The sequence below is a fragment of the Streptomyces sp. DH10 genome, assembly GCF_029813805.1.
In the GTDB taxonomy this organism is placed as follows: Bacteria; Actinomycetota; Actinomycetes; order Streptomycetales; family Streptomycetaceae; genus Streptomyces; species Streptomyces coeruleofuscus.
Window position 1 is genome coordinate 1 of sequence record NZ_JARVKU010000025.1, and the last position, 55,388, is coordinate 55,388.

The 55,388-nt window shown below is 72.2% G+C and carries 53 protein-coding genes and 3 pseudogenes; 25 read left to right on the top strand and 31 right to left on the bottom strand.

Features of this window, described 5'->3' with window-relative positions:
* Positions 1-54: 54 nt before the first annotated feature.
* Positions 55-429, bottom strand: a complete 375-nt coding sequence (locus QC385_RS36360) for a peptidase M23 (protein WP_279545659.1) — start codon at positions 427-429, stop codon at positions 55-57.
* A gap of 61 nt (positions 430-490) precedes the next feature.
* A complete protein-coding gene (locus QC385_RS36365; RefSeq protein WP_279545660.1) occupies positions 491-865 on the bottom strand; it encodes an SH3 domain-containing protein in 375 nt (124 codons plus the stop codon).
* 271 nt (positions 866-1,136) lie between these two features.
* Between QC385_RS36365 and QC385_RS36370 the strand changes: the two genes are divergently transcribed.
* Positions 1,137-1,565, top strand: a complete 429-nt coding sequence (locus tag QC385_RS36370) for a VOC family protein (RefSeq protein WP_279545661.1) — start codon at positions 1,137-1,139, stop codon at positions 1,563-1,565.
* Positions 1,566-1,629: 64 nt separating this feature from the next.
* On the opposite strand, the gene QC385_RS36375 is transcribed toward QC385_RS36370, so the two are convergent.
* The gene (locus QC385_RS36375) at positions 1,630-2,892 is read right to left on the bottom strand and encodes an MFS transporter (protein ID WP_279545662.1); all 1,263 of its coding nucleotides are present in this window, start codon (positions 2,890-2,892) and stop codon (positions 1,630-1,632) included.
* Positions 2,893-3,047: 155 nt separating this feature from the next.
* Positions 3,048-3,500, bottom strand: coding sequence for a YbhB/YbcL family Raf kinase inhibitor-like protein (locus QC385_RS36380; RefSeq protein WP_279545663.1), 453 nt, complete (start codon positions 3,498-3,500; stop codon positions 3,048-3,050).
* A gap of 100 nt (positions 3,501-3,600) precedes the next feature.
* On the opposite strand from QC385_RS36380, the gene QC385_RS36385 reads away from it, so the two are divergent.
* Positions 3,601-4,620 carry a sigma-70 family RNA polymerase sigma factor gene (locus tag QC385_RS36385; RefSeq protein ID WP_279545664.1) on the top strand — a complete coding sequence of 340 codons (1,020 nt, stop codon included), beginning with the start codon at positions 3,601-3,603 and terminating at the stop codon, positions 4,618-4,620.
* 116 nt (positions 4,621-4,736) lie between these two features.
* Here QC385_RS36385 and QC385_RS36390 read toward each other — a convergent pair whose 3' ends face one another.
* Genes QC385_RS36390 through QC385_RS36405 form a run of 4 tightly spaced genes read right to left on the bottom strand, consistent with a single transcriptional unit; the run spans position 4,737 to position 8,008 of the window.
* Positions 4,737-5,843: a CapA family protein gene (locus QC385_RS36390; protein WP_279545665.1), complete on the bottom strand. Its 1,107-nt coding sequence runs from the start codon at positions 5,841-5,843 to the stop codon at positions 4,737-4,739.
* 33 nt (positions 5,844-5,876) lie between these two features.
* Positions 5,877-6,332, bottom strand: coding sequence for an archease (locus QC385_RS36395; RefSeq protein WP_279545666.1), 456 nt, complete (start codon positions 6,330-6,332; stop codon positions 5,877-5,879).
* A gap of 55 nt (positions 6,333-6,387) precedes the next feature.
* Positions 6,388-6,990, bottom strand: coding sequence for a DJ-1/PfpI family protein (locus QC385_RS36400; RefSeq protein WP_279545667.1), 603 nt, complete (start codon positions 6,988-6,990; stop codon positions 6,388-6,390).
* Between the two features lie 37 nt (positions 6,991-7,027).
* Complete coding sequence (locus QC385_RS36405; protein ID WP_279545668.1) at positions 7,028-8,008, bottom strand: GlxA family transcriptional regulator; 981 nt, start codon at positions 8,006-8,008, stop codon at positions 7,028-7,030.
* A 171-nt stretch (positions 8,009-8,179) separates the two neighbouring features.
* On the opposite strand from QC385_RS36405, the gene QC385_RS36410 reads away from it, so the two are divergent.
* Positions 8,180-8,836: a dienelactone hydrolase family protein gene (locus tag QC385_RS36410; protein ID WP_279545669.1), complete on the top strand. Its 657-nt coding sequence runs from the start codon at positions 8,180-8,182 to the stop codon at positions 8,834-8,836.
* A 12-nt stretch (positions 8,837-8,848) separates the two neighbouring features.
* Here QC385_RS36410 and QC385_RS36415 read toward each other — a convergent pair whose 3' ends face one another.
* Together QC385_RS36415 and QC385_RS36420 are read right to left on the bottom strand one after the other, a co-directional pair.
* Entirely contained in the window at positions 8,849-10,288 is a 1,440-nt protein-coding gene (locus QC385_RS36415; protein WP_279545670.1) for an FAD-dependent oxidoreductase, read from the bottom strand.
* 36 nt (positions 10,289-10,324) lie between these two features.
* Complete coding sequence (locus tag QC385_RS36420; protein WP_279545671.1) at positions 10,325-11,569, bottom strand: polysaccharide pyruvyl transferase family protein; 1,245 nt, start codon at positions 11,567-11,569, stop codon at positions 10,325-10,327.
* 270 nt (positions 11,570-11,839) lie between these two features.
* Between QC385_RS36420 and QC385_RS36425 the strand changes: the two genes are divergently transcribed.
* Positions 11,840-12,484, top strand: coding sequence for a phosphoribosyltransferase (locus QC385_RS36425; protein ID WP_279545672.1), 645 nt, complete (start codon positions 11,840-11,842; stop codon positions 12,482-12,484).
* An 84-nt stretch (positions 12,485-12,568) separates the two neighbouring features.
* Positions 12,569-13,546 (top strand): TerC family protein, encoded by a 978-nt coding sequence (locus QC385_RS36430; protein ID WP_279545673.1) that lies wholly within the window; start codon positions 12,569-12,571, stop codon positions 13,544-13,546.
* Positions 13,547-13,564: 18 nt separating this feature from the next.
* Here the strand turns inward: QC385_RS36430 and QC385_RS36435 are convergent, their stop codons facing one another.
* The 5 genes and pseudogenes from QC385_RS36435 to QC385_RS36450 form a co-directional block, all read right to left on the bottom strand.
* Entirely contained in the window at positions 13,565-14,755 is a 1,191-nt protein-coding gene (locus QC385_RS36435) for a CaiB/BaiF CoA transferase family protein (RefSeq protein ID WP_279545674.1), read from the bottom strand.
* A gap of 76 nt (positions 14,756-14,831) precedes the next feature.
* Positions 14,832-15,995, bottom strand: a complete 1,164-nt coding sequence (locus QC385_RS44370; RefSeq protein WP_443033082.1) for a helix-turn-helix domain-containing protein — start codon at positions 15,993-15,995, stop codon at positions 14,832-14,834.
* Between the two features lie 378 nt (positions 15,996-16,373).
* A pseudogene (locus tag QC385_RS44375) lies at positions 16,374-16,676 on the bottom strand (helix-turn-helix domain-containing protein); the annotation flags it as partial.
* A gap of 153 nt (positions 16,677-16,829) precedes the next feature.
* Entirely contained in the window at positions 16,830-17,804 is a 975-nt protein-coding gene (locus tag QC385_RS36445) for an alpha/beta hydrolase (RefSeq protein ID WP_279545675.1), read from the bottom strand.
* Positions 17,801-19,102: an MFS transporter gene (locus QC385_RS36450; protein WP_279545676.1), complete on the bottom strand. Its 1,302-nt coding sequence runs from the start codon at positions 19,100-19,102 to the stop codon at positions 17,801-17,803. The genes QC385_RS36445 and QC385_RS36450 overlap by 4 nt, the downstream gene beginning before the upstream one ends.
* Before the next feature lie 56 nt (positions 19,103-19,158).
* Between QC385_RS36450 and QC385_RS36455 the strand changes: the two genes are divergently transcribed.
* Positions 19,159-20,145 (top strand): ArsR/SmtB family transcription factor, encoded by a 987-nt coding sequence (locus QC385_RS36455; protein ID WP_279545677.1) that lies wholly within the window; start codon positions 19,159-19,161, stop codon positions 20,143-20,145.
* Between the two features lie 14 nt (positions 20,146-20,159).
* Here QC385_RS36455 and QC385_RS36460 read toward each other — a convergent pair whose 3' ends face one another.
* A complete protein-coding gene (locus QC385_RS36460; RefSeq protein WP_279545678.1) occupies positions 20,160-20,390 on the bottom strand; it encodes a hypothetical protein in 231 nt (76 codons plus the stop codon).
* A 116-nt stretch (positions 20,391-20,506) separates the two neighbouring features.
* Here QC385_RS36460 and QC385_RS36465 point away from each other — a divergent pair, with 116 nt between their 5' ends.
* Positions 20,507-21,412, top strand: a complete 906-nt coding sequence (locus QC385_RS36465; RefSeq protein WP_279545780.1) for a LysR family transcriptional regulator — start codon at positions 20,507-20,509, stop codon at positions 21,410-21,412.
* A 39-nt stretch (positions 21,413-21,451) separates the two neighbouring features.
* Here QC385_RS36465 and QC385_RS36470 read toward each other — a convergent pair whose 3' ends face one another.
* Positions 21,452-22,030, bottom strand: a complete 579-nt coding sequence (locus QC385_RS36470; protein WP_279545679.1) for a TetR/AcrR family transcriptional regulator — start codon at positions 22,028-22,030, stop codon at positions 21,452-21,454.
* Positions 22,031-22,269: 239 nt separating this feature from the next.
* On the opposite strand from QC385_RS36470, the gene QC385_RS36475 reads away from it, so the two are divergent.
* From QC385_RS36475 to QC385_RS36490, 4 genes are read left to right on the top strand one after another with little or no spacing between them, the layout of a single operon-like run.
* The gene (locus QC385_RS36475) at positions 22,270-22,812 is read left to right on the top strand and encodes a (2Fe-2S)-binding protein (protein ID WP_279545680.1); all 543 of its coding nucleotides are present in this window, start codon (positions 22,270-22,272) and stop codon (positions 22,810-22,812) included.
* Positions 22,809-23,801 carry an FAD binding domain-containing protein gene (locus QC385_RS36480; protein WP_279545681.1) on the top strand — a complete coding sequence of 331 codons (993 nt, stop codon included), beginning with the start codon at positions 22,809-22,811 and terminating at the stop codon, positions 23,799-23,801. Before QC385_RS36475 ends, QC385_RS36480 begins: the two co-directional genes overlap by 4 nt.
* A complete protein-coding gene (locus QC385_RS36485) occupies positions 23,798-25,912 on the top strand; it encodes a xanthine dehydrogenase family protein molybdopterin-binding subunit (protein WP_279545682.1) in 2,115 nt (704 codons plus the stop codon). The genes QC385_RS36480 and QC385_RS36485 overlap by 4 nt, the downstream gene beginning before the upstream one ends.
* Complete coding sequence (locus QC385_RS36490) at positions 25,905-27,092, top strand: XdhC family protein (RefSeq protein ID WP_279545683.1); 1,188 nt, start codon at positions 25,905-25,907, stop codon at positions 27,090-27,092. The genes QC385_RS36485 and QC385_RS36490 overlap by 8 nt, the downstream gene beginning before the upstream one ends.
* Before the next feature lie 71 nt (positions 27,093-27,163).
* On the opposite strand, the gene QC385_RS36495 is transcribed toward QC385_RS36490, so the two are convergent.
* Entirely contained in the window at positions 27,164-27,730 is a 567-nt protein-coding gene (locus QC385_RS36495) for an NAD(P)H-dependent oxidoreductase (RefSeq protein WP_279545684.1), read from the bottom strand.
* A gap of 129 nt (positions 27,731-27,859) precedes the next feature.
* Between QC385_RS36495 and QC385_RS36500 the strand changes: the two genes are divergently transcribed.
* From QC385_RS36500 to QC385_RS36510, 3 genes are all read left to right on the top strand, one after another.
* Positions 27,860-28,528 carry a TetR/AcrR family transcriptional regulator gene (locus tag QC385_RS36500; RefSeq protein ID WP_279545685.1) on the top strand — a complete coding sequence of 223 codons (669 nt, stop codon included), beginning with the start codon at positions 27,860-27,862 and terminating at the stop codon, positions 28,526-28,528.
* A gap of 82 nt (positions 28,529-28,610) precedes the next feature.
* Positions 28,611-29,660: a LacI family DNA-binding transcriptional regulator gene (locus tag QC385_RS36505; protein WP_279545686.1), complete on the top strand. Its 1,050-nt coding sequence runs from the start codon at positions 28,611-28,613 to the stop codon at positions 29,658-29,660.
* 244 nt (positions 29,661-29,904) lie between these two features.
* A complete protein-coding gene (locus tag QC385_RS36510; RefSeq protein WP_279545687.1) occupies positions 29,905-31,341 on the top strand; it encodes a benzaldehyde dehydrogenase in 1,437 nt (478 codons plus the stop codon).
* Here QC385_RS36510 and trxA read toward each other — a convergent pair.
* Positions 31,338-31,733 carry a thioredoxin gene (gene trxA / locus QC385_RS36515; protein WP_279545688.1) on the bottom strand — a complete coding sequence of 132 codons (396 nt, stop codon included), beginning with the start codon at positions 31,731-31,733 and terminating at the stop codon, positions 31,338-31,340. The genes QC385_RS36510 and trxA overlap by 4 nt on opposite strands.
* Positions 31,734-31,851: 118 nt before the next feature.
* On the opposite strand from trxA, the gene QC385_RS36520 reads away from it, so the two are divergent.
* Positions 31,852-33,282: a dihydrolipoyl dehydrogenase family protein gene (locus QC385_RS36520; RefSeq protein WP_279545689.1), complete on the top strand. Its 1,431-nt coding sequence runs from the start codon at positions 31,852-31,854 to the stop codon at positions 33,280-33,282.
* 82 nt (positions 33,283-33,364) lie between these two features.
* On the opposite strand, the gene QC385_RS36525 is transcribed toward QC385_RS36520, so the two are convergent.
* On the bottom strand, positions 33,365-34,957 hold the full coding sequence (locus QC385_RS36525; RefSeq protein WP_279545690.1) for an ABC-F family ATP-binding cassette domain-containing protein: 1,593 nt from the start codon (positions 34,955-34,957) through the stop codon (positions 33,365-33,367).
* Between the two features lie 141 nt (positions 34,958-35,098).
* Positions 35,099-35,743, bottom strand: a complete 645-nt coding sequence (locus QC385_RS36530) for a peptide deformylase (RefSeq protein WP_279545691.1) — start codon at positions 35,741-35,743, stop codon at positions 35,099-35,101.
* A gap of 154 nt (positions 35,744-35,897) precedes the next feature.
* On the opposite strand from QC385_RS36530, the gene QC385_RS36535 reads away from it, so the two are divergent.
* Positions 35,898-37,307 carry a PepSY-associated TM helix domain-containing protein gene (locus QC385_RS36535; RefSeq protein WP_279545692.1) on the top strand — a complete coding sequence of 470 codons (1,410 nt, stop codon included), beginning with the start codon at positions 35,898-35,900 and terminating at the stop codon, positions 37,305-37,307.
* A 63-nt stretch (positions 37,308-37,370) separates the two neighbouring features.
* On the opposite strand, the gene QC385_RS36540 is transcribed toward QC385_RS36535, so the two are convergent.
* Positions 37,371-37,661 carry a tetratricopeptide repeat protein gene (locus tag QC385_RS36540; RefSeq protein WP_279545781.1) on the bottom strand — a complete coding sequence of 97 codons (291 nt, stop codon included), beginning with the start codon at positions 37,659-37,661 and terminating at the stop codon, positions 37,371-37,373.
* Positions 37,662-37,887: 226 nt separating this feature from the next.
* On the opposite strand from QC385_RS36540, the gene QC385_RS36545 reads away from it, so the two are divergent.
* The 3 genes from QC385_RS36545 (at position 37,888) to QC385_RS36555 (ending at position 40,875) form a co-directional block, all read left to right on the top strand.
* Entirely contained in the window at positions 37,888-38,853 is a 966-nt protein-coding gene (locus QC385_RS36545; protein WP_279545693.1) for a pirin family protein, read from the top strand.
* A gap of 260 nt (positions 38,854-39,113) precedes the next feature.
* Positions 39,114-39,776, top strand: coding sequence for a LysR family transcriptional regulator (locus tag QC385_RS36550; protein ID WP_279545782.1), 663 nt, complete (start codon positions 39,114-39,116; stop codon positions 39,774-39,776).
* Between the two features lie 163 nt (positions 39,777-39,939).
* Positions 39,940-40,875: a D-alanyl-D-alanine carboxypeptidase family protein gene (locus tag QC385_RS36555; protein ID WP_279545694.1), complete on the top strand. Its 936-nt coding sequence runs from the start codon at positions 39,940-39,942 to the stop codon at positions 40,873-40,875.
* 130 nt (positions 40,876-41,005) lie between these two features.
* Here QC385_RS36555 and QC385_RS36560 read toward each other — a convergent pair whose 3' ends face one another.
* Positions 41,006-42,166, bottom strand: a complete 1,161-nt coding sequence (locus tag QC385_RS36560; RefSeq protein WP_279545695.1) for a substrate-binding domain-containing protein — start codon at positions 42,164-42,166, stop codon at positions 41,006-41,008.
* Between the two features lie 441 nt (positions 42,167-42,607).
* Here QC385_RS36560 and QC385_RS36565 point away from each other — a divergent pair, with 441 nt between their 5' ends.
* The 5 genes from QC385_RS36565 (at position 42,608) to QC385_RS36585 (ending at position 47,820) form a co-directional block, all read left to right on the top strand.
* Positions 42,608-45,127: an ATP-binding protein gene (locus tag QC385_RS36565; RefSeq protein ID WP_279545696.1), complete on the top strand. Its 2,520-nt coding sequence runs from the start codon at positions 42,608-42,610 to the stop codon at positions 45,125-45,127.
* The gene (locus tag QC385_RS36570; RefSeq protein WP_279545697.1) at positions 45,108-45,584 is read left to right on the top strand and encodes a roadblock/LC7 domain-containing protein; all 477 of its coding nucleotides are present in this window, start codon (positions 45,108-45,110) and stop codon (positions 45,582-45,584) included. The genes QC385_RS36565 and QC385_RS36570 overlap by 20 nt, the downstream gene beginning before the upstream one ends.
* 49 nt (positions 45,585-45,633) lie before the next feature.
* Positions 45,634-46,077, top strand: a complete 444-nt coding sequence (locus tag QC385_RS36575; protein ID WP_279545698.1) for a DUF742 domain-containing protein — start codon at positions 45,634-45,636, stop codon at positions 46,075-46,077.
* On the top strand, positions 46,025-46,639 hold the full coding sequence (locus tag QC385_RS36580; protein ID WP_279545699.1) for a GTP-binding protein: 615 nt from the start codon (positions 46,025-46,027) through the stop codon (positions 46,637-46,639). The genes QC385_RS36575 and QC385_RS36580 overlap by 53 nt, the downstream gene beginning before the upstream one ends.
* Positions 46,640-47,331: 692 nt before the next feature.
* Entirely contained in the window at positions 47,332-47,820 is a 489-nt protein-coding gene (locus QC385_RS36585; protein WP_279545700.1) for a GNAT family N-acetyltransferase, read from the top strand.
* A 256-nt stretch (positions 47,821-48,076) separates the two neighbouring features.
* On the opposite strand, the pseudogene QC385_RS36590 reads toward QC385_RS36585, so the two are convergent.
* From QC385_RS36590 to QC385_RS36625, 8 genes and pseudogenes are all read right to left on the bottom strand, one after another.
* Positions 48,077-48,166 (bottom strand): annotated as a pseudogene (locus QC385_RS36590) ((2Fe-2S) ferredoxin domain-containing protein); the annotation flags it as partial.
* 188 nt (positions 48,167-48,354) lie between these two features.
* Positions 48,355-49,083, bottom strand: a complete 729-nt coding sequence (locus QC385_RS36595; protein ID WP_279545701.1) for a DUF1775 domain-containing protein — start codon at positions 49,081-49,083, stop codon at positions 48,355-48,357.
* 55 nt (positions 49,084-49,138) lie between these two features.
* Positions 49,139-49,786 (bottom strand): hypothetical protein, encoded by a 648-nt coding sequence (locus QC385_RS36600; protein WP_279545702.1) that lies wholly within the window; start codon positions 49,784-49,786, stop codon positions 49,139-49,141.
* 473 nt (positions 49,787-50,259) lie between these two features.
* Positions 50,260-50,922 (bottom strand): annotated as a pseudogene (locus QC385_RS44380) (chromate transporter); the annotation flags it as partial.
* A 156-nt stretch (positions 50,923-51,078) separates the two neighbouring features.
* A complete protein-coding gene (locus QC385_RS36610) occupies positions 51,079-51,906 on the bottom strand; it encodes a class I SAM-dependent methyltransferase (protein WP_279545704.1) in 828 nt (275 codons plus the stop codon).
* Between the two features lie 55 nt (positions 51,907-51,961).
* Positions 51,962-52,171, bottom strand: coding sequence for a hypothetical protein (locus QC385_RS36615; RefSeq protein ID WP_279545705.1), 210 nt, complete (start codon positions 52,169-52,171; stop codon positions 51,962-51,964).
* Positions 52,168-52,974, bottom strand: a complete 807-nt coding sequence (locus QC385_RS36620) for a class I SAM-dependent methyltransferase (protein ID WP_279545706.1) — start codon at positions 52,972-52,974, stop codon at positions 52,168-52,170. Before QC385_RS36620 ends, QC385_RS36615 begins: the two co-directional genes overlap by 4 nt.
* 134 nt (positions 52,975-53,108) lie before the next feature.
* Positions 53,109-54,305: a hypothetical protein gene (locus QC385_RS36625; RefSeq protein ID WP_279545707.1), complete on the bottom strand. Its 1,197-nt coding sequence runs from the start codon at positions 54,303-54,305 to the stop codon at positions 53,109-53,111.
* Positions 54,306-54,399: 94 nt separating this feature from the next.
* Between QC385_RS36625 and QC385_RS36630 the strand changes: the two genes are divergently transcribed.
* Positions 54,400-55,377, top strand: coding sequence for an ABC transporter substrate-binding protein (locus QC385_RS36630; protein WP_279545709.1), 978 nt, complete (start codon positions 54,400-54,402; stop codon positions 55,375-55,377).
* The last annotated feature ends 11 nt before the right edge of the window (positions 55,378-55,388 follow it).

The window sequence follows — 55,388 nt, forward strand, 5'->3', positions numbered from 1 at the left end:
GGGCCACCCGATCTCTCCGGTGGCCCGCCGCGGGCGTGGGGAGTGGACGGTGCGTCAGCAGTCCGGAACGCCGGCGATCTTCTGGCCGCCCCGGATGTACAGGTTGTTCACCCAGGCGACGTCGCTGCCCGAGAGCTCCATGACGGCGGTCCACCAGTTGTTCGTGCCGACGGCCGGGTCGTGCACGGTCTGGCCCTGCTTCTGGCAGATGGCGTCCGCCCACCACTGCGAACGGACTGCGAGCCGCGGCGAGTTGGTGGTCGGCTGCTGGCGCAGGTTGACGTCGGTGGCCCAGATGTAGACGTCGGTGAGGGTCGGGTCGCCGCCGTTGGCGACGGCCGGTGCCGCCTGGGCCGTGGTGGCGAGGCCGCCGACGGCGAGTGCGGTCACGGCGAGGCCCAGGGCGGTACGGCTGATCATTCGCTTCATGTGTCTGTCCCCCGTAGGACGATGGTGAGGATGGTGTGGCCGGAAGTGGTCATGATCCGGGTCAGCAGCGCGCCGAGGCGGGCAGGTTGCCGTACTCGTTGCCCTTGAGGTACACGGCGCTGACGTAGCCCTCGAGGAGCTTCACCCAGACGTCGTTGCTGTAGCCGTTGTCGGTGATGCGCTCACCGCGGGTCCAGCAGTAGGCGCCGAGCGGCTGGCCCGCCTGGACGGTGGCGAGGATTCCGTAGGAAGTGCCCGGCCCGTAGCGGACGTTGACGTTCTCGTACGGTACGACCGCGTACGGCGCGGCCATGACGCGGGCGGTGCCCGCCTCACCGGTGGCGGAGGCGGCTGCCGTCCCCGCGGTGAGCGGGCCGAGCAGTGCGAGCGTCCCGGCGCCGACGAGCGCGGCCCTGGCGAAGATGCGAGTGGACATGTGTCGAGTTCCCCCTGAGGTGTGGCCGACGCTCAGAACTGTAGGGAGAGCGGGGGTGACGCGGTCCCTGACAGTTGTCAGGGTCGTGCGGGACAACAGGGGTACGGGCGAGGGTACTTGGACCGCCGGGCGTGGGCGGCGCGATACGGCCGAAAACCGCTCGACGAGCACGGCCAGGTCTGCCTACGATCCTCCGCGCGGCATCGCGTGCCGGTCACCGTCCGGGTGAGGCATGGAGGCGCCGCGGAGATGCCCGTGGAGGCATTCAACCGTGTCAGTCGAGTTCAATCACACCATCGTCCTGTCCCGTGACCGGGAGAAGTCCGCTCGTTTCCTCGCGGAGATCCTGGGTCTGGAGGTCGGGGCACCGGCCGGGGTGTTCCTGCCGGTGACGACCGCCAACGGTGTCACGCTGGACTTCCTCACCATCGACGCCGACATCCCCATGCAGCACTACGCGTTCCTCGTCTCCGAGGACGAGTTCGACGAGGCCCTCGCCCGGCTCGTCGCGGCCCGGGTCCCCATCCAGGCCGACCCGCACGGCAACCACCCGCGCAAGATCAACCGCAACGACGGCGGCCGGGGCGTGTACTTCCTCGACCCGGCGGGCCACGGCCTGGAGATCCTCACCCGTCCGTACGGCACAGACCCGTCCTCGCCGCTGAACGGCGTCACGGAGGACGTGCCCGGGGCCGTCTGATCCGGTCCGGGCCGGGGGTCGGGGGCGACGCCGCTCCCGCCCCCGGCCCGGCCGATCGGGGCGTTCAGCCGCCGTCCTTGAGTGCCAGGGGAGCCGGCTCGGGGCCGGTGTCCGGTGTGTGGTCGCGGCGGGGGAGCAGGGCGGGGGTGAAGAGGAGAAGGACGCCGGCGAGGGCGATGGCCGTACGGGGGCCGGTCAGGTGGGCCAGCAGGCCCCACAGGGCGGTCACGGCCGCCGTGGTGGCCTTGCCGGTGGCCGACCAGGCGGACAGGGTGCGGATGACCCGGTCCGCAGGGGTCCGTTCGAGGCGGTACGTGGCGAACACCGGGTTGAACACGGCACAGCAGGTGATCAGCCCGAACTCGACCATCATGACCAGCGCCAGCCCGGCCGCACCGGGGCCGGTGAAGGCCAGCCCGAGCGACCAGCACGCCCGCAGCGCCCCCGCGCCGAGCATGACCCGGTGCCGTCCGAATCGCGTGACGAGCCGTGGTGCCAGGCGCGACCCGAGCAGACCGCCCGTGCAGGGCACCGCGAAGGCGAGCGCGTACTGCCAGGGGGCGAAGCGCAGATCATCGACCATCAGGACCATGAGCGGGGGAGAGGCCGCCATGATCAGGGAGTTGGCGAGGACCGTGTTGAAGAAGAGCGGGCGCAGCGCCGGGTCGGCCAGGATGTACCGCCAGCCGTCGAGCAGGTCGCCCGCCCGGGGCCGGGTGGAGCCGGACGCGGACCGCACCGGGAGTTTCTCCTGGCCGCCGATCGCCCGGAGACCGAACGCCGAGAGCAGATAGCTCACCGCGTCGGCCACCACGGTCGTCACCGGACCGAACAGCCCGATCGCGGCACCGCCCAGCGGCGGCCCGACCATGCTGGCCGTCCAGGACGTCGCCTCGAACCGCCCGTTCGCGACGAGCAGGTCCCGCCGCGGCACCAGCCCCTTCAGGAACGCCCCGGCCGCCGCGTTGAAAGTGATGTCGGACGCCGCGACGACCACCGACACCAGCAGCAGCTGGCCGAAGCCCAGCCGGCCGAGGGCGTACGCCACGGGGATGCTCAGCAGCACCGCGCACCGGAACAGGTCCGTCGCGATCATCACCGGCCGTTTGCGGCGGACCTCCACCCACGGCCCGAGCGGCACCGACACGGCCGCGCCGACCGCCGGTCCCACCGCGGCCAGCAGCGACACCTGCGTCGGTCCCGCGTCCAGCACCAGGACCGCCATCAGCGCGAAGGCGTCGAACGCGAGCCAGGTGCCGGCCGTGCTGACCGCGTACGCGCCCCACAACCATCCGAACCGCCGCCCCAGCGACCGCCTGCCCGCCATACCCGGCGCACACTCCCAGCTCCCGCGGACAACCCGGTGTTGACCGGCAGCCATCCAAGCGGGGACCGGGACGCCCGGGCAAACAACCGTCCGTCACCCGAGCCACAACCAACCGTTGTGACACGAAGGCACGGGCGGTCAACCCGTAAGCCGTCTCAGCGCTGGTAGAGCCCCACCAGCGTGCCGTCCGCGATGCGGCGCTTCTCGACCTCCTCGTGCACCTGGTCCGCGCGGGGCGCGTCGGGCAGGACGCACGGTTCGGACAAGGCGTAGAGCCGGAAGAGGTAGTGGTGGGCGTCGTCCCCGGGCGGGGGATGCGGACCGCCCCAGCCGTGCTGCCCGTAGCCGTTCACGAGTTCCGTGCCGCCCGGTGGGCAGTGCCCGGCCTCGACGCCGTCGCTGTGCGGGTCGATGCCGACCACGACCCAGTGCGCGAAAGTGCCCGACGGGGCGTCGGGATCCTCGCAGAGCAGGACCAGTTCGGCCGCGTCGTCCGGTACGCCGCTCCAGGTCAGCGGCGGAGAGACGTTCGGTCCCTCGTACGCGTACCGGCGCGCGATGAAGGAGTGGTCGTTGAACGCGTCGCTGCGCAGTTCGATGCCGGTCATGCGCCCCGGAGTACCCCCGCGGGACCCGGACATGCGGTTCGGGACCGATCGCCTCGGGTACCCGTGAGCCGTCGGAGATAGGGGATGGAGGATCACGAGGATGTCTCCCCTGGCAGAAGACTCAGCGGCACAGCCCCGGGAGGACCGCCGTGCCCCCGCGCGCACCGCACGGCTGCGCAACCGCATCCCCGAACCGGACGAGGAACCCGACCTCCTCGGCCAGTACCTCACGCAGATCGCGGCGACACCGCTGCTCACGGCGGAGGACGAGGTCCGGCTGGCGCGGCGGATGCAGGCCGGCGTGCGGGCGCTGGAGGAACTGGAGCAGGCCGACGCCGGTGAACTCGATCTCTCGCCGGAGCGGCGCCGGGAGCTGGAGGAGGCCGCCCGGGACGGGCAGGCCGCCAAGGACCACATGGTCCGGGCCAACCTCCGGCTCGTCGTGTCGATGGCCAAACGGCACGCCCACCGCGGGCTGCCCCTGCTGGACGTCATCCAGGAGGGCAATCTGGGGCTGATCCGGGCCGTGGAGAAGTTCGACCACACCAAGGGCTTCAAGTTCTCCACGTACGCGACCTGGTGGATACGCCAGGCGATCGAGCGGGGCCTGGCCGCGCACGCGCGCACCGTGCGGCTGCCGATGCACGTCGTCGAGCAGCTCCAGAAGGTGGCCAAGATCGAACGGCGTCTGCGACTGGACCTGGAACGGGAACCGAGCATCGAGGAGGTGGCCCGGGAGAGCGGCCTCGCCGCCGACAGGATCGGCTGGCTGCGCCGCGTCGGCCGGGAGGCCGTCAGCCTCGACACGCCCGTGGACGAGACCGGCGAGACCGTGGTCGGCGACCTCATCCCCGACACCGAGGTGCTCCAGGCTCCGGAGGTGGCCGAGTACCAGGCCCTCGCCGAGGAACTGCGCGAGGCCGTCGGTACGCTGGCGCCCCGCGAGGCCATGATCCTCAGCCTCCGTTACGGCCTGCACGACGGCCACACCCGCACCCGCGAGGAGGTCGCCCGCCGCGTCGGCCTGACCCGCGAGCGGGTACGCCAGCTGGAGAAGCAGTCCCTCGCCCGGCTGCGGGCGCCGGAGAACCGGGAGCGGCTGGTGGCTTGGGCGGGCTGACTTCCCGGCTCATGGGGTGATGCCGGACAGGGACCGGTCTGCGGGCACATGCGGAGCTGCCGGACCGGCAGACCGAGTCGCCACCGGTTCCATCCGGTTCCACCCGTTCCACCGGTTCATCCGCGCGTCACCGCCAGCGAGCCGTCCGGCTCCAGCGTCACCCCCACCCCGCCGCTGATCCGGTCGAGCGTCGTCCGCAGCCACGCGCGGTCCGCCCGGGACGCGGGCTCCAGCCGCATCCGGCGCGCCCGCAGCGGAACCATGCGCAGCCCCGCCAGCCGCCCGCTGTCCGCCTCGACCGAGGCGAGGAACGCCAACCGCAGGTCGTCGCGGTACTCCTCGTAGCCGGTGATGCCCTCGTAGTCGTCGACGAAGTCGCCGCAGCCGTACAGGATCAGCCGGTCCCGGTACACCTCCAGCGGGCGGGGGTGGTGCGAGGAGTGGCCGTGGACGACGTCGACCCCGCCGTCCACCAGGGTGTGCGCGAAACGGACCTGTACGCGGGGCACGCGGAACCCCCAGTTCGTGCCCCAGTGCACGGACACGAGCGTCAGGTCACCGGCCCGGCGGGCCCGCCGCACGTGCCGCAGCACGGAGTCGGCCACGGCGGGCGAGAGTTCGGGCACGTACGCCACACCGGGCCGGTCCGCCGTCGCCGCCCAGCCGGGCGGGATGCCGCTGGAGCGCACCCCGAGGGCGAGGACCAGCAGCCGGCGGCCGCCCGGGAGGGGGACCTCGGCGGGTGCGTACGCCTGCTCGGCGGCACGTCCCGCCCCCGCCGTCCGCAGCCCCGCCCGGGCCAGCGTGTCCAGGGTCTCCAGCAGGCCCGGGCGGCCGAAGTCCAGGACGTGGTTGTTGGCGAGGACGGTCACGTCGGGCCGGGCCACGGCCAGGGCGGGCAGGTTGGCCGGGTGCATCCGGTAGTGGATCTCCTTGTCCGGGGCGAACGTGTCGCCGGACGTCACCGACGTCTCCAGGTTCACGATCCGGGCGTCCGGGGCGGCCTCGTCCAGCACCCGCAGCGCCTCGCCCCACGGCCAGGACGGATCGACGGGCGCCGGCACCGGGCCGTGCGCCGACTCAGCCAGCCGGACGTAGGACCGTGCGTCCTCGACGTACGCCTCCCGCAGTGCCGGATCACCGGGGTGCGCCAGAATCTGGTCGACGCCGCGCCCGAGCATCACGTCACCGCACAGGAACAGCGTCACGACGCCGCCGCCCACACCTCCACGGTAGGGGCACCCCGGACGGCGGGGTCAGGCGTCGACCGTCACCGCGCACGACCACCCGTACGGTCCCGGCCCGATCCGCAGCTCGTCCCACGCCACCGCCCTCGGGACCGCCCCGGTGATCTCCACGTCCTCGAGGCCGGTGACCGCCAGCCGTACGTCCAGGCCGCCGTCCGCCTCGTCCGCCTCCACGTCGACCGGCACCTGGCCGTACTCCTCCAGCCGGAAGATGATCTCGTCCAGCAGTGAGGCGAGCAGGTCGTCGTCGCTGGCCTCGGCCAGCCGCACCCGGTCCACGGCGGTCGGACGCACTCCGGAGACGTCCGCGAAGCACTCCACCATCGCCAGGACGGCTTCCGCCAGACAGTGCTCCCGGCACGCCGCCCACGCCTCGATCCGGATGTGCTCCGGATGCGGCACCGCCCGGTGCCCGCACTCGCCCGCCTGCCGTCCCTGCCCGTCGTCGCCCCTGTCACCGCCCATGAACATCGACTGCCCGAGGCTGCCCCAGCCATGCAGTGACCGGCCCGCCGGTGGATCAGACGGGCTCGTCCGCGAGGTACGGCGGCGCCGGGTCGTACTGGATGTAGCGCCGCACCGCCCGCGCGTGGTCCCGGCCGTGCAGCCGCCCCACCAGCCACAACGCGCTGTCGATACCGGCCGAGACGCCCTGGCTGGTGACCAGGTTGCCGTCCACGACGTAGCGGACGTCCCGGACGACCGTCACGTCGCCGCGTGCCTCGAGGGCGTCCTCCTGGCTCCAGTGCGTGGCCACCCGCCGCCCACGTGCGGTACCCGCGGCGTGCAGCAGGAACGTGCCGGTGCACACGCCGTGCACCCACGCGGCCCGCTCCGCCGTCTTCCCGATCCAGTCGGTGACCACCGGGTTGTGCAGCTGCGCCTCCCGCGCGCCCCGGCCGCCCGGGACGTGCAGCACGTCCAGCGGCGGGTGGTCGTCGAGGGTGTGGTCGGGCAGGACGCGCAGGCCCTTGTTGCAGCGCACGGGGCCGGGGTGCTCGGCGACGAGCACGGCCGAGTCGGCGCCGTCGCGGAGCATGGCGGAGACCGTGAAGACTTCCCAGGGCCCCACGAAGTCGAGCTCCTCGGCGTCCTCGAAGACCAGCAGGCCGTATGTCGTCATACGGGTTCCCCTTTCTGTGAGACTTGGGTGAGCGTTGCTACGTGACGTGGTGCGCGTCGGCGGGTTCGGCCGTGGAGCGGAAACGGGCGCGGTAGTCCGACGGCGCGATGCCGAGCCGGCGGTGGAACGTGCGGCGCAGGGTCTCCGCGGTGGCGAAGCCGTAGCGGCGGGCGATGGCCTCGACCGGTTCGTCGCCCTCGGTGAGGGCGAGCTGCGCCGCCTCGACGCGCACCCGCTCCACGTAGGCGGCCGGTGGCACGCCCAGTTCGGCGGTGAAGCGGCGCTGGAGGTGCCGTGGACTGAGCCCGGCGTGCGCGGAGAGCGCGGCGATGTCGTGCCGGGCGCCCGGATCGGCGTGGATCGCGGCGACGGCGGCCCGCACCGGGTCCGTCGCCGGCTGCCGCGACCACAACGCCACACTGAACTGCGACTGGCCGCCCTGCCGGCGCAGGAACAGCACCAGCTGCCGGGCCACCGCGTGCGCGACGTCCCGGCCCAGGTCGTCCTCCACCAGGGCGAGCGCCAGATCCATACCGGCCGTCACACCGGCCGACGTCCACACCCGCCCGTCCCGGACGAAGATCGGTTCGCAGTCCACCCGCACCTCGGGGTGTTCCCGGACCAGCTGCTCCTCGCGGGCCCAGTGCGTGGTGACCCGGCGTCCGTCCAGCAGCCCCGCCGCCGCCAGCAGGAACACCCCGCTGCACACCGAGGCCACGCGCCGGGCACCGGCCGCCGCGGCGGCGATCCAGGAGACCAGCGCCTCGTCCTGCCGGGCCCGGTCGACACCCCGGCCGCCGACCACCACCAGCGTGTCGATCCCGGCCGGGCCGAGGTCCGCCACGCCGTGCTCGGCGTGCACGAGTAGCCCGCTGCCCGACCTGACCGGCCCCGCACGGGGCGCCACGACCTCACAGGCGTAGTCGTCGCCCGCGCTGCGGAACACCTCGTGCGGGCCGGTGAGGTCGAGCGGCTGGAAGCCGTCGAAGACGACGAAGACGATACGGCGATCGGTCACGCCTCCACGCTCCTCCGGCCCTCGGCATGGCGTCAACGACACACATCCCACAGATCGCGCCACGCGGGAGACGGGACGGCTGCCGAAGTGTGGGTAGCCGGGCGGAAGGACCGGGCAACCGTGGTGCGATCCGCCCCGGATACCCGGTAATTGGGGGAGAGGAGGCCTCCGATGATCTCCCAGACGGTCACCGTGCCCGCCGACGGTGCCGCGCTGACCGGCGATCTGACCGTGCCGTCGGCCGCCCGCGCGGTCGTGCTGTTCGCGCACGGCAGCGGCAGCTCCCGGCACAGCCCCCGCAACCGCGAGGTCGCCGCCGGCCTGCGCACCGCCGGACTCGGCACCCTGCTGATCGACCTGCTCACCGAGGAGGAGGAGCGGCTGGACGTCCGCACCGCCGAACTCCGTTTCGACATCCCCCTGCTGGGCCGCCGGCTGGTGGCCGCCATCGACTGGCTGGCACAGTCGCCCGGCACTCAGCGCCTGCCCGTCGTCCTGTTCGGCGCCAGCACCGGCGCGGCCGCGGCCCTGGTCGCGGCGGCCGAACGCCCCGACCGGGTGCCGGCGGTCGTCTCGCGCGGCGGGCGGCCCGACCTCGCGGGCGACGCCCTGGACGCCGTCCGGGCTCCGGTCCTGCTGATCGTGGGCGGCCGGGACCAGCAGGTGCTGCGGCTCAACGAGGAAGCGGCCCGGCGGCTGCACGTCCCGCACACCCTCCACGTGGTGCCCGGCGCCACGCATCTGTTCGAGGAGTCGGGCGCGCTCGGCCAGGTCACCGAGGTGGCCCGGCAGTGGTGCCACGACCAGCTGAGGACCGCGGCGGGCTGACGGCGGCCCGCGTCAGCCGGTCACCGGCAGATCGATGCGCAACCGGGCGCCCTGCCGCAGCAGTTCCCGCTGCACGAGCCGGTACGGCACACCCCGCGGACCGTGCCCGTGACGCACGGTCAGCGCGGCGCACACGCCGGCGGCCTGCCCGGTCGCCATCGCGATCGGCATGACCCGGTACGAGGAGTGCGCCACGTGCGTCCCCGAGATGCAGCGGCCCGCCACCAGCAGCCGCTCCGTGTCCTTCGGCACGAGGCAGCGCAGCGGGATGTCGTAGAAGCTGCCCGCGGGCACCCGCTTCAGGACCGTTCCGGAGCCGCGCGGGTTGTGGATGTCGACCGGGTAGGCGCCGTGCGCGACGACGTCCGGGAAGCGCCGGGCGGCCAGGATGTCGTGACCGGTGAGGTGGTAGTCGCCGATGACCCGCCGGGTCTCCCGGACGCCGATGTGGGTGCCGCTCTGCGCCACGTACGACTCCTCGAAGCCGGGCACCCTGGTGCGCAGGAAGCGGTCGATCTCCGCGAGCTGGCGCCGGGCGGTGTACTCGGCCCGGGTCAGGTCCCACACGCTGGTGCCGAGCACCCTGTTCACGCGGGTGCTGTTGACGCTGACCTCGCGCGGATGCGGCGTCGCGAAGAACAGGATGTCCTCGCGCGGCAGCCGCAGATCACCGTCGGCCCGGGCCTCCTCGACCAGGTCCCACAGACCGTGCACCCCGCGCCACTGGTCGGGGTGCTCCCGCACGTACTCCGCGAAGTCGGGCCGCGCGAAGTCCGCGACCCGGAACATCAGCGTCATCGGCTGCACCAGCCCGTCCTCCGGCCGGCCGATCTCGTACGGCGCCCCGCAGGCCGCCGCGACGTCGCCGTCGCCCGTGCCGTCCACGACCACGTCGGCGTCGATCACCACCGGCCCCGACTTGGTCTCGAACACCACCCGCCAGCCGTCGTCCAGGCGCAGCGCGGTGGAGGCGAAGGCGTGGAACAGCATCCGCACGCCCGCCTCGTCCATCATCTCGAGCAGGACCAGCTTGAAGAGCTCCGGGTCGAAGGGAACCGTGTATCCGGTCCTCGGGGAGGGCTTAAGACAGCCGCCGCGCCCCATGAGCCGGTCCAGCAGGTGCCACAGCACGCCCTGGACGACCGGCTCGCCCTCGCCGTGGTCGGTGGGCAGCAGCCGGGCCTCGTCCCCGGACTCGGTGAACGTGGCCTGTTTGTGCTCGTTGTGGAACGACATCAGCGGCATGACCAGGGCCGCGGTCGCGTTGCCGCCGAGGAAGCCGTAGCGCTCCACCAGGACGACCTCGGCCCCGGCGTCGGCCGCCGCGACCGCGGCGGCGAACCCGGCCGGGCCGCCGCCGACCACCAGGACCTGCGTCCGGCCGCCGTGCTGGGCGGGCCGTTCGGGCAGGGTGACCGTGCGGGGCTCGCGCGGTTCTTGCAGGATCGGCATCGGTGTCCTCCCGCGGGCGGGGCCTCGGCGTCGGCGTCACACGCCCAGCGGACGGGGTTCGGCAGTGGGCGGATTCGGTGGTTCTGCCTGGGGGTCCAGAAGGGGAGCGGTGTCGACGGCCGTCTCGATGCCGCCGTCGACCTCGTCCAGCAGGACTCCGCAGCGGGCGCAGGTCTCCAGCGCCTGCGTGGACAGGTCCTGGACACGGGAGTGCAGCTCCTCCCGGCGCTCCGGGTATTCGTCCCACAGGCGGTCCACCTCCGCCAGCAGCAGCCCGGCCTGCTCCCGTGCCACGCCCACCAGGGCCGGAGCCCCCATCCGGCGTGCGAAGTCGAAGACCTTGCCGGAGTAGGGCAGTGGCAGCACCGGCAGCCCGGAGAGCGCCGCGAAGATCACGAAGTGCAGCCGCATGCCGACCGCCAGGTCCAGGTGTCGCATGAAACCCAGAACCTGCCCCGGGCTGTACGAGCCGTGCAGGATCCGCCCCTTGTCGGGAGCGGTCATGTGGGACAGCACGGCGTGCGCGTGCCGCACGTCGTGCCGTTCCATCGGCAGGAACACCACGTGCGCGTCCAGCCGGCGGACGAGGAAGTCGGCGACGTCGGCGAGCAGCGCGTGGTAGTCGCCCTCGTCCAGCTTCTCGGCCGCCCGTCCCGGCTCCCGCACCGACATCCCCACCAGACGCGATTCGGTGGGCACACCCTCGTGGCGCATCATCTCGTCGGTGAACGGCTCCGGCTCCAGCAGCAGCGCCGGATCGGCGGTGACGACGACGTCGCGCTCGACACCGACCTCCTCCAGCACCAGCTTGGACTCCTCGTCCCGCACGACGACGTCGTCCATGTCGGCCAGCACCGTGCGCACGGCCTCCCGGTCGTCGGCCTCGCGCAGCGGGCCGGCGCCGATGGCGTAGGCGAAGGTACGGATGCCGCGCTCCTGGGCGGCCCGGACGAGGCGCAGATAGCGGCGTGCCTCACCGTCGAAGAGGAGCCCGCCGCCGCCCAGGACCAGCATGTCCAGCGAGGCCAGCGCGTCCAGGACGTGGTTGCGGCTGACGCCCTCCCAGTCCACCACCTCGTCGGCGGTCGGATGATGCACCCGGGTGTGCTCGGCGTTCCGGCTGAAGACGACCAGCCGGGCCTCGGGCCGCTGGGCGCGCAGACAGTGCAGGACACAGGTCAGGATCGACTCGTCGCCGATGTTGAAGCCGCCGTACGAACCCAGCACGCCGATGCGCGGGCCCGGCCGGGCGGTCAGCGGATGAGAAGGGGCAGTGGTCATCCGGGTGCTCCCGTCGCGTCGGACTCTGCTCAGTGGCCTGGTGTGCCGGTCGTGCGGAGGGGGCCGTGCCGTACGTACGGTTCGTGCGTGCGCACGGTCCCGGGTTGCCTGCGCCGCACGCCCGGAAACACCCCGCGTTCCGAGTGTGACGGAGGTCCGGAAGGTGTGCATTGTCCGGTAGGCGAGGTGTGCATCGTCCGGTGGGCGGGGGGTACGCGGGAGCCGGACCGGCCGAGGGCCCTCTCCGTGCGGGAAGCAGAGGTGACCGTCATGCGGTTCCGTGATCGCCGGCAGGCCGGCGGGGAACTGGCCGAAACACTGCGCGTACGGCAACGCGAGGGGGCGCTGCCCGATCCCCTTGTCCTCGCTCTGCCCCGCGGCGGGGTCGCCGTGGCGCGGGAGGTCGCCGAGGCGCTGGACGCCCCGCTCGACGTGCTCGTCGTACGGAAGATCGGCGCGCCCTTCCAGGAGGAGCTCGGCGTCGGCGCGATGGCCGGGGACGAGGTGCCGCTCCTCGACGAGGACGCCATGCGTCACCTGGGCCTCCGCGAGGCGGCGCTCGAGCCCGTCATCGAGCGGGAGCGCGCCGAACTGCGTCGCCGCGAGGCGCTGTACCGGCAGGGCCGCCCCGCCCCCGACCTGCGGGGACGAACCGTGATCGTGGTGGACGACGGCCTGGCGACCGGTTCCACGGCCCGGGCCGCGCTGCGATTCGTCCGCCGTCAGGAGCCCGAACGGGTGGTGCTGGCCGCGCCGGTGTGCTCCCCGGAGGCGGCCGAGCTGATGAGCGCCGAGGCCGACGAGGTGATCTGCCTGCACCAGCCGGCCGCGTTCATGGCCGTGGGCCTCTGGTACGAGAACTTCGACCAGTTGACGGACCGGGACGTCCTGGAAGCCCTGCACGCCCAGCTGTGACCAAGTGTTCACCTTTCAGGTGTGGCGGAAATCAGCCACGACGGACAACGATGTCCCATCCCCACACCTGTAACAGGAGCACCAGTGAACGTCTCGCTTTCCGTGTGGCTGCTGACCGTGGCAGCTCTGTGCCTGCTCGTCGCCGTCGACTTCTTCGTCGGCCGCAAGCCACACGACGTGTCCGTCAAGGAAGCCGGGACGTGGACGGTGGTGTGGATCGTCCTGGCCGTGCTGTTCGGGCTGGGGCTGTGGTACTTCGGTGGGAGCGGACCCACGGGTGAGTTCTTCGCCGGTTACATCACCGAGAAGTCGCTGAGCGTCGACAACCTCTTCGTGTTCGTCCTGATCATGGGGAAGTTCGCGGTGCCCTCGCAGTACCAGCAGCGGGTGCTGATGGTCGGCGTCCTGATGGCCCTGGTGCTGCGGGCCGGTTTCATCGCGGCCGGCGCGGCGATCATCACCGCCTTCTCCTGGGTGTTCTACCTCTTCGGCGCCTTCCTGATCTGGACCGCGTGGAAGCTGATCCAGGACGCCCGCAAGCAGGATCACGAGGAGGAGTACCAGGAGAACAAGCTGCTGAAGATGGCGGAGCAGCGCTTCGGGGTGGCCGACCGCTACCACGGCACCAAGCTGTTCATCACCGAGAACGGCAAGCGGATCATGACCCCGATGCTGGTCGTGATGCTCGCGATCGGCTCCACGGACGTGCTGTTCGCCCTGGACTCCATCCCCGCGATCTACGGGCTGACGCAGGACCCCTACATCGTGTTCACGGCCAACGCCTTCGCCCTGATGGGCCTGCGCCAGCTGTACTTCCTCATCGGCGGCCTGCTGAAGAAGCTGGTCCACCTCTCCTACGGCCTGTCGATCATCCTCGGCTTCATCGGCGTGAAGCTGGTGCTGCACGCCCTGCACGAGTCGGGCGTCCACGTGCCCGAGATCAGCATCCCCTTCTCGCTGACCTTCATCGTGCTGGTGCTGGCCGTCACCACGATCACGAGCCTGCGCGCCTCGAAGAAGCAGGAGGCCGAGGCGACGGAGCGGGTCACCGGGTCCCGCTAGGTTCTCCCCACCGGGGCGTCAGACGACGCCGTCCGCGCGCAGGGCCGCCACCTCCTCCTCGGTGCGGCCCAGCTCGGCGAGGATCGACCCGGTGTGCTCACCGACCGCCGGCACGGGATCCATCCGGGCGGGCAGGCCCGCGAGGTCGGCCGGCGGGAGCAGGGCCTCCACCGTTGCCCCCGGCACCCCGACCTCGGTCCAGCGGCCGCGGGCTGCCAGCACCGGGTGGTCCAGGAACGCGGCGACGTCGTTGACCCCGGCACAGGCGATGCCGATGGCCTCCAGGTCCTTGAGGATCTCCTCCGAGCCGGAACGGGCGATGCGGGCCGCGACGATCGTGCTGAGCTCCTCCCGGTGGGCGACGCGGCCGGAGGCGGTGGCGAAGCGCGCGTCGCCGACCAGCTCCGGCCGGCCGAGGAACTCGGCGCACAGGGCCGCCCACTCGCGCTCGTTCTGGATGGAGAACAGCACCTCCTTGCCGTCGGCGGCCTCGTACGTCCCGTACGGCGCGATCGTGGCGTGCTGGGTGCCGAGGCGCGGGGGCTGGGTGCCGCCGTGCCGGGTGTAGTAGGCGGGCTGGCCCATCCACTCCGCCAGCGCCTCGAACAGGGACACCTCCACCGGGTGGGCCTCGCCGGTGACGGCGCGGGTGTACAGGGCCGTGAGGACGCCGCTGTACGCGTACATCCCGGCGGCGATGTCGGCGACGGAGATCCCGGTCCGGGCGGTCCCCTCCGGGGTTCCCGTCAGGGACACCAGACCGGTCTGGCACTGCACGAGCAGGTCGTAGGCCTTGCGGTCGGCCCAGGGGCCGGTCGTGCCCCAGCCGGATATCGTGCACGGGATCAGACCGGGGCGGCGGCTGGTGACGGTGGCGGCGTCCAGGCCGAGGCGGCCGGCGGCGCCCGGGGCGAGGTTCTGTACGAACACGTCGGCGCCGTCGAGGAGTTCGTGCAGGATCTCGCGGCCCCGCGGATCCTTGAGGTCCAGCGTGAGGGACTCCTTGGACCGGTTGAGCCACACGAAGTAGCTGGAGTGGCCGTGCACGGTCGTGTCGTACCGGCGGGCGAAGTCGCCGCCGCCCGGCCGCTCCACCTTGATCACACGGGCGCCGAGGTCGGCGAGCTGCCGGGTGGCGTAGGGCGCGGCCACGGCCTGCTCCAGGCTGACCACCGTGACCCCGGCCAGGGGATACCGCTGCACGCTCATGCCTCATGCTCCTGAACCTCGTACCGGACGGCGCCCGGACAGTCTCTCCCAGCAGGACGGCGGCGGCTGAGGATCCCTAAGCTCGGGCCAGCTGCCGCATCGCCAGCGCCAGTTGCAGCCGGAGCCGGCCCTGCGGGGTGCGCACCGGCCAGCCGAGCACGTGCTCGGCGTGGGCCAGCCGGTCCTGGAGCGTCGAGTGGTGGACGTTGATCTCGGCGGCGGCCGCCCGCAAGCTCGCCGTGTACGCGACCGCGTGCAGCGTCGCCGGCAGCCAGGGGGTGGTCGCCGCGGCCGTCTCCAGGGCACGGACGTCGGGCGGCGGTTCGGCACCCGGTACGACGAGATCGGCGAGGAGGGCGATGCCGCCCAGCTCGTCGGCGTACACGACCCGCGGCCCGGGGTCCTGCGGCGTGCCCTCGGCGGTGAAACGCACGGCGGTACGTGCCTCGGCCCACGACCGGGGCAGCTCCAGCACGGGAACGGCGGGCCCGACGCCGAGCCGTCCGACCGCACCGGCCTCCGCTCCGGCGGGTACGACTCGTGGCCGGTCGTTCAGCGGGGCGAGAGCCCGGGCAGGGACCGTGGGATCCAGGCCGAGGCGGCGAGCGGCATGCAGCCGGGCCGGTTCCGGGGCCGTGCCGTCGAGGAGGGTCTCGACCAGCGCCGGATCGTCGGCCGGGGCCCGCCCGCGCGTGCGGTCGAGAACGAGCCGTATGGCACCGGCGGCACGCTCGAGAATCACCGCGTCGACGACGCTGGGCGCGACCCGGACGGGCCCGACTCGGCCGACGCGGGACATCACCCCGCCCCGGTCGGTGTCGACCACGCCAGCAGCCGCCCTGACACGGTCCGCGTCCACGGCGCCTGCCGCCGATCCGCCAGGGGCCGCGCTCATGACGCGGGGCGCGGTCCTCGGGCGGTCGGGGTCCGCGCCGCCCGGGGCCGACCCGGCAGGGGCGGGGTTCGCGGCGGCGGAGGCGGTCCCGGCATGGTTTGTGGCCAGGGCGTGAGCCGGTGTACCGGCATGGTCGGTGTCGGTGACGACGGGTCCAGGCCTGAGGCGGTCGGGGTCCGCGCCGCCCGGGGCCGACCCGATAGGGGCGGGGTTCGCGGCGGCGGAGGCGGTCCCGGCATGGTTCGTGGCCAGGGTGTAGGGCGGTGTCCTGGCATGGTCGGTGTCGGTGACGACGGGTCCAGGCCTGGCGCGGTCGGGGTCCGCGCCGCCCGGGGCCGACCCGATAGGGGCGGGGTTCGCGGTGGCGGACGTGGTCTCGGCATGGTTCGTGTCCAGGGTGTGGGGCGGTGTCCTGGCATGGTCGGTGTCGGTGACGACGGGTCCAGGCCTGGCGCGGTCGGGGTCCGCGCCGCCCGGGGCCGACCCGATCGGGGCGGGGATCGCGGTGGCGGACGTGGTCTCGGCATAATTCGTGGCCAGGGTGTAGGGCGGTGTACCGGCCCGGCCGATGTCGACCACGCCGGATTCAGCCCCGGCAGCGTCCACTCTGTCCGGCGCCGACCCGGCAGGAGCAGCCTTCTCGGCGCCCGGCGCGGGTCCGCCAGAGGCAGCCTCCGCGCCCCCTGGCGCCGCCCCCGCGCGGGCGGTGTCGTCCACCTCATGCGCCGCCCCGGCCCGCTCCAGCCACAGTGCCGCCGTGGCGTTCGGGGTCAGGCGGGCGGACGGCCACGTGGGGTCGGGTGGCGCCTCGGTGTCTCGCCTCGTGCCGTCGGGCTCCACGCGGACGTGCACGCGCCGTTCGGGGTCCACCAGCCGGGCCGGGCAGCCGGCCAGTACGGCGGCACCGCGTACGAGTGCCTCCACACCGGCCCTGGACTCGGCCAGACGGTCGAAGTAGGCGATGACCCGGACAGCCGCACCGGCATCCGGATCGAGCGCGGTCAGGCGCCCGGCCAGCTCTTTCATAGGCCCATGGTGCGGCATGCGGCCGCCGAGCGGACCCGGCATGCCGCAGCGCAGCCGCTGGGGACGGTCAGCCGGGCCCGTGCGGCAGGAGCCGGAGTGGAGCCAGGGCGAGCGGCGGGCGCTTCCCCGGCTGCCTGCCGGACTCCCCGCGCGTCACGCGCTCAGCAGCCTCCGCAGCCAGCCGACATGCGCCGCCCGCGCCGACTGGGAGAGCGCCGCCTGAGGTGCGAAGCCGTCGAAGCCGTGGAAACCGCCGGGCCACACGTGCAGCTCCGCCACGCCGCCGGCCTGCCAGATGCGGGAGGCGTAGGCGACGACCTCGTCGCGGAAGGTCTCCGCGGAGCCGACGTCGAGGAACGCCGGGGGCAGTCCGGACAGGTCCTCGGCACGGGCCGGAGCCGCGTACGCCGGTACGTCGGGGCCGCCGCGCCGCGAGCCGAGCAGCGCGGTCCAGCCGGTCTCGTTGGCGGTGCGGTCCCACACCCCGAGGCCCGCCATCTGGTAGGTCGACGGCGTGTCGTTGCGGTCGTCGAGCATCGGGCACATCAGGACCTGCCCGATCGGCTGCGGCCCCTTGCGGTCCCGCGTGAGCAGGGCCAGGGCCGCGCACAGCCCGCCGCCCGCGCTGGCACCCGCGATGACGATCCGCTCGGGGTCGGCACCGAGCTCGGCGGCGTGGTCCGCCGTCCACAGCAGCCCGGCGTACACGTCCTCGATCGGCGCGGGATACGGATGCTCCGGCGCCAGCCGGTACTCCACGGACACCACCACCGCGTCCAGCGCCTGCGCCCACGCCAGCGGGACGTCGACGCCCACCCGGCTGTTCCCGATGACCATGCCGCCGCCGTGCACGTGGTAGATGACGGGCCGTGCCCCGGCGCGCGCCGGAGCGGTCGGCCGGCAGATCAGCAGCGAGATGTCGGGTTCACCCTGCGGCCCGGGCACCTGCCGGTCCTCCACCTCGAATGCTCCGCCCATCGTCAGGTCCAGATCGGCCAGCATCTGTATCCCCGGGCCCTGGCGCACCTCGGCGATCTCGTCCAGGGTGAGCCCCGGGCTGATCATGTCCTTGATCAGTTCCAGCGCTCCGGCGAGTTCCGGGTCGAACGGGGGCGGAACATGCGTCATGACGTCTCCTCGTGTGAGGTCGCGGCGGCTCGTGCTGCCATGATCTGTCCCGTCGTGCCGGACCCGGGCGCCGCCGTCCGGCGGAACCTCCCCGCCGTACGGCGGGTGCCGCCCCGGTGGCGGGCGAGGGCCACGGCCGTGAGCGCCGCGACCAGCGCGCACACCCCCAGCCACCCGAAGCGGCCGTACGCACGCATGCCCAGCCACGAGCCGACGGCGCCACCAAGATACGCACAGGTCATGAAGGCGGTGGTGAGCCGGCTGCGCACCTCGGCGCGCAGCGCCTGGATCCGTACCGTGTTGGCGACCATCCCGGACTGCATGCCGACGTCGAGCAGCAGCGTGCCCACGACCAGGGCCGCCACCCCCGCCGCACCACCGGCCCCGCCGAGCGCCAGTACGGCGGCCGAGACGCCCACGACCAGGAAGCACACCCGGTTGACCGCGTCCGGCCCCCGCCGGTCGACCTGGCGGCCCGCGACCGGCGTGCACACCATCGTCACCGCGTTGACCAGTGCGAGCAGTCCCACGGCTCCCGTCCCCATGCCGTACACCGGCCCGGTGAGCAGCAGCGCCATACCCGTCCACACCGCGGAGAAGCCCGCGAACACCAGGGCCTGGTACAGACAGGAGCGGCGCAGAGCGGGCTCCGTGCGCAGCAGCCGCGGCGGCTCGGCCAGGAGCGCGCAGTAGCCCTGGGAGGAGGGCGGGGACGTCAGCGGAAGCAGGCGCGCGGACAGGGCGGCCACCGCCAGGGACAGCACGGCGGCCAGGACGTACGGCGCCCGCCAGCCCAGCCAGTCGCCGAGCGCGCCGGCGACGGTGCGCGACAGCAGCATGCCCGCGAGGGAGCCGCTCAGCAGGGTGCCGCCGGTGACACCACGCCGCTCCTGAGGCACCAGGCCGGCCGCCAGCGGGCCGGCGAGCGGTGCCACCACCGTCGTCACCCCCACCAGGGCACTGGCGCAGGCCAACGGCACCAGCCCCGGCGCGGCGCTCGCCGCGAACAGCCCGAGGCCGGTCAGCGTGAGGAGTGTGACCAGCAGCGGGCGGTACGGCAGGCGGTCGCCGAGCGGGACGAGCAGACAGATCCCGGCCGCGTAGCCGAACTGCGTCGCGGTGACGACGCCGGCGGCCGCGTCGGGCGAGACGCGCAGCCCGGACGCGATCAGCGGGCTGAGGGCCTGGGGAAAGTAGACATTGCCCACGGCCGCGCCGCAGACGAGCGCCAGGGCCAGGATCACCCGGGGACTCGCGCCCGGGTCCGCTGTAGGCTGCCGCTGATCGTGATCCGTCATGGACCGAAGTCCACGCCATGGCCGGGCGGTTGCCAAAGGATGTAGCGGGGGCCTTAATGATCAGCTTCCGGCTCGACGCCGCGGACCTCGCCGACACCCGCTTCGCGATCTCGCCCCTGCGCGAGGTGATGGGCAGCCTCCGCGCCCTGCGCGCCCCCGCCCTCTACCCCCTGCACGTCCGCTGGCGCGCCGCCGTACTCGAGAGGCTCGACCCGGCCGACGCCCGGCTGCTCGCGGCCCTCGTGGGCGACACCCTGGCCCTGCCCGACTTCCTGACCCCCAGGCCGGCGTCCTTCGCGCCCACCCTCGACGAGCAGCTGACCGTCGTACGCGCCACACCCGCGCAGACCGTGCGCCGTGACCTGCTCGCCGCCCACGCGCCCAGGCCCCTGCCGACCGCCCTGCGGGCTGTCACCGCGCCCGGTGACGCTCCCGTCGCGGAGCTGCTGGAGGAGCTGCGCGCACTCCTGCGGCGGTACTGGGAGTCGGCGCTGCTGCCGTCCTGGCCCCGGATGCGGCTGGTCCTGGAGGCCGACATCACCCACCGGGCACGGCAGTTGGCCACCGGCGGTGCCCGGCTGCTCTTCGCCGACCTGCACCGCAACCTGCGCTGGGACGACGGGGTCCTGCGCGTCGACCGGATGCGCGGACGCCACCACGTGGACGGCTCCGGACGCGGACTGCGCCTGGTGCCGTCCCTGTTCGCGCACCAGCCGGCGCCCCCGGTCAGCGCCGCGGAACCGCCGATGCTCGCCTATCCCAGCCGGGGCGCCGCCACTTTGTGGGAACCGGAGCCCGAGCCGGACGCCCCCGCCCTGACGGCCCTGCTCGGCGCGCCCCGCAGCACGCTGCTGCGGCTGCTGGCCGAGCCCCTGCCGACGGTGGAGCTGGCCCGGCGCCTCGGCGTGACCCCGAGCGCCGTGTCCCAGCACCTGCGCGTCCTGCACGCGACGGGCCTGGTCACCCGCGCCCGCGACGGCCGTCGTGTCCTGTACCGGCGTAGTCCGCTGGGGGAGCGGCTGGCCCGGCACGGCAGAGCCTGAGTACTCCCGGGCACTCAGCGGCTCGCCGTGCCCGACCGAGCCGGAGCCGACCCGGACGGCGGCCTGCTCCGCGAGACGACGCGCATGCCGCCGCCGTCGACGACCCGGACCTGGAGCGAGCCGCATCCGCAGCGCGTCCACTCCGTGCGGCCCGACGCGGTGGTGTGCCGGGACAGCACCTGGAACGGCTCGCCTCCGTCCGGCCAGCCGCAGTGCGGGCAGACGGTGCTGGTGGTGCTGATCATGTCTTGACTCCTCGTGCGTCGTGGCTGGTTGACCGTCGCGACACAGCCAGGGTGCGTCGGAGCCTCCGTACACGTCCAGGTTGACTTTGTGGACGTCATTGTGAAGCGTGGACTTCATGATTGACCTGCGCCGACTGCACGTCCTGAGGGCGGTCGCCCACTACGGCACGGTCACCGCGGCCGCCCGGGCCCTGCACTTCACCCCGTCCGCCGCCTCCCAGCAGATCCGGCAGCTCGCCCGTGACCTGGACGTCGACCTGCTGGAACCGCAGGGACGCGGAGTCCGCCTCACTCCGGCCGCCGAGAGCCTGCTCGCGCACGCCGACGCCATCCAGGCCCGCTGGGACCAGGCGGAACTCGATCTGCGGGCGGACCACGGGGCGCCGTCCGGGGTGCTGCGGGTGACGGGCTTCCCCGTGGCCATCTCGGTGCTGCTGGCGCCGATGGCGGCCCGGCTGGGGGAGCGGCACCCGCGGCTGTCCGTACGGATCACCGAGGCGGGCGTCCTGGAGAGCTTCGACCTCCTCTTCGAGAGTGACATCGACCTGGCGATCGTCGAGTCCACCCCGCACAACCCGCCGCTGAGCGACACGCGGTTCGACCAGCAGCCGTTGCTCGACGACCCGTTCGACCTGGTCGTCCCCGGCGGGCACCGGCTGGCCGGGCGGGCCCGGGTCGATCTCGCGGAAGCGGCGCATGAGCCGTGGATCGCGCCGGTGGAGGAGAGCGCCTGCCGCCCGCACGTCCTGTCCGCCTGCGGCGCGGCCGGTTTCACCCCCGACGTGGTCCATCACGCCCTCGACTGGAACGTCGCCGCCCACCTCGTGGCCCACGGGCTCGGCGTCGCCCTCATCCCCCGCCTCGCGCAGCTGACGCCACATCTCCCGATCACCCGGGTGCGCTGCGAAGGCAATCCCCACCGCAAGCTCCTGACCTGCACCCGCGGCGGCGGCCACGCCCGCCCGGCGGTGGCGACGGCCCTCCGGGAACTACGGGAACTGGCCCCCACGGCGGTCGCCTGAAGCGCTGAGCAGCTCAGGGGCGCTGAAGCCCCGGCCCCTTCACCGCCCGGGCGCTCCCACCCGCAGCGCGTCCATCACGAGGTCCAGCAGGCGGTCGGCGCGTGGTTGCCAGTCGGTGTGCGGGTCGATCGTCCAGAGGCCGCCGACGGCCAGGAAGAGATCGTCCGCGGTGATGCCCGGGCGGATGGTCCCGGCCTTCTCGTTGGCACGGAGGAGGAGTTCGGCCGCCTCGGTCAGCGGGGTGGGGGCCGGCTTCGCCGGCTTCCCCGGCGCGCCGGTGGCCTGGCGGATCGCGTCGGCCAGACCGGCCTTCGTCATGGCGAACTGCGCGCAACGGTCCAGCCACTCGCGAAGCGCCCGGTCGGGTTCCCGGCTCGCCAGCAGCGGTGCCGCGGTGTCGGCGACCTGCTGCATCTCGTGCCGGTAGATCTCCAGGACGAGCGCCTCACGGCTGGGGAAGTGGCGGTAGAAGGTCCCCTGCCCGACACCCGCCTTCTTGGCGATCGCGCTCAGCGGGGCGTCCGCCGCACGCGTCAGTTCCACCAGTGCGACTTCCAGGATGCGCTCGCGGTTGCGCTGCGCGTCCGAGCGCAGAGGAGCATCCTTCTTGTGCCGCACTCGTCCTCCTCGCGGTCCTTGGCCGAAACCCGGTCCTTGTTAAGCGGACAGTTGTCCGTTACGTTTCCGGGTAACGGACAACTGTCCGCTTGCCCCATCGTATCGGCGGGACGCCCGTGCGGACAGCCCGAGACGACCCCGCCGCGGCAGATCTGCCCCGCATCCTGCACTGCTGTGAACCGGCCGCGCCACATACGACTCCTTTCTGCTGACCTTGCGACGTGAGAAAGAAGGCTTCCATGCCACCATCGACGTCCAGCGACCTCACCCTGTCCGTCAACGGCGAGAAGTACACGCTGACCGTCGACCACCGCACGACCCTGCTCGACGCTTTGCGCGAGCGCCTCGATCTGAACGGCACGAAGAAGGGCTGCGACCAGGGCCAGTGCGGCGCCTGCACGGTCCTGGTCGACGGCCGCCGGGCCGTGTCCTGTCTCCAGCTCGCGGTGGCGGCCGAGGGGCGTGAGATCACCACCATCGAGGGGGTGGCCGAAGGCGATCAACTGCACCCGGTGCAGCAGGCGTTCCTCGACCTCGACGGTTTCCAGTGCGGTTACTGCACGCCGGGGCAGATCTGCTCGGCCATCGCCCTGATCGAGGAGCACGCGGCGGGCTGGCCCAGCGCCGCCACCGACGACGTACGGCCCGAGGCGGGACCACCACCGCTGACCCCTGAGGAGATCCGGGAGCGGATGAGCGGCAACCTGTGCCGCTGCGGCGCGTACGTGTCGATCGTCCAGGCCGTGGCCCGCGCCGCCGAGGCGAAGGGGGCGGCGGCATGAGGGAGTTCGGCTACCAGCGCGCCTACGACGTCTCCGGCGCCGTGGCGCTGCTCGACGGCGACGGAGAAGCCCGTTTCCTGGGCGGCGGCACCAACCTCGTCGACCTGATGAAGACCGGCGTCGAGCGGCCCGCCCTGCTGGTCGACGTGCGTGAACTGCCCCTGGACCGCATCGAACCGACCGGCGACGGCGGCCTGCGCATCGGCGCGACCGTCACCAACAGCGACCTCGCCGCGCACCCCGAAGTCCGGCGCCGCTACCCGGCGTTGGCGCAGGCCGTGCTGGCCGGCGCCTCCGGGCAGCTGCGCAACATGGCCACCGTCGGCGGCAACCTGCTCCAGCGCACCCGCTGCGGCTACTTCGCCGACGTCACCTCCGCCTGCAACAAACGCAACCCCGGAAGCGGATGCCCCGCCATCACCGGTGAGCACCACAATCACGCCATCCTGGGTGCCTCCGACCACTGCGTGGCCACGCACCCCTCCGACATGGGCGTGGCACTCGCCGCGTTCGACGCCGTCGTGTCCTACGAAACGGCGGACGGGCCGGGGGAGTTGCCGCTCTCCGACTTCTACCTGCCGGTGGGGGAGACCCCGCACCTGGAGACGGCCCTGCCGCCGGGCGCGCTGATCACCGGCGTCACCCTGCCGCCCACCCCGGTCGCCGCCAACTCGCGCTACCGCAAGGTGCGCGAGCGTGCCTCGTACGCCTTCGCCATCGGCTCGATCGCCGCCGCGCTCGACGTCGAGGACGGTGTCGTACGGGATGTCCGCCTGGCCTTCGGAGCGGTCGCGTCCCGCCCCTGGCGCGCCCGCACGGCCGAACGCGCCCTGCTCGGCGCACCGGCCGACGCCGAGAACTTCGCGGCCGCCGCGGACGCCGAACTGGCCCACGCGAAACCGCTGCCCCACAACGGATACAAGGTGACCCTGATGCGCAACCTCGTCGTGGCCGGCTTGAGTGAACTCGCCGAGGAGGTCGCCCGATGACCACCGCCGCAAAAGGTTCCGTCGGCACCGCGCACACCCGCGTGGAAGGCCGCGACAAGGTCACCGGAGCGGCCCGCTACGCCGCCGAGATCCCCTTCGCCGAACTCGCCCACGGCTGGCTGGTCCTGTCCACCGTCGCCCGCGGCCGCATCCGCGCCCTGGGCACCGAGGCCGTGCTCCGGATGCCCGGCGTGCTCACGGTGCTCCACCATCACAACGCCCCGCGCGTCGACAGCGACTACATAGGCCTGCTGGGCGTCCCGCCGGACCCCAGCGTCGCCCTCTTCCAGCACGACCGGGTGAGCCACATGGGCTGGCCGGTGGCGCTGGTCGTCGCTGAGACGTCCGAGCAGGCCAGGGAGGCCGCCGAGGCCCTCGTCGTGACGTACGACCAGGAGCCGCACGACGTCGCGTTCTCCGCCGAGCGGCAGACCGAGGGCTATCCGGTCGACGGCCACGCGCCGGGCGTGATGGAGAAGGGCGACCTGGAGGCCCGACTCGCCTCCTCCGCCGTCGTGGTGGACGCGGAGTACACCACTCCGGAGGAACACCACAACCCGATGGAGCCGCACGCCGCGACGGCCCTGTGGGAAGGCGGCCGGCTCGAGGTCGTCGACTCCAACCAGGGCACCAGCTGGGTCGCCGGCGAGCTCGCGAACCTGTTCTCCCTCGACCCGGCCTCCGTGCGGGTGCGCTCCGAGCACGTCGGCGGCGGCTTCGGCAGCAAGGGTGTCCGTTCGCACCAGGTGGCCGCCGTGATGGCCGCGACCGTCCTGCAACGCCCGGTCAGGGTCGTGATGACCCGCCGGCAGATGTTCTCGCTCGCCGGCTACCGCAGCCCCACGGCCCAGCGGGTCAGGCTCGGCGCCGACGCGGACGGACGGCTGCGCGCCCTGGAGCACCAGTCCCTGAACATGACCTCGTCCGTGCACGAGTTCGTGGAGCCGAGCGCCGCCGCGAGCCGGGCGATGTACGACGCCGACGCGCACCACACGGCCAGCCGGGTCGTGCGGCTCGACGTACCGACACCGACCTGGATGCGCGCCCCCGGAGAGGCGCCCGGCTCGTTCGCGCTGGAGTCGGCGCTCGACGAGCTCGCCGAGCGGTGCGGCATCGACCCGATCGAGCTGCGCCTGCGCAACGAACCCACCGTGGGCCCGGTGTCCGGGCTGCCCTTCAGCAGCCGGAACCTCGTCGCCTGCTTCCAGGAAGGCGCCCGCCGGTTCGGCTGGGCCGACCGGGACCCGCGGCCCGGCGTGCGCCGCGACGGCCGCTGGCTGCTCGGCTCAGGCACCGCCGCCGCCTCCTTCCCCGCGGGAGCCATGCCCTCCACGGCGGCCGTCACCGCGGAGGCGGACGGCACCTTCACGGTGGGGATCAACGCGGCGGACATCGGCACCGGCGCCCGGACCGCGCTCACCCTGGTCGCCGCCGACGCGCTGGGGGTGCCGACGGACCGCGTCCGGGTGCGCATAGGGGACAGCGACCTCGGCCCGGCGATGATCGCCGGCGGTTCGACGGGGACCCGCTCCTGGGCCTGGGCCGTCACGGCCGCCGCCGAGGAGCTGCGGCAGAGCCTCGCGCCGGGCGCCGACATCCCGCCGGAGGGCATCACCGTACGGTCGAACACGGCCGAGGCCATCGGTTCCCTCGCCCAGAAGGAACGACACTCCTTCGGGGCGCAGTTCGCCGAGGTCGCCGTCGACCCGGCCACCGGCGAGGTCCGGGTACGCCGCATGCTGGGCATCTTCGCCGCCGGCCGGATCGTCAACCCGCTCACCGCCCGCAACCAGCTCGTCGGCGGCATGATCTGGGGCATCTCGATGGCCTTGCACGAGGAAGCCGTCCGGGACCGGGCCACGGGCGGTGTCTACGGTGCCGACCTCGCGGGCTACCACGTCGCCGCGCACGCCGACATCCCGCACGTCGAGGCCGACTGGGTCGACGACCCTGATCCGGACGATCCGATCGGCATCAAGGGCATCGGCGAGATCGGCATCGTGGGCGCCGCCGCGGCGGTCGCCAACGCCGTCTGGCACGCGACCGGCGTCCGCCACCGCCACCTGCCCATCCGCCCCGACCGCGTCCTGATGGCGGGCGGCGATGCTTGACCTCGCCGGGCACCTGCACGAGTGGGTCGAGGAGGGCCGGGACTTCGCCGTCGCCACGGTCGTCGCCGTCGGCGGCAGCGCCCCGCGCCCTCCCGGCGCCGCCCTGGCCGTCTCCGCCGACGGCACGGCCATCGGCTCGGTCTCCGGCGGGTGCGTGGAGGGCGCGGTGTACGACCTGTGCCTCCAGGTCCTCCAGGACGGGCAGACGCGTGTCGAGCGGTTCGGCTACAGCGACGAGGACGCCTTCGCGGTCGGACTGACCTGTGGCGGAACCATCGACATCATGATCACCCCGTACGGTGCCGGCCGGACGGCCCAGGCCGCCGCACCGGCGGCCGCTCTGTCGGCCGCCGCCCACGGCGAACCGGTGGCCCTCGCCCGAGTGGTCCACGGTCCGGCCGGCCTCCTCGGCCGGGCGGTGCTCGTACGCCCCGACGGCACGCACGAGGGCGGCCTCGGCGGCGATCCGGACCTGGACCGCACCGCGATCGCCCAGGCCCGCGCCCTGCTGGATGCCGGCCGCACCGGCACGGTCGAGGTCTCCGCGAGCGGAGCGAGATGGGGGTCCCCCCGGACGGAGTCCGGGGGAGGCTCGCACTGCCCGGGCGGACTCACCCTGCTCGTCGAGTCGGCCGTCCCGCCGGCCCGCCTGATCGTCTTCGGCGCGATCGACTTCGCCGCCGCCCTCGTGCGGGCGGGCAAGTTTCTCGGTTACCACGTCACCGTGTGCGACGCCCGCCCCGTCTTCGCCACCCGGGTCCGGTTCCCCGACGCCGACGAGATCGTCGTCGACTGGCCCCACCGCTACCTCGCGAGCACGGACACCGACGGGCGCACGGTGCTGTGCGTGCTCACCCACGACGCCAAGTTCGACATCCCCCTGCTGACCGAAGCCCTGCGGCTGCCGGTCGCCTACGTCGGTGCCATGGGCTCCCGCCGCACCCACGAGGACCGCAACCGGCGGCTTCGGGAAGCGGGCGTGAGCGAGTCCGAACTGGCCCGGCTCAGGTCACCCATCGGCCTCGACCTGGGCGCCCGTACGCCCGAGGAGACGGCCCTGTCGATCGCGGCGGAGATCGTCGCGGCACGGCACGGCGGATCGGGCCGGCCGCTCACCGGATCGGACACCCCGATCCACCGGGACGAGCGGGTGGCCGGGCAGCTGGTGTCACCGGTCTGAGCGGCGACATGCCGGAGGGGGCCGTGGCCGGTGACGGCCTCGGCCCCTTTGCGGCTCCGTTCGCGAGCGGGTCAGGCAGCGGCCGCCGGCTCCGTGACGTGGCCGTGCAGGCGGGCGATGACCTCGGTCAGCTGCGCGGCGACCTCGGCGTCGTCGGCCGGGTGCGTCTCGGCGAAGCGGGTCATCGAGCCGGGGATGGACAGCTTGACGTCCTCCAGTACCTTGCCGCCTGCCACGCCGACGGACTTGCGCGTCTCGTCGTGCGCCCAGACACCGCCGTACTGGCCGAACGCGGTGCCGACCACGGCGACCGGCTTGGCGCTGAGGGCACCGGCGCCGAACGGGCGGGACAGCCAGTCGATGGCGTTCTTCAGGACGGCCGGGATGGTGCCGTTGTACTCGGGCGTGAACAGGATCAGGCCGTCGGCGGCGGAGGCGGCCTCACGCAGCCGCTCGGCGGCGGCCGGAACGCTGCCCTCCACGTCGATGTCCTCGTTGTAGAAGGGGATCTCGGCCAGCCCCTCGAACAGCTCCACCTCGGCACCCTCGGGGGCGAGCTTGACGGCGGCCTCGGCGAGCTGGCGGTTGTGCGAACCGGCGCGAAGGCTGCCGACGAGCGCGAGGATACGAACAGACATGCTGACTCCCACGTAGTGAAGGACGGCTCCGAAACACTGCCGTTACGATCCGGACCGGGGTCCGTTTAATTTCTAGCACCCTAACCGGACCGCGGTCCAGTTTTGTTCCCGATGCTTTACGCTGGCTTCATGTCCGCCCTCCCGCCGCCCTTCCCGACGCCCCAGGAGTCCGTCGACCACCCCGAGCTGCTTCAGGTCGGCACCGCCCTGGAGCCCGACGAGCCGTGCCTGCGGGCCGACGCCGCGCGCAACCGTGCCCGGCTGCTGGAAGCCGCCGCGCGGCTGGTGGCGGAGCGGGGCGCGGACGCCGTCACGATGGAGGCGGTGGCCGCCGAGGCCTGTGTGGGCAAGGGCACGGTCTTCCGCAGGTTCGGCGACCGCACCGGTCTGCTGACGGCGCTGCTCGATCACTCCGAGAAGAAGTTCCAGGCCGCCTTCCTGTCCGGGCCGCCGCCGCTCGGCCCGGGAGCGCCCCCCGTGGAGCGGCTGCGGGCGTTCGGCTGTGCGTCGCTGCGCCGCTCCACGGACGAACTGGAGCTGCAACTGGCGGCCGAGCCGGGCGCCGGCCGCCGCTTCACCGTGCCGCCCCGCCGGGTGCGCCACCACCACCTGGCCATGCTGCTGCGGCAGGTCGTCCCGGAGGCGGACTGCGAACTGATCTCCCACACCCTGATGGGCCAGCTCGACCCGGCCCTGATCAACCATCTGACCAGGCAGTGCGGGATACCCCTGGCTCGCCTGGAGGACGCCTGGGTCGACCTCGTGAACCGGGTGACGGGTACGGCCCCGGCCCGCTGAGGTCCGCCCCCGGATCTCCGTGACCGCTCACGGCTTCCCCACAACTCCCCCGCCTGACAAGCGCATTGGGGCTTCTGCCAAGATGCCGTACGTCATGGTGCAGATACCCAGAACGCCCGCGCCCCCGTCCCCCGTGCCGTCGCGCTCCGTGCCCACGAGCGCCGACGTGGCCCGCCTGGCCGGCGTCTCGCGCGCGACCGTCTCCTACGTCCTCAACAACACCAGCGCCGTACGGATCAGTGAGCCCACGCGCCGCCGGGTCCACCAGGCCGCGAAGGAACTCGGGTACGTCCCGCACGCGGCGGCCCGCAGCCTGCGCGCCGGGCACAGCCGTATGGTCCTGATCCCCGCGCCCACCTTCCCCGTCGGTCCGCTCTACCGCCAGTTCCTCAGCGACCTCCAGGGTGCGCTCGGCAGCCTGGACTACACGGTCGTGCAGTACGGCACCGGCGGCCCGCACGGCGACGAGGCCGCCCGCGCCTGGGCCGAACTGCGGCCCGTGGCCGTGCTCGTGCCCGGTTCCGGGCTCGGCCCGCGCGGAGTGGCGGTGCTCAAGCGCTCGGGAGCGCGGGCCGTGGTCACCCTCGGCCCCGAGACGATCGAGGGCGCACACGCCCTGCTCATGGACCACGACGTGGTCGGCCACAGCGCGGGCTCCCATCTCTACGACCGGGGCCGGCGCCGCATCGGCGTCGTCGTCCCGCGGGAACCCGGCCTCGAGGCGTTCTCCGCGCCCCGGCTCGACGGCGTGCGTCAGTCCCTGCGGGGCACCGACGCCACCGTGACCGAACTGCCCCTCCCGTACGAGGAGGAGGCCGCCGCGCGCCTCGCCGCCCGCTGGCGCAGCCTCGGCCTGGATGCCGTGTTCACCTACAACGACGAGTACGCGATGCTGCTGATGCGGGCCCTCCAGGACGAGGGCATCCGCATCCCCGAGGAGACGGCCGTGATCGGCGCCGACGATCTGATGCTCGGGCGGCTGCTGCGGCCGCGGCTCAGCACCGTCCGCCTGGAACTGCCCTCCGGACGTGACCTCGCCGAACTGGTCGACCGCGCCGTGCGCAGGCCCGGGACCGAGCCCGAGACGCACAAGGTGCTGGGCGCCACGGTGCTGCACCGCGAGTCGAGCTGACCCGACTCCGCAGCGGTTGCTCCGGACGGGTCTGAGCGGAGGGCGGTCGGCCGGGTCGTCGGCCCGCGGCATGACTAGGATGTTGCACGCTCAACAAAATGGGGACGCGTACGAACGCGGGCCACCGGCACGCACGGCTGCGTCCCGGTCGGCGCGTCCCGCCCTATGACCGCCGAACCGGCCGCGCACTCACGGGAGTTCCGCCCACCCCGTCAGCCGGTGACCGATCGATCGGAGAGCCGTCATGCCGTTGCTCGACACCAGGACCTGGCAGTCCCAGACCCTGACAGGGCCCGGGTACACCGTCACCGAACCCGCCACCGGCCAAGCCCTCGGCACTCTCGCCCTCGCCACCCCCGAGGACGTCGGAACCGCCGCCGGGAGGGCCGCCGCCGCCCAACTCGAGTGGGCCCGCACCCCACACTTCGTCCGGGCCGCCGTGCTCCGCAAGGCCGGCGACCTGTTCACGGCACACGCGGCCGAACTGCGCGAATGGCTCGTCCGTGAATCCGGCTCCGTCCCCGGCAAGGCCGACTTCGAACTGCACGTCGCCGCCCAGGAGTGCTACGAGGCCGCCGCGCTCGCCTCCCGCCCGGCCGGCCAGGTCCTGCCCAGCGAGGCGCCGCGCCTGTCGTACACGCGCCGCGTCCCGGCCGGCGTGGTGGGCGTGATCTCCCCGTTCAACGCCCCGCTGATCCTGTCCATCCGCTCCGTCGCACCGGCCCTGGCCCTCGGCAACGCGGTCCTCCTGAAGCCGGACCCGCGCACCGCCGTCTGCGGAGGACTGTCCCTCGCCGCGGTCTTCGCCGCCGCGGGCCTGCCGCAGGACCTGCTGCACGTCCTCCCCGGCGGCCCGGACGCCGGACAGGCCTTGGTCGCCGATCCGCGCGTGCCGGTCATCTCCTTCACCGGCTCCACCCCCGCCGGGCGGGCCGTGGGCGAGGCCGCCGGCCGCCACCTCAAGCGGGCCCACCTGGAACTCGGCGGCAACTCCGCCATGATCGTGCTGCCGGACGCCGACCTCGACGCGGTGATCTCCACCGCCGCCTGGGGTTCGTTCTTCCACCAGGGCCAGATCTGCATGACGACCGGACGCCACCTGGTGCACGCGTCCTTGTACGACGAGTACGTCGAACGGCTCGCCGCCAAGGCCGAGTCACTCGCCGTCGGCGACCCGTACCGCGAACAGGTCCACCTCGGCCCGATCATCGACTCGGGCCAGCTCGCCAAGATCAACGGCCTGGTCGAGTCCAGCACGGCGTCCGGTGCCAAGATCGCCGCGGGCGGCACCTACGACCGGCTCTACTACCGGCCCACGGTCCTCGCCCACGTCGGCGACCACACCCCCGCGTACGCGGAGGAGGTCTTCGGCCCCGTCGCGCCCGTACGCTCCTTCGACACCGCCGACGAGGCGGCGGCCCTGGCCGCGCAGAGCCCCTACGGACTCTCCCTGGGCATCGTCACCCGCGACACGGCCCGCGGCCTGGACCTCGCCGAGCGCATCCCGACCGGCATCGTCCACATCAACGACCAGACGGTCAACGACGAGGCCGTGGCACCCTTCGGCGGTGTGGCCGCCTCCGGCACCGGCGCCCGCTTCGGCGGCGAGGCCAACCTGGAGGCCTTCACCGAACTGCGCTGGACGACGGTACGCGGAGACGTGGCTCCGTATCCGTTCTAGCCCTGCGGCGCCTGCTGCTGGCCCTCCTGGGCCTGCTGCTCGGCGATGGCCTTGCGGACCTCGTCCATGTCGAGGTTCCGGGCCTGCCCGATGACGTCCGTCAGGGCGGCCTCGGGCAGGGCGCCCGGCTGGGCGAAGACGGCGACCTGGTCACGGACGATCATCAGCGTGGGAATCGACTGGATACCGAAGGCCGCGGCCAGCTCCGGCTGCGCCTCGGTGTCCACCTTGCCGAACACGAGGTCCGGGTTCTCCTCCGCGGCCTTCTCGTACACCGGGGCGAACTGCTTGCACGGCCCGCACCAGGACGCCCAGAAGTCGATCAGGACGAACTCGTTGTCGGTGACCGTCTGGTCGAAGTTCTCCTTGGTGAGCTCCACGGTGCTGCTCATGGCGTAAATCCCTCTTCCTGGTGTGGGTCAAGCCGTCGGCACAACACGGCCGACCTGGTACGTATTCCGCGCCCCTACCCGTGTGGCCAGCGCGCACACCACCCACCAGACTGACCCCATGACGGAAACGGAAACCAACGCGTACGACGTCGTGGTGCTCGGGGCCGGGCCCGTGGGGGAGAACGTCGCCGACCGCACCCGCGCGGCCGGTCTGACCACCGCGGTCGTGGAGAGCGAACTGGTCGGCGGCGAGTGCTCGTACTGGGCGTGCATGCCCAGCAAGGCCCTGCTGCGGCCGGTCATCGCCCGCGCGGACGCCCGCCGCGTGCCGGGCCTGAGCCAGGCGGTGCAGGGCCCCCTCGACGCCTCCGCGGTCCTCGCCCACCGCGACTACTACACCTCGAACTGGAAGGACGACGGGCAGGTCGGATGGCTCGACAGCATCGGCGCCGACCTGTACCGCGGCCACGGCCGCCTCACCGGCCCGCGCACGGTGACGGTCACCGGCCCGGACGGTGGTGAACGCGTCCTGACCGCCCGGCACGCCGTCGCCGTCTGCACCGGCAGCCGCGCCGCCCTGCCCGGGCTGCCCGGGCTGGACGAGGTCCGGCCGTGGACCAGCCGGGAGGCCACCAGCGCCAAGAACGTGCCCGGCCGCCTGATCGTCGTCGGCGGCGGTGTCGTCGCCACCGAGATGGCCACCGTCTGGCAGGCCCTCGGCTCGAAGGTCACCATGCTGGTGCGCGGCAAGGGCCTGCTCGCCCGGATGGAGCCCTTCGCCGGAGAACTCGTCGCCGAGGCGCTCACCGAGGCCGGAGCCGACGTCCGCACCGGCACGTCGGTGGAATCGGTGACCCGTGAGAACGGCAGCGTCGTGGCCGTCACGGACCACGGCGACCGCGTCGAAGCCGACGAGATCCTCTTCGCGACCGGCCGCGCACCCCGCACCGACGACCTCGGCCTGGAGACGATCGGCCTGGGACCCGGCACCTGGCTCGACGTCGACGACAGCCTCCGCGTCACCGGCCACGACTGGCTGTACGCGGTCGGCGACGTCAACCAGCGCGCCCTCCTCACCCACCAGGGCAAGTACCAGGCCCGCATCGCGGGCGCCGCCATCGCCGCACGGGCCACCGGCGAGAACCTCCTGGCCGAACCCTGGGGCGCCCATGCCGCGACCGCCGACCACACCGCCGTCCCCCAGGTCGTCTTCACCGACCCGGAGGCGGCGGCCGTCGGGCTGTCGCTCGCCGAGGCCGAGCAGGCAGGGCACCGGGTGAAGGCCGTCGACGTGGACCTGTCCACCGTCGCGGGCGCGGGCCTGTACGCCGACGGCTACAAAGGCCGCGCCCGCATGGTCGTGGACCTTGAGGACGAGATCCTGCGCGGGGTGACCCTCGTCGGCCCCGGCGTCAGCGAGCTCATCCACTCCGCCACGATCGCCGTCGCCGGTCAGGTCCCCGTCGGCCGCCTGTGGCACGCCGTCCCCTCGTACCCGACGATCAGCGAGGTGTGGCTGCGGCTGCTGGAGGCCTACCGCGACGCCTGACCTCCGGATCGTGTGACCCGGGTTGTCCCGCCAGGCGCGGGACAACCCCGGGCATCCGGTGATCGACCGGGGACCGGCCAGGTCACGCGTGCGCGGGCACCACCAGCTCCCGGTAGTCGTCGCTCCACAGGTCCTCCTCCGCCTCCGGCAGCAGCAGCACCCGGTCCGGCCGCAGCGCGTCGACGGCGCCCTCGTCGTGCGTGACCATGACGATCGCGCCCGGGTACGTGCCCACCGCGGCCAGCACCTCGGCACGGGAGGCCGGGTCGAGGTTGTTGGTGGGCTCGTCGAGGAGCAGCACGTTCGCGCCCGAGTGCACCAGGCCCGCCAGGGCGAGCCGGGTCTTCTCGCCGCCGGAGAGGACACCGACGCGCTTGCCGGCGTCGTCGCCGGAGAACAGGAACGACCCCAGGACCCGGCGCACTTCGCCGTCGGTGAGATGCGGGGCGGCACCTGCCAGATGCTCACGTACCGTCAGTTCCGGGTCCAGCGTGTCGTGTTCCTGGGCGAAGTAGCCGAGGCGCAGCCCGTGCCCGTGGACCACCCGGCCGCTGTCCGGCTCGTCCTGCCCGGCGAGGATCCGCAACAGGGTCGTCTTTCCGGCGCCGTTGGGCCCGAGCACCACCAGACGGCTGCCCCGGTCGACGGCGAGGTCGACGCCCCGCAGGACGTGCTGCCCGCCGTACGACCTGGTCAGGCTGACGGCGCCGAGGGGGATCCGGCCGCAGGGCGCCGGTTCGGGCAGCCGGATCCTGGCCGTCTTCTCGGCGCGCCGGGCCGGTTCCAGGTCCGCGAGCATCCGGTCGGCGCGGCGGGCCATGTTCCGCGCGGCCACCGCGGTCGCGACCCGGGCCCGCATCTTGTCGGCCTGGGCGTGCAGCGTCGCCGCCTTGCGCTCGGCGTTCGCCCGCTCGCGGGCCCGTCGCCGCTCGTCGGCGTCCCGCTGGGCCAGATACTCGTCCCAGCCGGTGTTGTGGACGTCGAGCGCGGCACGCCCCGGGTCCAGGTGGAAGACCCGGTTCACGGTGCCGGCCAGCAGGGACGTGTCGTGGCTGATCATCACGAGCCCGCCCTGGTGGCTGGTGAGGAACCCGCGCAGCCAGGCGACCGAGTCCGCGTCCAGATGGTTCGTCGGCTCGTCCAGCAGCAGCGTGCCGTGCCCGGCGAACAGGATGCGGGCCAGCTCGACGCGCCGTCGCTGACCACCCGACAGGGCGCTCAGCGGCCGGTCCATCAGCCCCGAAGCCAGTCCCACTCCGGCGGCGACCCGGGCGGCCTCCGCCTCGGCCGCGTATCCGCCGCGCGCCTGGAACTCGGCCTCCGCCCGCACGTAGGCGTTCATCGACCGCTCCGTCCCGTCGGCCATCGCGGCCTCGGCACGACGCAGCGCCCGTACGGCGTGGTCCAGGCCGCGCGCGGACAGGATCCGGTCGATGACGGTGACCGACTGGTCGGCCGCACGCGAGTCCTGCGGGAGATGGCCGACGTCACCGGTGCGGGCGACGGTCCCGGCGGCGGGCCGCAGGGTGCCCGCCAGGGTGTGCAACAGGGTCGTCTTTCCCGCGCCGTTGCGGCCGACCAGGCCGATGCGGTCGCCGGGGGAGACGTGGAAGGAGACGCCGGACAGCAGCAGACGCGCGCCCACGCGCACGTCGACGTCACGAACGGTGATCATGAGAAAACGCTCCGAACAAGCAAGAGGACACACGGGTGGCGTGGAAGCGGGTCCTCAGCTAGGAAATTCGGGGCGTAGACATGGACGTCACGGTAACGGAGGCACCCGCAGGGCGCCTCCGAATTTCCGCGGCGGCCGGCGTTACGGCAGCTCGAAGCCGAGCGCCCGCGCGGCCTCCTCCGGCGTCGGCTGAGCCCAGCGTTCCGTCACCGCCCGGTTGGACGACAGCGAACGCGACTCGGCCCGGTCCAGATACAGGACCCCGTCGAGATGGTCCGTCTCGTGCTGCACGATCCGCGCGGGCCAGCCCGCGAACACCTCGTCCAGAGCGCGCCCGTACTCGTCCTGCCCGGTCAGCCGCACCTCGGCGGGCCGCGCCACCACCGCCTGCCAGCCCGGCACGCTCAGACAGCCCTCGAAGAACGCGGCCCGCGTGCCGCCGACGGGCTCGTAGGCCGGATTCACCAGCACCCGGAACGGCTGCGGCACCCGCCCGCGCGCCAGCCGCACCTCCTCCGGCACCGGCGCCGGGTCCTCGATCACCGCGATCCTCAGCTCCACACCGACCTGCGGCGCCGCCAGGCCCACCCCCGGTGCCGCGCGCATGGTGACCCGCAGAGCCTCGACGAACCGGGCCAGCAGCGCGGGCCCCAGCTGACCGTCGTACGGCTCGGTGCCGCGCCGCAGCACCGGTTCGCCGGCCGCGACGATGGCCAACGGGCCGCCGCCCGCGAGGAGTTCCTCGACCCGCTCGGCCAGAGGTGCGCGATCGCCAGGAGTTCCCATCGCGTCAGGATGGCACGACACCCTCCACCCTCGTGTGTCGCACGTCACACATGCTCGCCGGGAACTGGACGCCCCGCCGGACCGACTACTGAACCGCAACGGCCGCCGACCGCACCGCGACGGCCAAGACGACGTCCCCCGGAGAAGCCCGCCGATGACCACCGCCCCCTCGACCACCACGGACGAGGCCCCGCAACCCGCCACCCCGGCACCGCCGAAGAACAGCTGGGCCCCACTGCGTCCGCTGATCCTCCGCCTGCACTTCTACGCCGGGGTGCTGGTGGCGCCGTTCCTCTTCGTCGCCGCCGTCACCGGCCTGCTGTACGCCGCCTCCTTCCAGGCCGAGAAGATCGTGTACGAGCACGAACTGACCGTCCCCGCGGGCGAGCGGAAGCTGCCGGTCAGCGAGCAGGTGGCCGCCGCCCGCAAGGCCCACCCCGAGGGCACGATCTCGGCCGTACGCCCTTCACCCGAGGCGGACGCCACCACCAGGGTGCTGCTGTCCGGTGTCCCGGGCGTCGACGAGGGACACACACTCGCCGTGTTCGTCGACCCGTACACCGCGAAGGTGCGCGGCTCCCTCGAACAGTACGGCTCGACCGGCGCGCTGCCGTTGCGCACCTGGATCGACGAGTTCCACCGGGACCTGCACCTCGGTGAATCGGGCCGGATGTACAGCGAACTGGCGGCCAGCTGGCTGTGGGTGATCTCGGCCGGCGGACTCGTGCTGTGGTTCTCCCGCCGCCGTGCCCTGCGCAAGGTGCGCGGGACGAGCGGGCGGCGCCGCACCCTCGGACTCCACGGCGGCATCGGCGTGTGGGCGGCGGCCGGGTTCTTCTTCCTTTCGGCGACCGGCCTGACCTGGTCGGCCTACGCCGGGGCCAACATCGACGAGCTGCGGACCTCGCTGGGGCAGGCCACCCCGTCGGTGTCGGCGTCGGCGGGCGGTGAACACGCCGGCCACGGCTCCGCCGCCGGGCAGTCGGGAGACGCCGCGCACGGGGTGGGCCTGGACAAGGTCCTGGCCGCGGCCCGGTCCGAGGGCCTGGGCGACCCGGTGGAGATCGTGCCGCCGGCGGACGTGAAGTCCGCGTACGTCGTCAAGCAGGTGCAGCGCAGCTGGCCCGAGAAGCAGGACACCGTCGCGATCGACCCGGCCAGTGGCGAGATCATGGACGTGGTGCGGTTCGCCGACTACCCGGTGCTCGCCAAGCTCACCCGGTGGGGCATCGACCTGCACACCGGGACCCTGTTCGGCCTGGCCAACCAGATCGCCCTGATGCTGCTCGCGCTTTGTCTGATCCTGCTGATCGTGTGGGGCTACCGCATGTGGTGGCAGCGCGGCCGCGGCGCCGCCTTCGGCCGCCCGATCCCGCGCGGAGCCTGGCAGCAGGTGCCGCCACAGATCCTCGTACCGCTGCTGGCGGGGATCGCCGTACTCGGATATTTCCTGCCCCTGTTCGGCATCCCGCTGGCGGCCTTCCTGGCCGTCGACATCCTGCTGGGCGAGATCGCCTACCGGCGGGGACGGCGGACGTACGGAGCGGGGACCCCGACGCGGTAGCGGCCCGCCGGCGCACAGGTGCCCGGCTCCACACGGAGCCGGGCACCTTCGGGTGCGTACCGGTCAGCGCTGCTCGAAGTCACCCGCGAGCGCGGAGGCGATCCGCAGGTGCGACTCCGCCTCCTCATGCCGGTTCTGCCGCTGGAGCGTGCGGCCGAGCATCAGCCGGGCGTAGTGCTCGACGGGGTCCCGCTCGACGATCGTCCGCAACTCGGCTTCCGCGCGCCCCAGTTGGGCCGAGTGGTAGTAGGAGCGCGCCAGCAGCAGCCGCGGCCCGGTCTGCTCGGGCACTTCCTCGACCAGCCCGCCCAGGACCCGCGCGGCGGCGGCGTAGTCCTTGGCGTCGAAGAACATCCGCGCGCGCTCCCAGCGCTCCGCCGGTGTCCCGTGGGCGTAGTACGTCGTGTCGTAGGTCGTGTTCACTCGTGCCTCCTTCGAGGCCGACAACCGAACGGATTGGTTTAATATTCCACTACAGAGCGGACCGCTACCAGGTGTGGGCGGCCGGTCGACGCGGGCGCCCGGGCGCGGTCCGAATGACGCGCGACGCGGCCCGTTCCACCGGACTAGGTTGTGAGCCATGAGCAATCTTGAGCGCCAGGCGGCTCCCTCCCTGTGCGGTGGCCGCGGCTTCGTCGTGGCCGAGCCGGTTCGCGAACTCCTCAGTCCTCGCCACGTCAAGCTGGGCGAGTCCAGCGAGGTCCGCAGGCTGCTGCCCAACCTCGGCCGCCGTATGGTCGGGGCCTGGTGCTTCGTCGACCACTACGGCCCCGACGACATCGCCGACGAACCCGGCATGCAGGTGCCGCCGCATCCCCACATGGGCCTCCAGACGGTGAGCTGGCTGCACGAGGGGGAGGTACTGCACCGCGACTCCACCGGCAGCCTCCAGACGATCCGGCCGCGTGAACTGGGCCTGATGACCTCCGGCCGGGCGATCAGCCACTCCGAGGAGAGTCCCCGCTCGCACGCCCGTTTCCTGCACGGCGCGCAACTGTGGGTCGCCCTCCCGGACGGCCACCGCCACACCGACCCCCGCTTCGAACACCACGCCGACCTGCCGGTCGTCACGGCACCCGGCGTCAAGGCGACGCTGATCCTCGGCGCCCTCGACGGCGCGTCCTCGCCCGGCACGGCGTACACCCCGATCGTCGGCGCCGACCTGGCCCTCACCCGAGGCGCGGACGTACGCCTCCCCCTGGAACCGGACTTCGAGTACGCCGTCCTGTCCATGTCCGGCGAGGCCCACGTGGACGGCGTCCCGGTCCTGCCCGGCTCGATGCTCTACCTCGGCTGCGGCCGCAGCGAGCTGCCGCTGAGGGCGGAGTCGGACGCGGGCCTGATGCTCCTGGGAGGCGAGCCGTTCGAGGAGGAACTGATCATGTTCTGGAACTGGATCGGACGGTCGCAGGAGGAGATCGAACAGGCGCGTCGGGACTGGATGGAGGGCACTCGGTTCGGGGAGGTGAAGGGGTACGACGGGGATCCCCTGCCCGCACCGGAACTGCCGCCGGTGCCGTTGAAGCCGCGGGGAAGGGTGCGCTGACCTGCTCGAATTCTCGCGGGTCAGTGCCTGCTGAGTGGGTGGCGGCTGGACATTGTTGGCCGCTTTTCGATCGCTCCCCGGTCGGCGGCCGAGCGGTTCGCTTGCTCGGGTCGGCGGGGCTGGCGATTCCTCGGTGTGGCTGTCTGTGGGCAGCTGTGGCAGGACTCTTGCTGACCTGATGCTGACTTGGCTGACGCTCGGTCAGGTGAGTTCGAGATGCTCTTCTCGCAGCTCCGCAGCTTGCGTCGCTCTTTGCACTGCTGGTCGCCGTCGCCCAGACCGGCAGTCTCGGCCGGGCCGCCGCGCGGCACGGGATGAGCCAGCCGGCGGCGAGCATGCGCATCACAGCGCTGGAACGGCAGTTGTGGCTGGTACTGCTCGAACGAGGCCCCACCGGGTCACGCCTCACGGCGGCCGGGATCGCTGTGGTGGACTGGGCGCTGCCGGTGCTCGACGCCGCCCGGGCGCTGGTCAGTGGTGTCGCGGCTCTTCACGCGGATCAGCAGGGGCGACTGCGGATCGCCGCGTCGATGACCATCGCGGATCACCGGGTGCCGGGATGGCTGATGGCCCTGCGCGCCAGGCTCCCCGAAGTCAAGGTCGCCCTGCGGGCTGGCAATTCCGCGCAGGTCGCCGACATGGTGCGCGGCCGTGAGGCCGACCTCGGTTTCGCCGAGGGCCCGCACGCGCCGGACGGACTGCGCAGCCACACCATCGCCGACGACGAGTTGGTCGTGGTGGTCGCGCCGGGCCACCCGTGGGCCAGGCGCAGACAGCCGCTGCCCCTGCGGACGCTGGCGGCCACTCCGTTGATCGTGCGCGAACAGGGCTCGGGCACGCGCGACGCCGTTTGGGAAATCCTTCGCCGTTCCGCGGGAACAACCCTCTACCCGCCCGCATCCGACGGTACCGACAGTGGCTGATGTGTGTCCGGGTGGCCTCCGCCGCAGCGTCGGCTCGCAGGACTCCCTGAACTACTTTCCGCCCGCCGTACAACCCTCGGTGTCCCGTGTGAGTCTCCCTAGCGCCTCCCCCCGCTTCATTTCGCAACTGCCATTGGCATTTGGCACAATCGGAGCGTTCATAGTGATAACAGGCATCAAGGGCGTACGTATCCGCAGAGCCGCAACTGTCGCCGGCGTCGGCGCGCTGCTCGCGGGCGGCGCCCTGACCGCGCCCGCGCATGCGGCGACCGCGCCCTCGGTCAGCGCAAAGGGCGCGTTCATGCTCAACAGCGCGACGGGCTCCACGCTGTACAGCAAGTACGCCGACACCAAGCGGCCCATGGCGAGCACCACCAAGATCATGACGGCTCGCGTCGTGCTGAGCACCCCCGACTTGAACCTGGACCGGAAGGTCACGATCAAGCAGGCTTACCGGGACTACGTCACTGCCAAGGGCGCGAGCACCGCGGATCTCAAGAGCGGCGACAAGGTCACCATCCGCCAGTTGCTCCATGCGATGCTGCTGCCGTCCGGCTGCGACGCCGCGATGGCCCTCGCGGACGCGTTCGGCACCGGTACGACCATCTCGGCGCGGACCAAGTCGTTCATCAGCAAGATGAACGCCAAGGCGGACACCCTCGGCCTGACCAACACGCACTTCGACTCGTTCGACGGCAACTCGACGCAGAACACGAACTACACGACGCCGCGCGACCTCGCCAAGCTCGCGCGCAGCGCGATGAAGTACTCGACGTTCGCGGGCATCGTGAAGAAGCCGAAGACCGTGCAGTACGCGACGACCAGCACCGGCGGCACCCGCACGTACACCTGGTACAACACCAACCAGTTGCTGGGCTCATACGGCGGGGCGATCGGGGTGAAGACGGGCACCAACACGCCATCCGGCCCCTGCCTCGTCTTCGCCGCGACCCGCAACGGGAAGACGGTCATCGGCGTGCTCCTCAACGACCAGTACCGCTACACAGACGCCGCCAAGTTGCTGGACTACGCATTCGGCACCAGCTCGGCGAGCACCATGCGGCTGCGCACCCTGCCGACGGGCGCACAGAGGGACTGACCTGGGCCGACGCGCACTCGACGCCGCGCATAGCGTGTGCTGGACGTCTTGGCCCGGCGCCCTGGACAGTGCAAACCGCGGCCGACTGTACGGGTGAACCGGTCCGGCTGGCCGCCGGTCTGCTACGTCTCTACTTCTCCCAGATCCTGCGGTAAGCCTCGCGGTATCCCTCCGAGTCCCAGGACAGTGCGCCGCCGCTGGTGGCGGCGGTGGTGACGTGGACGGGGGCGACGTAGCCGCTGGCCGGTTTGCCGGCGAAGGAACGGTTGAACTCGTCGATGATCTGCCAGCCCTGTTCGGACAGTGGTTCTGGCACGGTGGCGGCCTGGAACTCCTTGCCGTTGATGCGCTGGAAGGCCGAGGGGTCGCCGTCACCGGCCCCGATGTTGAACGGGGCGCCGTCGCCCTGCTTGCCTGCGGCACGCAGGGCGGGGCCCGCGTGGTCGAAGTACAGGTCGTTGATGGCGGCCGAATGGGTCCACCTGTCGCCGAAGCGGGAGGCCAGGGAGGAGACCCTCTTGGTGGTGAGGCTGCCCGCCTGCGGGATGGGTACGTTCTCGTAGCTCAGCAGTTTGACGCCGGAGCAGGTGGCGAGTTCCTTCTTGATCAGATCCGACTTGCGCTTGGCGAAGGGGATCGAGGCGTCGGTGAACAGGACGACGCCCGCGCGACCGTTGGACCGGGCGATGATCCAATCGGCGCTGATCTTCGCGACCTCCTCGACCCTGGTGGTGATGTTGCTGAACAGCTTCGGGTTCTCGCTGGGGCCGGGAGCTGCGACGGCGTGCCAGCCGATCAGCGGGATGCCGTCCGTGTTCGCCTGCTCGACCTGTGCGGGGGTGGAGGTGGGATCGAAACCGCCGATGACGATGCCGTCGGGTTTGAGGGCCAGGGCCTCCGCGAAGGCGGCCTTGATTCCGGCCGGCGTGCCCTGGCCGTTGAGGGTGCGGACGCGCCAGTCGATGATGCCGGCGGCTTCCTGGACGCCCTTCGCGACGCCCGCCACGCCGGGATTGGTCAGGGTCTGGGCGATGTAGACGATGGTCTTGCCGGGGACGGCTCGGGGCCCGCTGGTCGGCCCGGACCAGGGGGCGTTGACGTCCTCGGCCGTCTTGACGGCCCGCTTGGCCGCGGCCAGGGCGGTGGGGCAGCCGGGTCTGGACGAACCGCTGGGGGAGGCGGCGACGGATCCGCCGGTGGTGGAAGCGCTCTCGCATCCGGTGACGAGGGTGATGGTGGCCGAGGCCAGGAGAGCGGTGGCCGTCACGGCCGCCTTTCGGGTGGGGTGCACGGGGGCTCCAACATGGTGCGAGAGAGGCAAGGCTGGTGGGGAGGCGGGGCGTGGGTCTGCGACGGTTCCCGCGCGTGGCCGCTGTCGTGAGGATCAGACTCGCGACGGGAGGAGAGGCCCGCGAGGCCGGCGGGCGGCGATGCCCGGCGGTGGCCCGGGTGGCGCGGGGTGGCAGCGCGTGCCCGAGCGCCTCAGCGGGCGAAGCATTGCACTCGGGAGATACTTCGCAAACATTCCGTCATTGATTCTTTATGACCCAAACTTTGTCATGTCATGGTAAAAGCGATACTCTCGCCTGGCTGGTTCCGGACACCTGGCGCGATCTCTTCGTTCCTATCAGCGATGAGGGCCGCGAAAGTGTCACGTCCGGTGCCGGCCGGTCGGCGGTCCGTGAGCACGGCATCCCCGTCACCGCTCAGCAACACGTCGAAGGAGGCCCGGGTGTCCGCCACCACAGGGAACCCGCCGCACGCACCGGACCCGCCCAGGCATGCCCGCCGGACTCCGCGGTTTCGCCGCAAGGCGGCGACCGTTCTCGACCGGTGGCCCTTCCGGCGTAAGCTCAACGTCCTGGTGATCGCGCCCATCGCGGTCGTCGGCGTACTGCTCGGCGTCGGCGCCTACGGCCAGATACAGCAGGCCCGGGACGCCGACCGGATCGCGGACCTGGTGCGCGACAGTGAACAGGTCGCGCAGCTCATCAACGACGTACAGGCCGAACACCGGCAGGCGCTCCTGCTCTCCGTGCAGTACGACTCGGCCCGCCCCGGAGCCCCGCTGCCGCCGACCACCGACTACCGTCGGGCGCAGCGGAGCACCGACGCGCAGGCCGCCGCCGTGCGTTCGGCGTTCGCCTCCGGCCTGCCGCCTGAGGAGGCGAAGGCACTCGACTACATCCGCGGCCTCGGTGTCCTGCGCGAGAAGCTCGAACGGGGCTACGTCCCCGCCGCCAACATCGACCCGGCGTACGCCTCCGCGGTCGAGTACCTGATCGACGGCATCGGCCTGGGGCGCTACTCCGGCACCTCGTCGTCCTCGGTCGTGACGCTCCTGGACACGGTGCTGCGCGCCGACGCGTCCCACGCGGCCTTCGAGAGCGCCGTGTTCTCCGCCCAGACCAGGGACGCCAACGCCCTCACCGAGTACAGCCGGGCGGTCGGCGCTCGCAAGCTCTACGACCACCAGTTGGACCGGTTCGAGCGCATCGCCACACCGGCGCAGGTGCTGCGCATGGACGGCATGCGGCGCAGTGCCGAACAGCACGGTGTCGAAGCCCGGTTCGCGGAGCTCCAGATCGATCCCGGGGCCCTGCAGGGCCAGACGCCGACGCAGCTCCGCAAGGTGATCGCCGACGAGGCCCGGCAGTCCGAGGCCCGACTCGGCATCACCAGGTCGCTGATCGAGCAGACCGCCGCCCGGGCCGACGCCGTCTCCGCGGATGCCCTGCGGAACGCCGTCTACCTACTTGGTCTGACCCTGCTCGGCTTCGCCGCCTGGCTGACCTTCTGCGTCCTGATCCGGCGCTCGGTCGTGCGCCCGCTGGAGGCCCTGACCCGCTCCGCCCAGGAGGTGGTCGACGTGGCGGGTGAGGAACTCGCCCGGGTCTCCGACGACGAGTCCGCCGACAGCACCCCCCTGCGACCGCGGTCGATCCCGGTCCCGGTCCGTGACGAGATCGGCGAACTGGCCGAGGCGTTCAACCAGGTTCAGGTCACCGCCGCCCAGCTCCTGGAACGGCAGGTGCTCAGCCGGCGCAACGTCGCCGAGATGTTCGGCAACGTCGGCCGGCGGGTCAGCAACCTGACGACGCGTCAGCTCATGCTGATCGACGCCGTCGAACGCGAGGAGACCGACCCCGAACTGCTCGAACGGCTGTACAGCATCGACCACATCGCCGTACGCCTCCAGCGCAATGCCGACAGCCTGATGCTGCTCGCCGGAATCAGGGAGACCGGCGTCGAGGCCCGGCCGACCCCCCTGGCCAACGTCATCAGGGCGTCGCTCGGCCAGATCGAGGGCTACCAGCGGGTGTCTCTGCGGCCCGAGACGGAGGTCACCGTCGAGCCCGACATCGTCGGTGACCTGACCCTGATGCTCGCCGAACTGCTGGAGAACGCGGTCGCGTTCTCGCCCTCCCACACGCCCGTCGAGGTGGCCGTCCGCCCCGGGACCGACGTCACCGAGGACGGCGGGGCGCTGATCGAGGTCATCGACCACGGCCTCGGCATGAGCGCGGAGCGCCTCGCCGAGGAGAACGCCCGGCTCGTGCGCCGGGAACGGCTCGACCTCGTGCCGACCAGAGTGCTCGGCCTCTTCGCGGTCGGCAGTCTCGCCCGGCGGTGGGGCGTGCGCGTGTCGCTGAGCCGTACGCCGGGCGGCGGGGTCACCGCAACCGTCTGGATCCCCGCCTCGCTCCTGCTGACCATGAGTCCCGAGGGCCCCGAGAACGCGGAGCAGCCTGTGGACACGGGCCTGATGGGAGCCGTGGCGGCGTTCCCGGTGAGGACCGGGCAGGAGACCGCCGCGCCGGCGCCGTCGCGCGTACCGGTCTCCGGCACCGGTGTCACCGAGCGGTCGGCGGCCCCCTCGTCACACGACGCGCTTCCTCGGCGCATCCCGGCGCGCACCGCCGCAGGACCGGCCATGGCGGAACGGACCGTCGAGGACGCCGGCGGGGAGCCTTCGGCAACCTCGGGCGAACGGCGTGCCGCAGAGGACTCACGGCCGCTGCGGCGGCGGGTACGGGGCGCGACGCTCGCCACGACCTCTTCGCGGGCGGACCGGGGGGCGCCGACGGTGCGGCAGCCCGCCGACGCCGAGGCCGTCCGTTCGGAGCTCGACGAGTTCGAGGCAGCCGTACGCAGGGCAGAGCAGGACAGTGCTCACGCCCGGACGAGACCAGCACCATCGCACCATCAGCAATCCCAGAAGGAGTCCGGCAGTGACCACGTCGACAGATGACAGCAGTTCCGAGCGGCCGGAACCCACCGATCTGCGAGCCGCCGCGGCCGATTTCACCTGGCTCCTCGACCGGTTCGCCACGGAGACCGCCGGTGTGGTCGACGCCATCGCCGTGTCGTCCGACGGCCTGCTGATCGCCGTCTCCCAACTGCGTGAGCACGCCGACTCCGAGCGGCTCGCCGCGATCGTGTCCGGCCTGACGAGTCTCGCCGCGGGCGCCTCCGGCAACTATGGGCTCGGCGGCCTCAACAAGGTCATCATCGATCTGGAGGGCGGCCATGTGCTGGTGTCGGCCATCGGCTGCGGCGCCGTCCTCGGAGTGGTGACCTCCAAGGAGGCGAAGCTGGGCAACATCGCCTACGAGATGACTCTCTTCGCCAACCGGGCCGGGGCCGCACTTACCCCCCAGCTTGTGCTGGAGCTGAAGAACAGTGTCGGCGCGGCCCCGGCCGGCTGACCGTCCCCCGCACGGGGCACGGGTACAGGCACTTCGGAAAGGGATCGTGATGGCCGTCGGCGGACCACCACACGACGCAGCGGGGCACGCCGGGGGCTCGCCGGATCCGGCCGCCGACCGCGCTCCCGCGATCCGGCCGTTCCTGCTGACCGCAGGCCGGGTGTCGGGGGGCGGCGCGGCGTTGCCGCTCCCGGTCGAGACCCAGGTCGTGTCGACCTCGGCGGGGCTCTCCGTCCTGCACGCGCTCACCTTTGAGCATCACGACATCATCGCGGCCTGCCGGCGGCCGCAGTCGGTGGCGGAACTGGCCGTCGGGCTGCGACTGCACCTCAACGTGGTCCGTGTGCTGGCCGAGGACCTGCGTGCCGCAGGGCAGCTGGCGGTCCACCGGCCGAACGCGGGGACCGCCCAGGATCTCTCCGTACTGCGAAGGGTTATCGATGGTCTTCGTGCCGTCCCCGACTCAGGGGAGACGCTCCGTGACACCAGTTGAACAGCCGCCGACGCCGGTCAAACTGGTCATCGCCGGCGGCTTCGGCGTCGGCAAGACGACGACCGTGGGCTCGATCTCCGAGATACGGCCGCTCACCACGGAGGCCGCGATCACCGAGGTCGCGGCAGGAGTGGACGATCTCACGCACACTCCGGGCAAGACCACCACCACGGTCGCCATGGACTTCGGCTGCATCACCATCGACCCGACGCTCAAGCTGTACCTGTTCGGCACCCCCGGCCAGGACCGGTTCGGCTTCATGTGGGACGACCTGGTGGAGGGCGCCCTCGGCGGTCTGGTGATCGTGGACACCCGCCGACTGGACGACTGCTACGCGGCGGTGGACTACTTCGAGCACAAGGACGTCCCCTTCGCGGTCGCCGTCAACGCCTTCGACGGGGAGGTCGAGCATGACCTCGACGAGGTGCGGTGGGCACTGGACATCGCCGAGCACGTTCCGCTGGTCGTCTTCGACGCACGGAAGACGGGCTCGGTCCGCGATGCGCTGCTGGTCGTACTGGAAGTCGCCCTGGCCCGTGCCGAAGCTGCCGGGACACCCTGAGCGTGAACGCGCCCGGTGGAGTTGTGGACAGCGACCACGCACGCCACGGTTATCACCATGACGGTGACCTACCCGTCCTCTACTCCGCATCCCCGGACAAGCCCCCCCGGGTGGTTGACTCATCCCTGTCGGCTCAGGCTGTTAGTGACAGTGAGCAACCATGTGCGGATGCCGTCGAGGGCAATGGAGCGCACTGCGACGCAGGTCGGCCAGCACCGAATCAGCACGCCACGAACCCCGTGATGCCGGCCGTGACGATGCGTTTGAGGCTGGCGGGGGGAGGGGGAGCGGTGGGTGCGGAGAGCATGTGCGCCACTTCCTCGTGCGCGGTGGGGACGGATACTGTGAGCACAACGTGCAGGTCAGGGCCACATGTGGTGGGACTACATAGTTCGCGAGTGGGGTGTGCGTGCTTGCCCCTATGCCAGTGCTTGAAGGATCACCCTGGGGGCGTGGTAGACGGGCCCTGTCTGCGATAGATGATCGGAGGGACCCGGCTCGGCCCGGCCCCTTGCTTCTGCCCCACGCGTGCAGGGCAGGGCAGGAACGTGACCAGCCTGAAGTCGTCCTGTACAGGCTGACCCTCGCTACCTCGGGGCCTGGGCAGGCAGTTCCCGGGAGCGGTGCAGGAATCCGGCCCGAGCAGCCGACCCGCCGCACGACGGCACGCCCCGGTGCGAAATACTCTTCCGATGAGTCCCCGCACTTCCCCGATCAGCCATCCGATCACGATACGGAGGGCCGTTGCGCGGGATGCCAAACGGCTCACGCGGCTCGTGCGTGGCTCAGGCGCCTACGCGGGTGAGTACGCAGCCGCAGTCGCGGGCTACCGGGTCGGGCCTGATTACATCGAGGCCCACCGCGCCTTTGTGGCCGTCGGTGCCGACGAGCATGGAGGCCGGGTCCTCGGGTTCTACTCGCTCGTTCTCGCTCCACCGGAGCTCGACCTGCTGTTCGTCGCCGACGAAGCGCAAGGACGGGGTATTGGACGGCTGCTCGTCGCGCACATGCAGTCCGAGGCCCGTGCCGCTGGGCTCGATCGTGTCAAGGTCGTGTCGCATGTTCCCGCCGAGGGCTTCTACCACCGCGCAGGTGCAGTGCGGATCGGGACCGTGCTCGCGAACCCGCCCGCCGTGCCGTGGGACCGTCCCGAATTCGAGTTTCGCGTTTCTTCGCAATGACGCGGTGTGCCGGTTCGCAGGGCACCCGGCTCGCCTGCATGGTGGCCGGCATGCAGAGCCGCTGGACGCGACGCGCCGTAATTTCCGTCGCCATGTCGGTGACGAGGCGTCCCCACTCGGGCAACCGGTCCGGCTCGTACCGAGAAGCGGGCATCGAAACCGCCACCGCCGCGAGCGGCGTGCCGTCCGTGTCCAGGATTGCTGGGCGGCCGCGATGACCTCGCGGCCGCCCATCGAGTCGCCGGGAGGCGCGGCTTCACCGGCGTGCACGGAGCCGTGCCTCGCGCGGTGGGCGGATGAACTGCAGTTCCAGTGTGGCCGGGGGCCTCGCCGTCCCGGGGCCGCCATGTCTGGACGGGCACGGCGGCAGCCGTCGTTCTCGCATTGCCCGTGCTGGTAGCGATGGCCCCGGCGGTGCTGCTCGCCAACACGGCGCACCTGCCGCGTGCCGGGTAACGGGCGGCCAGCCCCTTTGCCGCGGCGCCGCTTCTGCGGAGACCGCGTGGGCAAAGGGGCCGATCGGCATCCTTGCTGTTACTGCTGGGCGCCGGCCCGTCGGCGTACTGCGTAGGCGGCACCGCCCGCCACGATCAGGACCGCGGCGCCGATGCCGATCCATGCACCGATCGAGAGGCCGCCGTCGTCCTCCTTCGCCTCGGCCCGGGCCGCCGGAGAGGACTCCGGCTCGGTCTCCGTGGGAGTGGGGGAGGGCGACGCCGGCCGGCTCTCGCTCGGGGACGGGCTGGCGGGCTTCGCGCCGGGTGCGGCTGCTTTGAGTTCGAGGACCGGGGCTTCGTTGCCGTGGCCGTCGCCGCTGGGCTCACTCAGTTCGATCCAGCGGTCGATCCGTCCGTCGCTGTAGGTCTGCAACGTCTTGAACGCCAGTTCCTTCGCGTCGGGCAGCTGCTTGACGACGACCGAGTGCTCGGCGTCCTCGCCGGTCTTCACGGCCGGGCCCTTGATGACGTAACCGTCGTCGCGGGCCGTGAACTTCCAGCCCTCGGGGCCCTTGTCGTAGGCCACGTCTGCGGGTGCGATGCCCTTGGGCAGGACCACGCGCAGCTCGGTGATCCCCGCGTCGGCGGATTCCGACTCGGCGACGAAGGTCAGCTTGACGTTCTCGGCGAGGGCTTGGGCGTTGTCGGCCTCGACCTCCACATGGGCGGCAGCCGGGCCGGCGGTGAGGAGGACGGCGCCGGTGGTCGCGGCGGTCAGCAGGGCCAGGCGCCGGGCGGTGCCGTGCTTCTTCATGGCATGGAACATGGGGGTCTCCAGGCAGGGACGAGCGCGGGACGGCCGGTCGGGCATCCCGCAGAGGTCATACGGCGAGAGAGGTTCCTGCCCGGGGCGGTCCCCTGCGTACCAGCACGTCTGCGAGCACTGCCTTCTTCAGAGGCGGCCCTTGCGGCCACGCCCCGATGACCGCAGGCAACCGGTACCGCGCGGGTGCAAGGCGTTTCCTCAGCAGCGTCCGGACCGTGGCCATCCGGGCGCGGACCGCGTCGACCGCGGCCGTCGTGCCCCGTGCCAGTGACCAGCACACGGTGTCCGCCTGGTGCAGCAGCACAGCGACCAGCACCGCCGAAGCCGCATGCACGGCGGTCATCGCGAGCGAGCCGTGCAGCCGCTCGTGCCAGGCCGTGTGAGCGTCCGTCCCGTGATGGGCGTGCGCGGGCACGGCCATAGCCGGGGCAGAGTGCGCGTGTGCCGTCGCCAGCCACAGGTGCAGCGCAGACTGCGCCGCACCGCACACCGCCACCACGGACATCAGAGAACGGGGACGCCGGGCTCCGGCCAGTCCCACGGCGAAGAGCACGGCGGCAGCGGCCGCGCTCTGCCGCCAGGGCGCCGGTCCTTCGGCGACCAGATGGTGCGCGGACACCCCGAGCACCGTGCCGACGAAGGCGAACACAGCGGCCCGGAACACGGGCAGTGGCGCGCGATACGTCGTACTCGGCTCGGTCATGGCACGTCCATCATCAGGCATGACCGGGCGTGGGCGGGGATGGGATCCCCAAAGAGACGGCTCGTCCGGATTGCCGCTTGCCTGGCTGACCCTTGGTGCCATGTCAGCCGAGGGCCGCCACCCCGGCCACCGCAAGACCGGGGACGGCGCAGACGCCGAGGACGCGCAGGACGCTCCACTTCAGTGCGAAGACCATGACCAGGGCGGCGCAGGTGATGGCCAAGGCGGTGGGCCGCACGGTGGACAGGTCGGGGAGCTGGAGGTGCAGCGGCCCCTAGGTACGGTCGTCGACCGTCGCGAACCAGGTGTGGAGCGGGAAGTAGACGGCGAGATCGGCGATGACGCCGACAACGGCCGCCGTGATGCCCGTCAGCGCGGCGGACACAGACCGGTTCCCGTGCAGGCGCTCGATGTAGGGGCCCTGGCGTGGTCTCCGCCAGAGCGAGGCCGCGGACCATCTCGCCCGCGCCGAGCCAGCCGTAGTGCTGGACCGCCTGCTGGGCGACGTAGGCCGGGACGGCGTAGGCGCCGCCGAAGGTGACCAGGGCGGTGCCGGAGAAGAACAGGCCCTGGGTGGTGAAGACACTTCCGGGACCTGTGAAGACCGCCACTGCGGCGAGCGGCGCGCCCCACAACAGCAGGCCGAGCCCGAGGATGCGCAACGCCCGATGACGGCTGGGGCGTTCGGCGTGCAACGCGTCGTCGGCGATCAGTGGTGGTGGGCCGTTGGCGGTGTGCGCGGTGGCCGGGCGCAGGGTCTGCGGGGCGAGGCGGGCCAGCAGCCAGCCGATGAGCGCGGCCACCGCAACCACCAGCGGGAAGGGGACGACGAACAGGGCGAGCGCGGCGAAGGATGCGACTGCGAGCGCGATGAGGGCGGGGTGGGTCAGGGACCGTCGGCCCACCCGCCACACCACTTGGGCGACGATGACGACCACGGCCGGGGCTAGCCCGGCGAACAGCACGGTGACGGCGGCGGTCGTACCGAACGCGACGTACAGCGCCGACAGCGCAAGCAGGGCGACGACGCCAGGCAGGACGAAGAGGGTGCCCGCGGCCAGGCCGCCACGAGTACCGTTGAGCAACCAACCGACATGGGTGGCGAGTTGGTGGGCCTCAGGACCCGGCAGCAGCATGCAGTAGCTCAGGGCGTGGTTGAACCGCTGCTGGCCGGTGCCGCGCCGGTCCACTTCGCCGACGGCGCCGAACCCGTGCAGCAAGCGCCCCGTGCCGCTTGGCCCACACCACCCGTCACAGAGGTGTCGGATGCGGACTGAGATCGGTCGGCGCTGTCAGGGCAGCCGGACCAGGTTCAGCCGGTAGTCCTCCACCTGGGGAAGCCGTTGGGTGGCGAGGCCTCTGAGCATCTCCTGGACAGGGGCCGGGAGTTCGTCGTACATCGGAGCAGGAAGGCTGCTGAACGTGCAGGAGGCCAGTACTTCGACTCCCGGTCGCCACTCGGCGAGTTGTAGTGGATCGGCGCAGCTCCACTGCATCCGGGCGTTGACCTTGCCCAGCGCGTCGGGCTGGTCCTGGGTGTGGAAGTGGCCGGGGCCGGAGGTGTCGAGGGCCAGCAGGGAGCCGGGGAAGCGGTCGGCGAGCAGGCCAATGACGTTCCGGACGTCCATCTCGTGGAGGTAGGGCAGGACGGCTTCGACGGCGAAAAGGTAGGGGCCGCCGGAGTGTGCGGCGACGGTGTCCGCCCATGCCTCGTCCGTCACCGATGCGGCGATCATCGTGCGGCGCGGGGTGTCGGTGAAGAAGTCGCGGCGCAGCTCGATCACGTCGGGCAGGTCGAGGTCGAACCAGCGGGCCCTGCCGTTGTCGGCGCGTTCGTAACGGGTGTTCAGGCCGGCGCCGACCTCCACCACAGTTCCGGCGGGATGTTCGGCGAGGAAGTCCGCCACCCAGCGGTCGAACAGGCTCGTGCGCAGGACGGTGCCGAGCAGCATCGGCAGGCCGTCGAAGCGGGCGAAGTCGTAGTCGATCGCCGCGACGAGCCTCTCGGCGACGGGGTCGCGAAGGACCGCTTCCTGCTTGCGGTTCTCCACCGCCCGGCCGTAGAGCGGGATGAGCAGGGTTTCCTGGATCGTGCCCAGAAGTACGTCGCGCTCGGTCATGACCGCCTCCACAGTCCTGCGTGTATGCGACGACGCTATATGGAAATGGGATCCATTAACAGGAGTCCTCTGGCGCCCGCCGCTCCCGCGCAGTGGTGATGCCGGTGGCGACGAGCAGCCCGAACGGCACCCGCCGGGTGGCGTCGCGCAGTGCTTCGAGGACGCGGCTGTCCGCCGCGCCGCAACCGCCCTCGGCCCGGCAGACCGTGGCGGTGAAACCCTCGGCGGCCTGCCGGGCGGCGGCGTGATGCGGCCCCCGGGTCATGCCACGGCCGTCCCGGTCAGGATCCGGGCGTCGAGATCCGTCACCGACGCCGCCTCCAACGCTGCGGTGAAGTGGGCGCGGACGCGTTCCACCGCGGCGGGCGCCAGCCCGTCGAGCAGGGCGCGCGTACCGCTGCCCACCGCCAGGTCCCAGGCGGTCGCGGGGGTCAGCGGCACGGCGAGGTCCCGGCGTACGACCCGGGGGCTGCGCAGGCCGAGGCTCTCCAGCCAGGGGGCGAGCGCGTCGGCGGTGTCGATCCGGCCCAGTTGGGCCGACTGCGACGATCCCGGCCACTCGCGTTCCGTCTCGACCGCGCTCTTGAAGGCCTGCCCCCAGCCGCCGAGCGCCCCCTTCTCCCATACGGTCACCGCGAGTCGCCCACCCGGCCGCAGGAGCCCTGCGAGCTTGGCGGTGTCACGGTCCATGTCGGGGAAGAAGAACACGCCCAGCGCGCACTGCACCAGGTCGTAACCGCCGTCCGCCGCCACCCACTCCGTCACGTCGTGCTCGTGGAAACGCAGGTTCGCCAGGCCCTCCTGTCCTGCGCGCCGCTCGCCGAGCGCCACGAGGGCCCCGGCCAGGTCCACCGCGTCGACCAGCCCGTCGCGGTCGACCGCACGGGCTGCCGGCAGTGCAGACGCTCCGGCACCACAGCAGGCGTCGAGCACTCGCTCGCCACGGCCCGGAGCCGACACCTCCACCGTGGCCTGCCCGACCTGGTCCCACAGCAGGGGCGACCAGCGGTGGAACTCCTCGGCCCCGGCGCTGAACACCTCGCCGATGGTGGCCTGTTGTGCGGTCACGTCAACTCCCATGCGCAGCGAAACGGTTTTCGTTGTCGACAAGCTACTTGCTGTGGCTCTCCGGTGAACACCCTCGGACGGTGAGAGCGTGACTGGCGCCGACCGCCCCACCCCGCCCTGTTGGTGATGGGTTGTCACCGGCCTACGGGATCTCCCTGGGCGCCGTCGTGCCGCGTGCGCAGCATCGCGTGGCCGCCGTGGTGCAAGGAAGTGCCCAGCTTCAAGTGGGCCGCTTCGCAGGCCGTTCGGGCGTCGAAGACGTGAACCTCGCCGTGGCCGCCACGGGTCACGGCGACCCAGTCCGTGCCGGGGGAGGCGGCTACCGCGCGGCGCTGGACGCCCTCCCAGGGGGTGCCACCGCGGCGGGGGGCGCCGTCCATGGCGGGGAGGGGGGTGCGGCGTACGGCTGCGTCGGCGTCCAGCAGGATCAGTTCGTCGCCGTCGGGATGGATGCGGGTGAACGCGGTGTGGTCCTTGGCGAGGGCCAGCCGGAAGACCAGTCCGGGGCCGAGTTCCGTAACGGTCGTACGGTCCGTTTGCAGGTCGTGGCACCATGCTTGATTCGTCCACTCCGGCCATCGCAGTGGGTCCGGGGGGCCGCCCCGCAGGGTCGACCACAGGCTCCGTCGTCGAGGGTCGAGACGCAGGTACCAGCCCCGGGCGGGTGAACCCCACGGGATCATCGGCTCCGGAACGAGTGCGTCGCCCTCGCGGCGAGCCCGGCGCACCCCCTCGCCCGTGGCCGCGAACACGCGACCGGTGTACGGGTCTTGGGCATCGCCGTGCCCGTCGTCCGGCAGGGGGAGGTGGGCGTGGGGCGTGACCGCTGGGCAGCCCGGCGGTGCGTCGAGCAGGTCGGCGAACCGGTGAACGGCCAGCGCGCCGGGTTCCCGGTGCCGCAGGACGGCCAAGGGGGTGTCGCCGCCCAGTACCGTCACCCCCGGCTCGCCCATGCGCGTCCGCACCCGGGCCGCGTCTCCCGTGGCCAGGTCGACGACCGTGAGCAGATCCGACCACGGTTCGCCGTTCTTGCCCAGGCCTGTCGTGACGGCTGCCCACCGGCCGGAAGGGTCACAGGCGAGGTGCTCGGCCGGCACGGCGACCGGAACAGCGGCCTCGACCAGCTCACGGCCGAAGGGGTCGAGAACCAGCAGCTCGCCCCTGCGGTCGTCGACGCACGCCGCCCGCCCCCTCGGCAGTGCCAGAAAGCCGGCGTGCTCCGAAAGGTGACGTCGGGTGAGGCGGTGCACCTCGACGCCGTCCGGCATGGTCAGTACGTGGACGGATCCCCCGACATGGTCGGAGACGAGCAGCAGCGGGGCGTCGTGCATCAAGAGCCTCCAGCGCGAGAAAAGGGGTCTGATGAAAACGATTATCATGTATGGTCGACGCGTTCCGGAGCCATGAGAAGAAGCGAGGGCATCGATGCTGCGCTCACCGTCGAAATCCGTCCGCAGTTGGATCACCGCAGCCGTAGTGGGGTCCGTACTGGTCGGATGCGGAGCGTCCACCGAACCCGCGGGCGACGATGCCGCCGCGGCCGGTACGAAGACCGACGTCACCGTGGAACCCATCAAGTCGACAAGGCAGTTGACCGACGCGAAAGGCTTCAAGGTCTCCCTGAAGAAGGAACCGCAGCGCATCGTCTGCCTGTTCGCGCTCTGCGACGACATCCTGACCGAGCTGGGCATCGTCCCCACGGCCACGAACAGTGCCCTCCTCGCCCATCCGGACTTCCTGGGGGAGGAGAAGGCGAAGAAGGCCGACATCATCCCCGGCGGTTTCATCGCTCCCGAGGTGGAGGCGATCCTCTCCCACAAGCCCGATCTCGTGATCGGTCTGGAGGACACGCACGGCAAGCTCGCCCCGGCCCTGAAGGACGCCACCACGTTCTGGCCCATGCAGCCCGAGACGTGGCAGGACAGCGTGGGGTACCTGCGTGATGTCGCCGCGCTCACCGGACGCGCCGCACAGGGAGAGAAGGCCGAGAAGACCTTCCGCACCAAGCTCGCCGAGGCCGAGAAGAACAAGAGCGACAAGACCGCGCTCGTCATCTATGGCAGCGACGAGAACTTCGGTGTCGCCACCCCGGGGACGGACGTGGCCGCCGGGCTGTTCCCGAAGATCGCCGACTACCCCTGGAAGTCCCGTGGCGTCGAGGGGAGTTACAGCCTCGAAGAGATCCTCGCCCGCGACGTGGACGTGCTGTTCGTGGAGACGATCGCCTTCGGCGAGGCCGACGGCAAGCTGTCGGAGAAGCTGGCGAAGAACCCGCTGTGGGAGAAGATCCCGGCCGTCAAGAACGGAAACGTCCACGAGGTGAACTCCGAGGTGTGGGCCAAGGGGCGCGGCACCCGCTCGCTGGGCATCGTCCTCGACGAGGCCACGGCCGCCCTGCGGTGAGCGCACGCACC

Excerpts from the sequence above, each read along its gene's own strand:
- QC385_RS36360 (WP_279545659.1), bottom strand. The coding sequence starts at position 429 with ATGAAGCGAATGATCAGCCGTACCGCCCTGGGCCTCGCCGTGACCGCA.
- QC385_RS36365 (WP_279545660.1), bottom strand. The coding sequence starts at position 865 with ATGTCCACTCGCATCTTCGCCAGGGCCGCGCTCGTCGGCGCCGGGACG.
- QC385_RS36375 (WP_279545662.1), bottom strand. The coding sequence starts at position 2,892 with ATGGCGGGCAGGCGGTCGCTGGGGCGGCGGTTCGGATGGTTGTGGGGC.
- QC385_RS36380 (WP_279545663.1), bottom strand. The coding sequence starts at position 3,500 with ATGACCGGCATCGAACTGCGCAGCGACGCGTTCAACGACCACTCCTTC.
- QC385_RS36385 (WP_279545664.1), top strand. The coding sequence starts at position 3,601 with ATGTCTCCCCTGGCAGAAGACTCAGCGGCACAGCCCCGGGAGGACCGC.
- QC385_RS36395 (WP_279545666.1), bottom strand. The coding sequence starts at position 6,332 with ATGGGCGGTGACAGGGGCGACGACGGGCAGGGACGGCAGGCGGGCGAG.
- QC385_RS36400 (WP_279545667.1), bottom strand. The coding sequence starts at position 6,990 with ATGACGACATACGGCCTGCTGGTCTTCGAGGACGCCGAGGAGCTCGAC.
- QC385_RS36410 (WP_279545669.1), top strand. The coding sequence starts at position 8,180 with ATGATCTCCCAGACGGTCACCGTGCCCGCCGACGGTGCCGCGCTGACC.
- QC385_RS36415 (WP_279545670.1), bottom strand. The coding sequence starts at position 10,288 with ATGCCGATCCTGCAAGAACCGCGCGAGCCCCGCACGGTCACCCTGCCC.
- QC385_RS36420 (WP_279545671.1), bottom strand. The coding sequence starts at position 11,569 with ATGACCACTGCCCCTTCTCATCCGCTGACCGCCCGGCCGGGCCCGCGC.
- QC385_RS36425 (WP_279545672.1), top strand. The coding sequence starts at position 11,840 with ATGCGGTTCCGTGATCGCCGGCAGGCCGGCGGGGAACTGGCCGAAACA.
- QC385_RS36435 (WP_279545674.1), bottom strand. The coding sequence starts at position 14,755 with ATGAGCGTGCAGCGGTATCCCCTGGCCGGGGTCACGGTGGTCAGCCTG.
- QC385_RS36445 (WP_279545675.1), bottom strand. The coding sequence starts at position 17,804 with ATGACGCATGTTCCGCCCCCGTTCGACCCGGAACTCGCCGGAGCGCTG.
- QC385_RS36450 (WP_279545676.1), bottom strand. The coding sequence starts at position 19,102 with ATGACGGATCACGATCAGCGGCAGCCTACAGCGGACCCGGGCGCGAGT.
- QC385_RS36455 (WP_279545677.1), top strand. The coding sequence starts at position 19,159 with ATGATCAGCTTCCGGCTCGACGCCGCGGACCTCGCCGACACCCGCTTC.
- QC385_RS36460 (WP_279545678.1), bottom strand. The coding sequence starts at position 20,390 with ATGATCAGCACCACCAGCACCGTCTGCCCGCACTGCGGCTGGCCGGAC.
- QC385_RS36465 (WP_279545780.1), top strand. The coding sequence starts at position 20,507 with ATGATTGACCTGCGCCGACTGCACGTCCTGAGGGCGGTCGCCCACTAC.
- QC385_RS36475 (WP_279545680.1), top strand. The coding sequence starts at position 22,270 with ATGCCACCATCGACGTCCAGCGACCTCACCCTGTCCGTCAACGGCGAG.
- QC385_RS36480 (WP_279545681.1), top strand. The coding sequence starts at position 22,809 with ATGAGGGAGTTCGGCTACCAGCGCGCCTACGACGTCTCCGGCGCCGTG.
- QC385_RS36485 (WP_279545682.1), top strand. The coding sequence starts at position 23,798 with ATGACCACCGCCGCAAAAGGTTCCGTCGGCACCGCGCACACCCGCGTG.
- QC385_RS36490 (WP_279545683.1), top strand. The coding sequence starts at position 25,905 with ATGCTTGACCTCGCCGGGCACCTGCACGAGTGGGTCGAGGAGGGCCGG.
- QC385_RS36495 (WP_279545684.1), bottom strand. The coding sequence starts at position 27,730 with ATGTCTGTTCGTATCCTCGCGCTCGTCGGCAGCCTTCGCGCCGGTTCG.
- QC385_RS36500 (WP_279545685.1), top strand. The coding sequence starts at position 27,860 with ATGTCCGCCCTCCCGCCGCCCTTCCCGACGCCCCAGGAGTCCGTCGAC.
- QC385_RS36505 (WP_279545686.1), top strand. The coding sequence starts at position 28,611 with ATGCCGTACGTCATGGTGCAGATACCCAGAACGCCCGCGCCCCCGTCC.
- QC385_RS36510 (WP_279545687.1), top strand. The coding sequence starts at position 29,905 with ATGCCGTTGCTCGACACCAGGACCTGGCAGTCCCAGACCCTGACAGGG.
- trxA (WP_279545688.1), bottom strand. The coding sequence starts at position 31,733 with ATGAGCAGCACCGTGGAGCTCACCAAGGAGAACTTCGACCAGACGGTC.
- QC385_RS36520 (WP_279545689.1), top strand. The coding sequence starts at position 31,852 with ATGACGGAAACGGAAACCAACGCGTACGACGTCGTGGTGCTCGGGGCC.
- QC385_RS36525 (WP_279545690.1), bottom strand. The coding sequence starts at position 34,957 with ATGATCACCGTTCGTGACGTCGACGTGCGCGTGGGCGCGCGTCTGCTG.
- QC385_RS36530 (WP_279545691.1), bottom strand. The coding sequence starts at position 35,743 with ATGGGAACTCCTGGCGATCGCGCACCTCTGGCCGAGCGGGTCGAGGAA.
- QC385_RS36535 (WP_279545692.1), top strand. The coding sequence starts at position 35,898 with ATGACCACCGCCCCCTCGACCACCACGGACGAGGCCCCGCAACCCGCC.
- QC385_RS36540 (WP_279545781.1), bottom strand. The coding sequence starts at position 37,661 with ATGTTCTTCGACGCCAAGGACTACGCCGCCGCCGCGCGGGTCCTGGGC.
- QC385_RS36545 (WP_279545693.1), top strand. The coding sequence starts at position 37,888 with ATGAGCAATCTTGAGCGCCAGGCGGCTCCCTCCCTGTGCGGTGGCCGC.
- QC385_RS36575 (WP_279545698.1), top strand. The coding sequence starts at position 45,634 with ATGGCCGTCGGCGGACCACCACACGACGCAGCGGGGCACGCCGGGGGC.
- QC385_RS36580 (WP_279545699.1), top strand. The coding sequence starts at position 46,025 with ATGGTCTTCGTGCCGTCCCCGACTCAGGGGAGACGCTCCGTGACACCA.
- QC385_RS36585 (WP_279545700.1), top strand. The coding sequence starts at position 47,332 with ATGAGTCCCCGCACTTCCCCGATCAGCCATCCGATCACGATACGGAGG.
- QC385_RS36595 (WP_279545701.1), bottom strand. The coding sequence starts at position 49,083 with ATGTTCCATGCCATGAAGAAGCACGGCACCGCCCGGCGCCTGGCCCTG.
- QC385_RS36600 (WP_279545702.1), bottom strand. The coding sequence starts at position 49,786 with ATGACCGAGCCGAGTACGACGTATCGCGCGCCACTGCCCGTGTTCCGG.
- QC385_RS36610 (WP_279545704.1), bottom strand. The coding sequence starts at position 51,906 with ATGACCGAGCGCGACGTACTTCTGGGCACGATCCAGGAAACCCTGCTC.
- QC385_RS36615 (WP_279545705.1), bottom strand. The coding sequence starts at position 52,171 with ATGACCCGGGGGCCGCATCACGCCGCCGCCCGGCAGGCCGCCGAGGGT.
- QC385_RS36625 (WP_279545707.1), bottom strand. The coding sequence starts at position 54,305 with ATGCACGACGCCCCGCTGCTGCTCGTCTCCGACCATGTCGGGGGATCC.
- QC385_RS36630 (WP_279545709.1), top strand. The coding sequence starts at position 54,400 with ATGCTGCGCTCACCGTCGAAATCCGTCCGCAGTTGGATCACCGCAGCC.